Source organism: Saccharococcus sp. Marseille-Q5394, assembly GCF_946901335.1.
In the GTDB taxonomy this organism is placed as follows: domain Bacteria; phylum Bacillota; class Bacilli; order Bacillales_A; family Planococcaceae; genus Sporosarcina; species Sporosarcina luteola_C.
In genome coordinates this window covers 115,344-173,014 of record NZ_CAMPPQ010000001.1, presented here as the reverse complement: position 1 = coordinate 173,014, position 57,671 = coordinate 115,344, and the positions used below count along the sequence as shown (strand labels likewise).

The 57,671-nt window shown below is 45.3% G+C and carries 58 protein-coding genes and 1 other annotated feature (2 of these 59 cut by a window edge); of the genes, 2 read left to right on the top strand and 56 right to left on the bottom strand.

The features are described 5' to 3' along the window. From smc to OC538_RS00780, 12 genes are all read right to left on the bottom strand, one after another. Nucleotides 1-1,944, bottom strand: the 5' portion of a protein-coding gene (smc, locus tag OC538_RS00835; RefSeq protein WP_262172897.1) for a chromosome segregation protein SMC. It extends 1,614 nt beyond the left edge of the window; 1,944 of the gene's 3,558 nt are visible here — the first part of the coding sequence; the start codon lies at nucleotides 1,942-1,944; the stop codon falls past the left edge of the window. A gap of 2 nt (nucleotides 1,945-1,946) precedes the next feature. Further along, a complete protein-coding gene (rnc, locus tag OC538_RS00830; RefSeq protein WP_251694843.1) occupies nucleotides 1,947-2,714 on the bottom strand; it encodes a ribonuclease III in 768 nt (255 codons plus the stop codon). Between the two features lie 221 nt (nucleotides 2,715-2,935). Next, nucleotides 2,936-3,172, bottom strand: a complete 237-nt coding sequence (locus OC538_RS00825; protein ID WP_251695299.1) for an acyl carrier protein — start codon at nucleotides 3,170-3,172, stop codon at nucleotides 2,936-2,938. Nucleotides 3,173-3,441: 269 nt separating this feature from the next. Beyond that, nucleotides 3,442-4,188: a 3-oxoacyl-[acyl-carrier-protein] reductase gene (gene fabG / locus OC538_RS00820; protein WP_251694844.1), complete on the bottom strand. Its 747-nt coding sequence runs from the start codon at nucleotides 4,186-4,188 to the stop codon at nucleotides 3,442-3,444. Further along, entirely contained in the window at nucleotides 4,188-5,123 is a 936-nt protein-coding gene (gene fabD, locus OC538_RS00815) for an ACP S-malonyltransferase (protein ID WP_251694845.1), read from the bottom strand. Before fabD ends, fabG begins: the two co-directional genes overlap by 1 nt. Next, nucleotides 5,120-6,112: a phosphate acyltransferase PlsX gene (plsX, locus tag OC538_RS00810; protein ID WP_251694846.1), complete on the bottom strand. Its 993-nt coding sequence runs from the start codon at nucleotides 6,110-6,112 to the stop codon at nucleotides 5,120-5,122. Before plsX ends, fabD begins: the two co-directional genes overlap by 4 nt. After that, nucleotides 6,112-6,693, bottom strand: a complete 582-nt coding sequence (gene fapR / locus OC538_RS00805; protein ID WP_251694847.1) for a transcription factor FapR — start codon at nucleotides 6,691-6,693, stop codon at nucleotides 6,112-6,114. The genes plsX and fapR overlap by 1 nt, the downstream gene beginning before the upstream one ends. Before the next feature lie 150 nt (nucleotides 6,694-6,843). Then, on the bottom strand, nucleotides 6,844-8,892 hold the full coding sequence (gene recG, locus OC538_RS00800; protein ID WP_262172893.1) for an ATP-dependent DNA helicase RecG: 2,049 nt from the start codon (nucleotides 8,890-8,892) through the stop codon (nucleotides 6,844-6,846). Next, the gene (gene sdaAA, locus OC538_RS00795; RefSeq protein ID WP_262172892.1) at nucleotides 8,873-9,781 is read right to left on the bottom strand and encodes an L-serine ammonia-lyase, iron-sulfur-dependent, subunit alpha; all 909 of its coding nucleotides are present in this window, start codon (nucleotides 9,779-9,781) and stop codon (nucleotides 8,873-8,875) included. The genes recG and sdaAA overlap by 20 nt, the downstream gene beginning before the upstream one ends. A 14-nt stretch (nucleotides 9,782-9,795) precedes the next feature. Beyond that, on the bottom strand, nucleotides 9,796-10,458 hold the full coding sequence (gene sdaAB / locus OC538_RS00790) for an L-serine ammonia-lyase, iron-sulfur-dependent subunit beta (protein WP_251694850.1): 663 nt from the start codon (nucleotides 10,456-10,458) through the stop codon (nucleotides 9,796-9,798). Between the two features lie 115 nt (nucleotides 10,459-10,573). After that, nucleotides 10,574-12,232 carry a DAK2 domain-containing protein gene (locus OC538_RS00785; protein ID WP_262172891.1) on the bottom strand — a complete coding sequence of 553 codons (1,659 nt, stop codon included), beginning with the start codon at nucleotides 12,230-12,232 and terminating at the stop codon, nucleotides 10,574-10,576. 21 nt (nucleotides 12,233-12,253) lie between these two features. Beyond that, on the bottom strand, nucleotides 12,254-12,613 hold the full coding sequence (locus OC538_RS00780) for an Asp23/Gls24 family envelope stress response protein (RefSeq protein WP_251627161.1): 360 nt from the start codon (nucleotides 12,611-12,613) through the stop codon (nucleotides 12,254-12,256). Between the two features lie 207 nt (nucleotides 12,614-12,820). Between OC538_RS00780 and rpmB the strand changes: the two genes are divergently transcribed. Next, the gene (gene rpmB, locus OC538_RS00775) at nucleotides 12,821-13,009 is read left to right on the top strand and encodes a 50S ribosomal protein L28 (RefSeq protein WP_251623931.1); all 189 of its coding nucleotides are present in this window, start codon (nucleotides 12,821-12,823) and stop codon (nucleotides 13,007-13,009) included. Between the two features lie 62 nt (nucleotides 13,010-13,071). Here the strand turns inward: rpmB and spoVM are convergent, their stop codons facing one another. From spoVM to gmk, 13 genes are all read right to left on the bottom strand, one after another. Then, entirely contained in the window at nucleotides 13,072-13,221 is a 150-nt protein-coding gene (gene spoVM, locus OC538_RS00770) for a stage V sporulation protein SpoVM (protein ID WP_262172890.1), read from the bottom strand. A 13-nt stretch (nucleotides 13,222-13,234) separates the two neighbouring features. Continuing rightward, entirely contained in the window at nucleotides 13,235-13,888 is a 654-nt protein-coding gene (locus OC538_RS00765) for a thiamine diphosphokinase (RefSeq protein ID WP_251695300.1), read from the bottom strand. Further along, the gene (gene rpe, locus OC538_RS00760) at nucleotides 13,888-14,553 is read right to left on the bottom strand and encodes a ribulose-phosphate 3-epimerase (protein WP_251694852.1); all 666 of its coding nucleotides are present in this window, start codon (nucleotides 14,551-14,553) and stop codon (nucleotides 13,888-13,890) included. Before rpe ends, OC538_RS00765 begins: the two co-directional genes overlap by 1 nt. A gap of 2 nt (nucleotides 14,554-14,555) precedes the next feature. Next, entirely contained in the window at nucleotides 14,556-15,440 is an 885-nt protein-coding gene (rsgA, locus tag OC538_RS00755; RefSeq protein WP_251694853.1) for a ribosome small subunit-dependent GTPase A, read from the bottom strand. Nucleotides 15,441-15,454: 14 nt separating this feature from the next. Continuing rightward, on the bottom strand, nucleotides 15,455-17,428 hold the full coding sequence (pknB, locus tag OC538_RS00750) for a Stk1 family PASTA domain-containing Ser/Thr kinase (protein ID WP_262172886.1): 1,974 nt from the start codon (nucleotides 17,426-17,428) through the stop codon (nucleotides 15,455-15,457). Further along, on the bottom strand, nucleotides 17,425-18,183 hold the full coding sequence (locus OC538_RS00745) for a Stp1/IreP family PP2C-type Ser/Thr phosphatase (protein WP_285847009.1): 759 nt from the start codon (nucleotides 18,181-18,183) through the stop codon (nucleotides 17,425-17,427). Before OC538_RS00745 ends, pknB begins: the two co-directional genes overlap by 4 nt. A 76-nt stretch (nucleotides 18,184-18,259) precedes the next feature. Further along, nucleotides 18,260-19,615, bottom strand: a complete 1,356-nt coding sequence (gene rsmB / locus OC538_RS00740) for a 16S rRNA (cytosine(967)-C(5))-methyltransferase RsmB (protein WP_262172884.1) — start codon at nucleotides 19,613-19,615, stop codon at nucleotides 18,260-18,262. Next, a complete protein-coding gene (fmt, locus tag OC538_RS00735; protein WP_251694857.1) occupies nucleotides 19,612-20,553 on the bottom strand; it encodes a methionyl-tRNA formyltransferase in 942 nt (313 codons plus the stop codon). Before fmt ends, rsmB begins: the two co-directional genes overlap by 4 nt. Continuing rightward, the gene (def, locus tag OC538_RS00730) at nucleotides 20,550-21,047 is read right to left on the bottom strand and encodes a peptide deformylase (RefSeq protein WP_251694858.1); all 498 of its coding nucleotides are present in this window, start codon (nucleotides 21,045-21,047) and stop codon (nucleotides 20,550-20,552) included. Before def ends, fmt begins: the two co-directional genes overlap by 4 nt. A gap of 33 nt (nucleotides 21,048-21,080) precedes the next feature. Continuing rightward, entirely contained in the window at nucleotides 21,081-23,492 is a 2,412-nt protein-coding gene (gene priA / locus OC538_RS00725) for a primosomal protein N' (RefSeq protein ID WP_262172882.1), read from the bottom strand. Then, nucleotides 23,482-24,699: a bifunctional phosphopantothenoylcysteine decarboxylase/phosphopantothenate--cysteine ligase CoaBC gene (gene coaBC / locus OC538_RS00720; protein ID WP_262175046.1), complete on the bottom strand. Its 1,218-nt coding sequence runs from the start codon at nucleotides 24,697-24,699 to the stop codon at nucleotides 23,482-23,484. The genes priA and coaBC overlap by 11 nt, the downstream gene beginning before the upstream one ends. A 159-nt stretch (nucleotides 24,700-24,858) precedes the next feature. Further along, nucleotides 24,859-25,083, bottom strand: a complete 225-nt coding sequence (rpoZ, locus tag OC538_RS00715) for a DNA-directed RNA polymerase subunit omega (protein ID WP_251694860.1) — start codon at nucleotides 25,081-25,083, stop codon at nucleotides 24,859-24,861. Between the two features lie 3 nt (nucleotides 25,084-25,086). Then, nucleotides 25,087-25,704 (bottom strand): guanylate kinase, encoded by a 618-nt coding sequence (gmk, locus tag OC538_RS00710; RefSeq protein WP_251694861.1) that lies wholly within the window; start codon nucleotides 25,702-25,704, stop codon nucleotides 25,087-25,089. 131 nt (nucleotides 25,705-25,835) lie between these two features. On the opposite strand from gmk, the gene OC538_RS00705 reads away from it, so the two are divergent. Further along, nucleotides 25,836-27,527 carry an NFACT family protein gene (locus tag OC538_RS00705; RefSeq protein ID WP_262172879.1) on the top strand — a complete coding sequence of 564 codons (1,692 nt, stop codon included), beginning with the start codon at nucleotides 25,836-25,838 and terminating at the stop codon, nucleotides 27,525-27,527. A gap of 48 nt (nucleotides 27,528-27,575) precedes the next feature. Here the strand turns inward: OC538_RS00705 and pyrE are convergent, their stop codons facing one another. The 31 genes from pyrE to OC538_RS00550 all read right to left on the bottom strand — a co-directional run. Beyond that, nucleotides 27,576-28,208, bottom strand: a complete 633-nt coding sequence (gene pyrE, locus OC538_RS00700) for an orotate phosphoribosyltransferase (RefSeq protein ID WP_262172878.1) — start codon at nucleotides 28,206-28,208, stop codon at nucleotides 27,576-27,578. Further along, nucleotides 28,201-28,920, bottom strand: coding sequence for an orotidine-5'-phosphate decarboxylase (gene pyrF / locus OC538_RS00695; protein WP_262172875.1), 720 nt, complete (start codon nucleotides 28,918-28,920; stop codon nucleotides 28,201-28,203). Before pyrF ends, pyrE begins: the two co-directional genes overlap by 8 nt. Continuing rightward, a complete protein-coding gene (locus OC538_RS00690) occupies nucleotides 28,917-29,831 on the bottom strand; it encodes a dihydroorotate dehydrogenase (RefSeq protein WP_262172873.1) in 915 nt (304 codons plus the stop codon). Before OC538_RS00690 ends, pyrF begins: the two co-directional genes overlap by 4 nt. Beyond that, the gene (locus OC538_RS00685) at nucleotides 29,828-30,604 is read right to left on the bottom strand and encodes a dihydroorotate dehydrogenase electron transfer subunit (RefSeq protein ID WP_262172870.1); all 777 of its coding nucleotides are present in this window, start codon (nucleotides 30,602-30,604) and stop codon (nucleotides 29,828-29,830) included. Before OC538_RS00685 ends, OC538_RS00690 begins: the two co-directional genes overlap by 4 nt. Further along, nucleotides 30,601-31,908: a dihydroorotase gene (locus tag OC538_RS00680; RefSeq protein WP_251694867.1), complete on the bottom strand. Its 1,308-nt coding sequence runs from the start codon at nucleotides 31,906-31,908 to the stop codon at nucleotides 30,601-30,603. Before OC538_RS00680 ends, OC538_RS00685 begins: the two co-directional genes overlap by 4 nt. Beyond that, on the bottom strand, nucleotides 31,875-32,789 hold the full coding sequence (locus tag OC538_RS00675) for an aspartate carbamoyltransferase catalytic subunit (protein ID WP_251694868.1): 915 nt from the start codon (nucleotides 32,787-32,789) through the stop codon (nucleotides 31,875-31,877). Before OC538_RS00675 ends, OC538_RS00680 begins: the two co-directional genes overlap by 34 nt. 151 nt (nucleotides 32,790-32,940) lie before the next feature. After that, nucleotides 32,941-34,236: a uracil-xanthine permease family protein gene (locus OC538_RS00670; RefSeq protein WP_316044259.1), complete on the bottom strand. Its 1,296-nt coding sequence runs from the start codon at nucleotides 34,234-34,236 to the stop codon at nucleotides 32,941-32,943. A gap of 25 nt (nucleotides 34,237-34,261) precedes the next feature. Next, nucleotides 34,262-34,804: a bifunctional pyr operon transcriptional regulator/uracil phosphoribosyltransferase PyrR gene (gene pyrR, locus OC538_RS00665; protein ID WP_251694870.1), complete on the bottom strand. Its 543-nt coding sequence runs from the start codon at nucleotides 34,802-34,804 to the stop codon at nucleotides 34,262-34,264. Nucleotides 34,805-35,001: 197 nt separating this feature from the next. Then, nucleotides 35,002-35,916, bottom strand: a complete 915-nt coding sequence (locus OC538_RS00660; protein WP_251694871.1) for an RluA family pseudouridine synthase — start codon at nucleotides 35,914-35,916, stop codon at nucleotides 35,002-35,004. Next, complete coding sequence (gene lspA, locus OC538_RS00655) at nucleotides 35,916-36,392, bottom strand: signal peptidase II (protein WP_285847010.1); 477 nt, start codon at nucleotides 36,390-36,392, stop codon at nucleotides 35,916-35,918. Before lspA ends, OC538_RS00660 begins: the two co-directional genes overlap by 1 nt. Nucleotides 36,393-36,711: 319 nt before the next feature. After that, a complete protein-coding gene (gene ileS, locus OC538_RS00650) occupies nucleotides 36,712-39,474 on the bottom strand; it encodes an isoleucine--tRNA ligase (RefSeq protein ID WP_251694872.1) in 2,763 nt (920 codons plus the stop codon). A gap of 40 nt (nucleotides 39,475-39,514) precedes the next feature. Further along, nucleotides 39,515-39,729 (bottom strand) — a binding site (T-box leader). A 56-nt stretch (nucleotides 39,730-39,785) separates the two neighbouring features. Then, the gene (locus OC538_RS00645; RefSeq protein ID WP_251694873.1) at nucleotides 39,786-40,292 is read right to left on the bottom strand and encodes a DivIVA domain-containing protein; all 507 of its coding nucleotides are present in this window, start codon (nucleotides 40,290-40,292) and stop codon (nucleotides 39,786-39,788) included. Between the two features lie 94 nt (nucleotides 40,293-40,386). Continuing rightward, complete coding sequence (locus tag OC538_RS00640) at nucleotides 40,387-41,163, bottom strand: RNA-binding protein (protein ID WP_262172869.1); 777 nt, start codon at nucleotides 41,161-41,163, stop codon at nucleotides 40,387-40,389. 37 nt (nucleotides 41,164-41,200) lie between these two features. Beyond that, complete coding sequence (locus tag OC538_RS00635) at nucleotides 41,201-41,497, bottom strand: YggT family protein (RefSeq protein ID WP_251694875.1); 297 nt, start codon at nucleotides 41,495-41,497, stop codon at nucleotides 41,201-41,203. A 19-nt stretch (nucleotides 41,498-41,516) separates the two neighbouring features. Next, the gene (locus OC538_RS00630; RefSeq protein ID WP_251694876.1) at nucleotides 41,517-41,966 is read right to left on the bottom strand and encodes a cell division protein SepF; all 450 of its coding nucleotides are present in this window, start codon (nucleotides 41,964-41,966) and stop codon (nucleotides 41,517-41,519) included. After that, complete coding sequence (locus tag OC538_RS00625; protein WP_251695303.1) at nucleotides 41,963-42,637, bottom strand: YggS family pyridoxal phosphate-dependent enzyme; 675 nt, start codon at nucleotides 42,635-42,637, stop codon at nucleotides 41,963-41,965. The genes OC538_RS00630 and OC538_RS00625 overlap by 4 nt, the downstream gene beginning before the upstream one ends. Nucleotides 42,638-42,729: 92 nt before the next feature. Beyond that, nucleotides 42,730-42,972 carry a PRC-barrel domain-containing protein gene (locus OC538_RS00620; RefSeq protein ID WP_251694877.1) on the bottom strand — a complete coding sequence of 81 codons (243 nt, stop codon included), beginning with the start codon at nucleotides 42,970-42,972 and terminating at the stop codon, nucleotides 42,730-42,732. 470 nt (nucleotides 42,973-43,442) lie between these two features. Further along, complete coding sequence (gene sigG / locus OC538_RS00615; protein ID WP_251694878.1) at nucleotides 43,443-44,225, bottom strand: RNA polymerase sporulation sigma factor SigG; 783 nt, start codon at nucleotides 44,223-44,225, stop codon at nucleotides 43,443-43,445. Between the two features lie 93 nt (nucleotides 44,226-44,318). Continuing rightward, entirely contained in the window at nucleotides 44,319-45,032 is a 714-nt protein-coding gene (gene sigE / locus OC538_RS00610; protein WP_251694879.1) for an RNA polymerase sporulation sigma factor SigE, read from the bottom strand. Next, on the bottom strand, nucleotides 45,016-45,876 hold the full coding sequence (locus OC538_RS00605; protein ID WP_262172868.1) for a sigma-E processing peptidase SpoIIGA: 861 nt from the start codon (nucleotides 45,874-45,876) through the stop codon (nucleotides 45,016-45,018). Before OC538_RS00605 ends, sigE begins: the two co-directional genes overlap by 17 nt. Nucleotides 45,877-46,087: 211 nt before the next feature. Continuing rightward, nucleotides 46,088-47,251, bottom strand: a complete 1,164-nt coding sequence (gene ftsZ, locus OC538_RS00600; protein WP_251694881.1) for a cell division protein FtsZ — start codon at nucleotides 47,249-47,251, stop codon at nucleotides 46,088-46,090. Between the two features lie 41 nt (nucleotides 47,252-47,292). Next, nucleotides 47,293-48,576 (bottom strand): cell division protein FtsA, encoded by a 1,284-nt coding sequence (ftsA, locus tag OC538_RS00595; protein WP_251694882.1) that lies wholly within the window; start codon nucleotides 48,574-48,576, stop codon nucleotides 47,293-47,295. A 94-nt stretch (nucleotides 48,577-48,670) separates the two neighbouring features. Further along, complete coding sequence (locus OC538_RS00590) at nucleotides 48,671-49,042, bottom strand: small basic family protein (protein ID WP_251694883.1); 372 nt, start codon at nucleotides 49,040-49,042, stop codon at nucleotides 48,671-48,673. Nucleotides 49,043-49,044: 2 nt separating this feature from the next. After that, complete coding sequence (locus tag OC538_RS00585) at nucleotides 49,045-49,764, bottom strand: DUF881 domain-containing protein (protein ID WP_251694884.1); 720 nt, start codon at nucleotides 49,762-49,764, stop codon at nucleotides 49,045-49,047. 26 nt (nucleotides 49,765-49,790) lie between these two features. Beyond that, a complete protein-coding gene (locus OC538_RS00580) occupies nucleotides 49,791-50,516 on the bottom strand; it encodes a DUF881 domain-containing protein (protein WP_262172867.1) in 726 nt (241 codons plus the stop codon). Next, nucleotides 50,491-51,285 carry a cell division protein FtsQ/DivIB gene (locus tag OC538_RS00575; protein ID WP_251694886.1) on the bottom strand — a complete coding sequence of 265 codons (795 nt, stop codon included), beginning with the start codon at nucleotides 51,283-51,285 and terminating at the stop codon, nucleotides 50,491-50,493. The genes OC538_RS00580 and OC538_RS00575 overlap by 26 nt, the downstream gene beginning before the upstream one ends. Nucleotides 51,286-51,299: 14 nt before the next feature. Further along, entirely contained in the window at nucleotides 51,300-52,391 is a 1,092-nt protein-coding gene (gene ftsW / locus OC538_RS00570) for a putative lipid II flippase FtsW (RefSeq protein WP_262172866.1), read from the bottom strand. Between the two features lie 36 nt (nucleotides 52,392-52,427). Then, nucleotides 52,428-53,777: a UDP-N-acetylmuramoyl-L-alanine--D-glutamate ligase gene (murD, locus tag OC538_RS00565; RefSeq protein WP_262172865.1), complete on the bottom strand. Its 1,350-nt coding sequence runs from the start codon at nucleotides 53,775-53,777 to the stop codon at nucleotides 52,428-52,430. Next, complete coding sequence (mraY, locus tag OC538_RS00560; protein ID WP_262172864.1) at nucleotides 53,778-54,752, bottom strand: phospho-N-acetylmuramoyl-pentapeptide-transferase; 975 nt, start codon at nucleotides 54,750-54,752, stop codon at nucleotides 53,778-53,780. Nucleotides 54,753-54,835: 83 nt separating this feature from the next. Further along, nucleotides 54,836-56,734, bottom strand: a complete 1,899-nt coding sequence (locus tag OC538_RS00555; protein WP_410055838.1) for a penicillin-binding transpeptidase domain-containing protein — start codon at nucleotides 56,732-56,734, stop codon at nucleotides 54,836-54,838. Nucleotides 56,735-56,808: 74 nt separating this feature from the next. Further along, on the bottom strand, nucleotides 56,809-57,671 hold the end of the coding sequence (locus tag OC538_RS00550; RefSeq protein WP_251694890.1) for a penicillin-binding protein. Its footprint extends 1,348 nt past the window's final position; only the last 863 of its 2,211 coding nucleotides appear in the window; its start codon lies beyond the right edge, outside the window; it ends in the stop codon at nucleotides 56,809-56,811.

Below are 57,671 nucleotides of genomic sequence, written 5' to 3'. Positions count from 1 at the left end.
TATGCGGAATTTATATGCTAGCATCTTGGCAATTGCGGAAGCTCCGACCAGCGTTTTTGCAACGATAGTCATGCCAAGAAGATTTTCAGTGATGATTGAAAAGGCGGAATCTGTCTTCACAAGCTGATCGGCCGTTCCGATAAACTCCGGATGTTGTTGCACAATACGGAGTGACGCAATTGGAAGTTTCCTAGATTTAATAACGTCACGTGGCAAAAACGTCGCACGACCGGCATTTCTCTGTTTCAAATAGCCGATCGCATTCCGAGCTTCTGATTCCGTAGATGTGACGATATGCTGCATCGCGCCGCTCAAAGCTGTTTCAATCGCTTTAATATGGGGGTCATCCACAGTAATGAGTTCTGCAACAGCCCCATCGACACCACGCAACTTGCCTTCTTTTGCTGCTATGAGTACGGCTCTGACACCTGAATAGAATCCTGAAAAATCTGCTTCCAAACTTTGTAGCGCACGCAATCGTCCTTGCATTTCGGACTGCTTGTTCGTCGCATTTTGCATGAATTGCTGCTGGATTCCCAGTTCTTCTTCAGCCTCGCGGTAGAGTTTTTCGGATTTTACAAATGCCGACTCCGCTTTCTCCTTTTTTTCCTGCAAGGAAGAAAGCTCGGCAGTTTGGATAGACCTTTTTCCGTACAACTCTTGGAGCTTGCTCTTTAACATGGAAGTTTGTTCCGATATACGGACTGTCGAAGTCTTTTCTCCTTGCATCCGTTCCTCAATATGCTTTAAATCATTCCGGATCGTCGCTTCTTCGTTCAGCATTTCAATATAGGATGACTTCAGTTCATCAATTTCCTCTTCGGTCTCTTTTGCCGACCTTTTCAGGATTTGGGCAATTTCATTCATTTCCGAATTAATTTTGTCCAAGGAAGATCCTGTAATGGTCAATTTCTCTCTTGCTGCCGCTAATTTGACAACAAGATCTTCTTTACCCTTTTTCGCATCAGCCAACTCTTGTCGAATCCTATTTAGCTGTTGCTCCGAATTTTTCTGCTTTTCAAGCGATAATAGCCGGCGACCTTCCCACTTTTCAGCTTCAGCACTAATTTCCACCAACTGCTTTTGGAGCGATTCAATATTTTGATCGGATTGCGCTAAACGAATCTTGTACACATTTGATTCTTGTTCTACTTTGGCGATTTCTGCCACCAATTGTTCGCGGTGCAACCTTTTTTCTTCGATCAGCTCAGTTTTCGCAATGATTTCATCACGTAATTTCGCTCCATCAAAATTCAGAAGACGGACATCGGCTTCCCTGATTTCTGTAGAAAGTACCTGATGTCTTTCTGCTGCTTCCGCGTTCTTTTCAAGCGGACCGATTCTTGAATCTAGTTCTTTGAGGATATCGAGGACACGATCCAAATTGTCCTCCGTTTCGAAAAGCTTATGTTCCGCCTTCCTTTTGCGTGTTTTATATTTCAACACACCTGCGGCCTCATCGAAAATACTTCTCCTATCCTCCGGCCGACTGTTCAGGATTTCGTCGACACGCCCTTGGGATATAATTGAGAATGCTTCCTTTCCTAACCCAGAATCCATGAAGACATCATTAATATCCTTCAAACGGCATTGTTGCCCGTTTAATAAGTAATTGCTTTCTCCCGAACGGAAGACCCGGCGGCTGACGCTTATTTCCGTGTAATCGAGCGGGAATAACCCGTTCGTGTTATCCAGGATCAGTGTCACTTCCGCAAAATTCAGCGGCTTGCGGGAATCGCTGCCTGCGAATATCACATCCTCCATCTTTGCACCGCGAAGGGATTTGGCGGACTGTTCACCGAGCACCCATCGGATTGCATCGGTTATATTACTTTTCCCACTGCCGTTAGGTCCTACAATGGCTGTTACGCCTGGGACGAAATCGATTCCGATCCTATCGGCAAATGATTTGAATCCAATAATTTCAACTCTTTTTAGAAACACAATCAGTTCTCCCCTTCGGCCTCATTTCCTTTTAATACTTGGATGGCTTGACGGGCCGCTTCCTGCTCGGCTTCTTTTTTCGATCTTCCGATTCCGGTACCAAGTTCACGATTTTCCAATCTTACGACGGTGACAAACTTTTTCGCATGCGCAGGACCCTTCTCTTCGACAATTTCATAATTCAAGCTGCCACTGTTCGTCTGTTGTACGATTTCCTGCAAGCGGCTTTTATAATCCATCACATGCGAAAAAGCACCGTCCCCGATTTTCGGGAATACAACCTTTTCAAGAAATTTGGTGACAGGTTCCATTCCCTGATCCAAAAACAACGCGCCGATATACGCTTCAAATACGTCTGCAAGTAATGCCGGACGCAATCTCCCGCCGGTCTGCTCCTCGCCTTTGCCAAGCAAGATGAAATCACCGAAGTGCAGTTCATTCGAAAACTTGACGAGTGATGGCTCACATACAATGGCTGCCCGCAGTTTCGTCAACTCGCCTTCGCTCATATTCGGTTCAGTCGCGTATAGGAATCGAGAAACACCGAGCTCCAGAACGGCATCTCCAAGGAATTCAAGCCTTTCATTATCCGTGAAATTTTTCCGACGGTGTTCGTTGACGTAGGACGAATGGGTGAATGCATTATAAAGAAGCGTTTCGTCTTTAAAATGGATGTCTAGGCGCCCTTGCAAGTCTTCAAATTTCTTTCGTACCTCGCTTTGAAGTGGAGCTGTTGGATATTTACTTTTTACATTCCGTTTGTTAGTCATCAAGATTCTGCCTTTCACTTCGTAGTCCATTTAATTTTACATTGTTCACGTCGTACATGCAAAACCGAAAAGAGATACTTTCATCCTTTTCAAGTCGCAAGAAAGGTTGAAAGCATCTCATTGGAAGTGCATCATATAGTGATGCACACATTTTTTCGGATATCTAATCAATTATGCCTCGGCGTAATTGCGTCGAGATATTGAATTGCGCTTAGATAAAATTAGTTCACTTTTTCTTCGATATATTTCACTGCATCGCCTACAGTTCCGATTTTTTCTGCATCATCATCGGAAATTTCCATATCGAATTCATCTTCTAATTCCATAACTAGCTCAACGACATCCAAAGAGTCTGCGCCGAGATCGTCTTTGAAAGAAGCTTCAGGTTTTACTTCGCTTTCATCGACACCAAGTCGGTCGACAACCACTTTCGTTACACGTTCAAGTACTGACACTATAGTCACCTCCTCTCAATGAAAATTCAACAAGAAGTCGCTCTACGTTACAGGCGGACGCTTTCCAATCGAACCACGAAGAGTTCGATTTGCCGTATTTCTGCGCTTTTTGCAGAAATTAAGGCAGGGGCTCCCCCAGGAAAAGCCGTAACGAAGAACGGCTTTTGCGAACAAAAGCGAAGCGTTGAGAGCACATCTTTGCACTTCGCCGCCTTCCACTACAAGCAACGGAATTTCCAGGCAAAATTCATTAGTTAGACCTATACAGGTGATTACATCACCATACCGCCATCAACATTGATGGTTTGTCCGGTAATATAGTTTGCATCGTCGGATAGTAGGAACGCTACTGCGCCTGCGACATCTTCAGCTGATCCTAGCTTACCCAAAGGAATGGAGCCCAACATTTGTGCTTTAACTTCCTCTGGAAGAGCTTCAGTCATATCTGTTGTAATGAAACCTGGTGCAACTGCGTTCACAGTGATATTCCTCGTAGCAAGCTCTCTCGCAGTCGTCTTCGTTAAGCCTATCACACCGGCTTTTGCAGCGACATAATTTGCTTGTCCCGGATTACCGATGACGCCTACAATCGATGCAAGGTTGACGATCTTTCCTGCACGTTGCTTCATCATTTGACGTGTCACAGCTTTCGTACAGAGGAACACGCCTTTTAGATTGATGTTGATAACATCATCCCATTCGTCTTCCTTCATGCGCATCAACAAATTATCACGCGTAATTCCTGCATTATTTACGAGCATATCAATAGAACCAAACGTTTTCAATGTCTCATCGATCATTTGTTTCACTTGTTCGGCATCCGAAACGTTTGCTTGGATGGCAAAAGCATCTCCGCCGGATTGTTTGATCAATTCAACGACTTCTTCCGCTTTTTCTTTGCTGCCACTATAGTTGACCGCTACACGAGCGCCTTCTTTTCCTAGCAAAATTGCAATCTCGCGTCCAATTCCTCTTGAAGCGCCTGTAACGATCGCCGATTTTCTTTCAAATCTACCCATTATTCCCACCCTTTCGCTGCATCAATGACTGCTTGCATTGTCTCTTTGTCATAGACAGGAAGCACTGTAACAGATCTATCTATTTTCTTAACAAGGCCGCTGAGCACTTTTCCAGGGCCGCATTCAATGAAATGTGTAACACCAAGGTTGATCAATTTTCGAACGGAGTCTTCCCATCTAACCGGGGAATATAATTGTTCCACAAGGAGTTGCTTGATTTCCTCACGATCTGAAACCGTTTCCGCATTCACATTAGCGATGACAGGTATCAATGCGTCTTTCATTGCAACTTCATCCAACGCTTTTTTCAGACGATCCGCTGCAGGTTTCATAAGGGATGAGTGGAATGGTCCGCTCACATCCAAGGGAATCGCTCTTTTCGCTCCCGCTTCCTTAAGCTCGATACAAGCTTTTTCGACGCCTGCTTTCGTTCCCGATATGACAATTTGTCCAGGACAATTCAAATTGGCCGGTTGGACCGAATCGCCATTAGCTGTAATGGCATCCGTCACTTCTTGCAGCTTTTCGCTATCCAGTCCTAAAATGGCGGCCATCGCCCCTTCTCCGGCAGGAACCGCATCGTTCATGAATAGTCCACGCTTATGGACAACCGACACACCGTCCTCAAATGAAAGGACGCCTGAAGCGACGAGGGCAGTATACTCACCAAGACTATGTCCAGCTGTATAGTCAGGTGTAATTCCTTCCTCAACAAGCCTTGAAGCAATCATAGCGCCGACTGTCAACAATGCGGGCTGCGCATTATATGTCAATGTCAGTTCCTCTTGGGGGCCTTCTGTAATCAAACGGCTTAAGCCGAACTGCAATACTTCATCAGCCTGTTCTAGGAAACTCCCGCCACTATTGAATAGTTCTGCTCCCATTCCGACAGACTGTGAGCCTTGTCCCGGGAAAATAAACGCTATTTTCGTCATTCCGCATCCACCTTTCCAACTGTCTCTCTAATTGTTCCGCACACATCGAATTCGACCATTGTCCTCGCTTGTCTAATCGCATTTAAAATTGCATTGGCATTTGAGGAGCCATGTGCCTTGATGACTGGGGAATTCAACCCGAATAAACCCGCTCCGCCATACTCGGTGTAATCCATTTTCTTTTTTAAACCACGGAGGTCATCTTTCACCAATGCCGCTGACAGCTTGGACTTTAAAGAGGCTCCATATACTTCTTTTAGCATTGAAAAGAAACCCGCTGCAGTCCCTTCAATCGTCTTCAACACCATATTCCCTGTAAATCCATCCGTTACAATGACATCTGCCGCACCGCTTAAAATGTCCCTCGATTCGACGTTGCCGATAAAATGAATGGGCGCTTCTGTGAGAAGTTCGTATGCCGCTTTCGTCAGTTCGTTCCCTTTGCCTTCTTCAGTGCCGATATTCAAAAGTCCGACGCGGGGCTTTTGAATGCCGCGCACTTTTTCCGCATAAATGCTGCCCATGATCGCATATTGCTGCAAATGAGTAGGCTTTGCGTCAGAATTTGCGCCGACATCCAAGAAGACGAAACCTTGTCCATCGATTGTCGGTAAGGTTGGCGATAGCGCCGGGCGATCGATGCCTTCAATCCGTCCTACGATAAATAACCCGGCTGCCATTAGCGCTCCTGTATTCCCGGCAGATACGCACGCATCGGCTTTGCCGTCTTTTACAGCCTGCGCCATCCTTACCATGGAGGCATCCTTCTTCCTTCTGATTGCACGGACCGGCTCATCGTCCGCCTCGATTCTTTCTGTACAATGAATCACTTTCAAGCGTCCATGTTCTTTCAAATATGGTGCCATCTCTTCTTCATTTCCATAAATATGTATATGTATATCTTCAAATTCCGATAGGCTCAGAAGCGCGCCTTCAATAATTTCACCTGGTGCATGATCTCCGCCCATTCCATCCAATGCAATGATCATCATATTTCCCTCCTGCTGTGGTCCGTAGTTTGATACATCTGGAATTCACCGGTGAAAACCGTCTCGTTTTCGACAGTGGAGATGACATCGACAAAAGTTCTTTTATCATTTGAACGCTCTTTATCAACGATGGCACGTGCAATGACCCGATCACCTGATTTGACGGGCTTCAGGAAATGGAGGTTCGATGTGACAGTCAAAGCAAGATCATCATCGAGAACAGCAACTGCCAATGAATTTGCCTGTGCGAATAAATGGTGGCCACGAGTGATTCCACTTCTTCGGAAGACATGATCGTCCGTTACATCAAATATGGAAACAGCCCTCTTGTCCAACTCGATATCTATGATGTCACCAATCACCTCATCGGATTGGAGAGACTTCACTTCTGCATCCATTGTTCGCGCAGCAACGGTTTTCAGTCGTTCACGCAACTCTGGAATTCCACATTCCAATCGATCCAATCGTATCGTCTGAACGCTTACGTTAAATTGTTTGGATAACTCTTCGTCTGTCAGAAAAGGATTTTGTTCGAGGCTCATTTCAAGCTGGCGCTGCCTCTCCCTTTTTGGCACTCTCACTCGATTCACCCTTCCGGATTAGCACTTGGTACTAATACCAGTATATTATCATAGTTCCTCATTGATTTCTACAAAACATTGGATGAAATAAAAACAAACAACAGGCAAAGAAAAAAACTCAATTTCTTGACCTGTTGTTCAATTATGTTTTCAGTCCATACGTTCTTGTGAAAGCGCGCCTGATTGCTCCAAGTCTTCTCTTAGGAATTTATATTCCGGGTCAGTCCAGAAATCATCCGATGCCAGCATCTTCTCAGCATCTTGACGCGCAGTTTCCAACGCACGGTAGTCATGCACCAGATCAGCCATCTTGAATTCAGGCATTCCGCTTTGCTTCTTGCCGAAGAAGTCTCCTGCTCCTCTAAGCTCAAGGTCCTTTTCGGCTAATAGGAACCCGTCATTCGTCTCTGTCATGGACTGCATCCGTTCTTTCCCTTCCTCGTTCTTCGGATCAGCAAGAAGGACGCAATACGATTGGTCCGCCCCCCTGCCGACCCTCCCCCTTAATTGGTGGAGTTGGGCAAGACCGAAACGGGTGGCATCATAAATAAGCATAAAAGTGGCGTTAGGGACATTCACGCCTACTTCTACGACGGTTGTCGAAACGAGGCAATCAATTTTCCCCTCACTGAATTCCCTCATGATCGCATCTTTCTCATCGGAATGAAGTCTCCCGTGCATGAGGCCGACTGTGTACCGCCCGGCAAAATGGTGGGTGAGCTGGCCATGGACATCTACGGCATTCTGCACATCGATCTTATCTGATTCCTCAATGAGCGGACAAATGACATATGCTTGTCTGCCGGCTTGCAACTCCTTCTCCATCTTCCGTAACACAGGCAATAAAGATTCCTCTTTCAACCAGTATGTTTCAATTTTTTTCCGTCCTGCTGGCATTTCGTCTAAGATCGAGACATCCATTTCCCCGAAGGCAGTGATGGCCAGTGTACGTGGGATCGGTGTCGCCGTCATGAAAAGGACGTCGGGATTAAGTCCTTTCTCCCTTAACACACGCCGTTGTTCCACACCGAAACGATGCTGTTCATCCGTTATGACGAGTCCCAGTTTTGCGAAACCGACATCCGGCTGGATCAATGCGTGCGTCCCGATCAGCAGATCGATTTCTCCGCTTTGCAATTTCTCAATGATGATCCTTCTCGCTTTCCCTTTCGTGGATCCGGAGAGAAAGGCGACATTCACTCCAAACGGCTCAAGCCATGATGAAAGGGAATCGGCATGCTGTTCCGCAAGAATTTCCGTCGGTGCCATAAGCGCACCTTGAAACCCACCAGTAATCGCCGCAAATAGGGCAATAGCAGCTACGACCGTCTTTCCGGAACCTACATCCCCTTGCAGCAGACGATTCATCCTCATCGGGCTTTTCAATTCGGCACATAGCTCATTGACAACCTTTTTTTGTGCATTCGTCAGCTCGAAAGGCAATGAAGCAATGAACTCCTTGATACGATCCAGATCATAATGAATCGGAGTTCCTTTTTCGGTTTCTTTACGGATTTTTTTCATACCGATCATTTTCAATTGAAATTTCAAGAGTTCCTCATAGACAAAGCGTCTACGTGCCTGTTTCACGTCATTCGGCGATTTTGGAAAATGCACCATTTCAAGTGCTTCTCCGACCGACGGCAACAAATAAGCTTCCCGCAATGAATACGGAAGAACTTCGGCAATTTCACCGCTGCACAAATCTAGTGCCTGTCTCATATATTTGCGGAACGTCTTTTGGTGCATGACGTTTTTCAAACTATAGACAGGTTCAAAATCAGCTTGATCTGTTTTCGGCCCCTGACTGAAGTTGCTCACATTGATCACTTGCCTGCCACGATCCCATTTGCCTGTCACCGTAACGATCATTCCGATTGAAATTCGGTCTTTCAAGTAATGTTGATTGAAGAAAACCGCTTTAACGAGATGGTTTCCGGCCAGCAACCGTAATTGGAGTCGTGATTTATTTCTCCCCAAAAAAAGAACGGAAGGCTCACTTTCGACCCTTCCTTCAATGGTGACCCGTTCATTATGCGGCGTTTCAGCTAAATTTTTCAATCTGAAGTCTTCATGGCGGTACGGAAATGTATTGATTAACTCTTCAATCGTTTCAATGCCAAGTTTTTGAAGTTGTTCTGCAGATGCCTTGCCGACGCCTTTTAGCGTTGTGACAGAGTCAAGAATTGACGGCGTCACGAGACGTTTTGTCCTTTCCGAAAATCTCGGCTTCGAGCGCCTTTCCAGTAGGAGTGGCAGCTAAGCCCCCTTTTGCGGTTTCCCTTAACGCGGAAGGCATTGACTGTCCGATTCTATGCATCGCTTCAATCACTTCATCAGTCGGAATCCTGCTTACTACTCCTGCAAGAGCCATATCCGCTCCGACAAGGGCTTTTGCAGCTCCCATTGCATTACGCTTCACACATGGTACTTCTACTAGACCCGCCACCGGATCGCACACAAGTCCGAGCATGTTTTTCATGACGATTGAAAAAGCCTCTGCACTTTGCTGAGGAGTTCCTCCAGCCATTTCAACGATCGCAGCGGCAGCCATCGAAGCGGCTGATCCAGTTTCCGCTTGACATCCTCCTGCTGCTCCAGAGATGGATGCATTATTTGCCACGACAAAGCCGAAAGCGCCTGATGTAAATAAGTAATTCACCATCTGCTCTCTCGTTGGGTTCAATTTGTCTTTCACTGCGAAAAGCGTTCCTGGTACAATTCCGGCAGCCCCTGCAGTTGGAGTTGCACAGATCATTCCCATTGCTGCGTTTACTTCGTTTGTCGCAACCGCTTTACTGACAGCATCCAAAATAAGGTCCCCTGAAAGCGATTTCCCGGACTTAATATAGTTTTGAATAAGGACTGCATCGCCGCCTGTCAAACCGGAAGTCGATTTTACGCCTTGCAACCCTTGCTCGACAGCGCTTTCCATGACGGAAAGATTATTTTCCATTTGAGCGACAATCTCTTCACGTGAACGTCTTGTCATTTGCATTTCCTGTTCAATCATAATTTCCGAAATCGACTTATTTTGTGCTTCCGCGAGTGCTACTAATTCTTTTACAGTACCGAATAGAACTTCCATTGCTATTTCCCTCCTCAGTTCGCCAATGTTGAAACTTGCGTAACATTCGGCAACGATTTCAATTCATTTATGAGTGTTTCATCAAACATCTGGTCGACTTCGATAACCATCAGAGCCATTTTCCCTTTTTCCTTCCGGCCAACTTCCATATGCGCAATGTTCATGCCTTGCGAAGCGATAGCGTTGGAAACATTTGCAATGACGCCCGAACGATCGTCGTGTACAACGAGGAGCGCCGGGAAATGACCCGATAAGCGAAGTGGAAAGCCATTCAACTCAGTGACTTCCATTGTACCGCCACCGATTGAAATCCCGACAAGCTCCATTTCGCCTTGACTGTCGCCAATAACAATTTTTGCCGTATTCGGATGATCGGCTTCTTCCTCTTCGGGAATGAACTCGAAAGTCATGCCGAGTGCTGCGGCATCTTCAAAAGCCGTTTTTATTCTTTCATCAAACGTGTCGTAATCCAGCAACCCCCCGATAATCGCAACGTCAGTCCCATGCCCTTTATAAGTTTCTGCAAAAGAACCATAGAGATGAATTTTCGCCCACTCCGGCTGACGTCCGAACAAATCCCGGGCTACTCGTCCAATTCGAGCTGCTCCAGCGGTGTGCGAAGATGAAGGCCCGATCATGACGGGACCAATAATTTCAAAGACAGATCTATATTTCATTTAAACTACCCCCTTATTGAGAAGCAAACACTCTCTTCATTTTACCGTAGATTTCAAGTAAAGACAAAATAGAAAATCGGCATGCCCCAAAAGGCATGCCGTCGTTTTTTCCGTATTATTCCACGGAAAGGATATAAGGATAAAGCGGTTGTTTCCCGTTGTACAATTCGACTTCTGTATGATCATACGTGGATTCCACGTATTCAGCAATTTCAGCAGCTTCTTGCTCAGTTACATCCTCTCCATAGATGATTGTTACGATTTCATCATCTTCATTGATGAGTGATTCAAGCAACGTCTTCATAACATCATCTAAAGAAGGATTGGAGATAACAATTTTACTGCCTGCAAGTCCCATAAAATCATCTTTTTTAATATCAATGCCATCTATGGATGTATCCCGGATCGAATAAGTGACTTGGCCAGTTTTCACGCCGGCCGCCGCTTTGGACATGCTCTTTTCATTATCAGCCACTTCGGCTTCAGGATTGAATGCGAGAATTGCCGCCAGCCCTTCCGGAACGGATTTCGTTTCGACGACAGCTGCTTCGATGCCAATCACTTCTGCTGCCTGCTTTGCCGCCATGATGATATTTTTATTGTTCGGCAAAATGATGACCCGCTCCGCACCAACGTCTTTGATAGCCTTGACGATATCTTCGGTTGATGGATTCATCGTCTGTCCGCCTTCAATGACAGCAGAAGCTCCGATGCTCTTCAACAAGTCGGCAATTCCTGTCCCCATTGCCACTGTTACAATTGCGTATGGATGAGAAGCTGTCTCCGCCTTTTTAGTCGAATGGCTTTCCCCGACAATATCAATATGCTGCTGACGCATGTTTTCGATTTTAATATTAATGAGCGAACCGTATTGCTGTGCATAATTCAATGCATCTCCCGGCTCTTCAGTGTGAATATGTACTTTCGCAATCTCCTCATCTGAAATGACAAGCAATGAATCACCGAACTTGCTCAGGTCCTGGCGGAAATCGCCTTCCACGAAAGGATGCTTCTTCACTTTTTCATCCTCGAATTTCACCATGAATTCTGTACAATAGCCGTAAACAATATCTTCAGTGTTCATGAATCCTTGTACTCCACGATGATGCTCGGCGTTGACTAGATCCTCCATCAGATCCATATTCGTCCGCTCAGGAAGCTCTTCCCCTTTCAGACATGCCAAAAAGCCTTCATATACATAAACAAGGCCTTGTCCGCCACTATCGACGACACCAACTTCCTTCAAAACCGGAAGTAGATCTGGAGTCCGTTTCAAAGAAGCTTTCGATTCTTCAACGATTGCCTCCATCACTTTAATGATGTCTGTAGTCGACTTCGCCACTTCAACACCTTTGTTCGCTGCATCTTTGGCAACAGTAAGAATCGTACCTTCAACAGGCTTCATGACTGCTTTATATGCCGTCTGCACTCCATATTCCAGTGAATTTGCGAACTTCTTGCTATCCAGCTTCTCTTCCTCTTCCACAGCCTTGCCAAAACCACGGAACAATTGGGATAGGATGACCCCGGAGTTCCCGCGTGCTCCCATCAATAGGCCTTTAGACAATGCTTGGGCGGTCTTGCCCAGATGCGCAGAAACATTCGCTTCCGTTTCCTTTGCCCCGGACGTCATGGATAAATTCATATTTGTCCCTGTGTCCCCGTCAGGAACAGGAAACACGTTAAGTGAATCGACATAGTCTGCATTCTGATGAAGGTGATGCGCACCCATCCTCACCATGTCGGCAAATTTCACACCATCAATAAAATTCATTGAAATGTTTTCCTCCTTCTATCAGTTCGTCACCCGAACTCCTTGAACAAATATATTCACTGAATCCACTGTTAACGATAAGGTCTTTTTCAATGTATACATCACTTTGGATTGCACTTGGTATGCGACCTCAGAGATTTTTGTTCCATATCCGATAATGACATACATATCGATATGTGTTTCGTCTCCGATATTTCTAACAATGACTCCTTTTGCATAGTTCTCTTTTCCAAGGATGTCTGTAAGTCCATCCCGGATCTGATGACGCGAAGCCATGCCGACAATTCCGTAGCATTCGATTGCCGCCTCTCCCACCACTTGGGCAATGACGTCATTCGTAATATCTATCGTACCGTAATCGTTTTTCATCTCGATTGACATGAAAGCTTCCCCTCCTGCATCCATAATAACTACCCCCATTGTACTATACACGATAACAATATAAAAGCGTAGTAACTGTTGTAAAGGATTTTCACTTGAAAGCATCAGTAAAAAAGGTTGCATGCCCTTATTTCCTGTGATAAAGTATTATGGTATGCGAATTAGATAGTGAATCGCTTAATCAATATTAGCGAGGAGGTCATAAAAATGGCTAAAGAATGTGTAGTTACTGGCCGCAAAGCACGTACGGGGAATGCCCGTTCACACGCAATGAATGCCAACAGACGTACTTGGGGAGCTAATCTTCAAAAAGTCCGTATTCTTGTAAACGGTAAACCGAAACGTGTTTGGGTATCTGCGAGAGCGCTCAAATCAGGTAAAGTGCAAAGAGTATAATATCTTTATCCGCGTTCCGATTACTATAAGACAAAAAGAAATAAAACGCCAGGCCGATAAGTTCAGCCTGACGTTTTTTCTTTTTTCCGTTTTTTGTTTCGCTGGCTTGCAGTAGCTTGGGTTTTAACCTTATCTTCTTTTTGGAAGACGACCATGCATTTTCGTACAAAGCTACTTAGAAACTTCGGCATCGTAAAAGTATAAACTCGCAATTCCCTTCTCCTTTCAGGAATCTGAACTTCTTACCATTAAGCATATGCCCTGTCGGAATGAGATAGTACAAACTTCTGAAATTGGTTCATTGCTCGTGAATTTCGTCATGCCCATATCCATCCTTTCGTTAACCGTCTCATACTTGAAGCCGGTCAATGTCAGGCCTTCTACAGAACTGCCGAAGGGGAAAAATGAAATATAAGGGAACTGGGCAGCCCTTTTCACCCGATGGACTCCAGGACGAAGTAATGAAAGTTCATTATGAGCGTTGCGGATGCGGAATGAAACTTCTTTATGTTCCATCTGCATCCGAAGTAATAAATGCAATGCCGATTCGAAATGATCCAACCTGCCCCCAGTGACACCGGTCAAAATCACTTCTCCCGGACGATAGGAAATGGCGCGATCTACAGCCAGTTCCGTGTCCGTTTCGTCTTTTTCTGTCTGGAAGGGATAGACTCGTTCCACAGATTCTTTTATTCTGCTATACTCCTCTTCACTCACTGAATCAAAATCTCCGATTGCCTCTTCGGGAATAATCCCTTGATCCAGTAAATGAATTGCCCCGCGGTCTACGCCGATGAAAATTGTCCCTTCCGCCTCGTAAGCGGACAGGTCGGGCAACTCCCCGGTTGGCCCGCCTGCACAGATGATAATCCTATTCATCAATTCAGTACGCTTTCCCCAGCGGCTTTAATCCTTTGCAGTGCTTCCGTACGATCTTCCGCATTATAAACGGCCGAGCCAGCGACAAATATATTGGCGCCCGCCTCAACGCAAGGGATGATCGTTTCCTCATTGATGCCGCCATCGATTTCGATATCGATTGACAATCCTCTTTCCTTGATCAGATCGGACAATTGCTTCACTTTCGGAAGTACGGAATGGATGAACTTCTGTCCCCCGAATCCCGGATTGACCGTCATGAATAATACCATGTCGATATCTTCAAGGATATGGACGATATGCTCTACCGGCGTATGCGGGTTCAGTACGACACCCGGCTTCACTCCGAAAGAACGGATCAGCTGAATGGTGCGATGCAAGTGTCGGCACGCTTCCACATGGACAGTAATATAATCCGCTCCCGCTTTCGCGAACTGTTCAATATATGCATCAGGGTTCTCAATCATGAGATGGACATCGAGCGGAAGATCCGTAACTGGCCGCAACGCTTCCACAACAATCGGTCCCATCGTAATGTTCGGAACGAAATGGCCATCCATTACATCAATATGAATCAGTTCAGCTCCAGCTTTCTCAACTTCTTTCACTTCATCTGCCAACTTCGAAAAGTCCGCAGCTAAAATGGACGGTGCAATTTTAATCATTTTCAATACCTCGGCTTTCGGTCAGTAATCTCTTGCAGAAATTGCAAATAATTAGAGTAGCGGGATTGAAGGATTTCCCCGGTCTCCACTTTCTGTTTAACTGCGCAGCCAGGCTCCTTCAAATGCAAGCATCCCCTGAATTTGCATTCATGCGCCACGTTTTCCATTTCAACGAAAGTATCACGTAATTCCTCTTTCTCGATATGATCAAAATCAAGGGAGCTGAAGCCTGGCGTGTCAGCGACGAGCCCGCCAGCAACTTCCAAAAGTTCTACATGGCGCGTTGTATGTTTGCCTCTGCCAAGTGCTTCCGAAATCACTCCAGTCTTCAAAGAAAGCTCAGGAATCAACGTGTTGAGCAATGTTGATTTTCCGACGCCGGACTGACCGGCAAGAACCGTTGTTTTTCCATCCAAGAATGGTTCAAGCAAGAGGAATAGGTCTGGATCTCCGATAAAAGTAACGATGACATCGTAGCCGATACCGCGGTAGTACGCAGCTGCAGTTTCCGCTTGACGTAGATCCCCTTCCCCTGCGACGTCTTTCTTGGTCAGACAGATAACCGGTTTTATGCCGACTGATTCGATGACAGCAAGGAACCGATCTAATAGATGGAAACTGAAATCCGGTTCCACGATCGAAAATACGAGCAACGCCTGGTCAACGTTTGCAATCGGCGGTCTGACCAGCTCATTTTCCCGTTCATGAACTTCAGTGATGGTTGCATCATTATCACCTTCACGGACAATCGTGACAAAGTCTCCGACAAGGGGTGATATACCCCTAATTTTAAAGACCCCACGGCCTTTGCACTGGATAAGATCTCCGTCCTTTACCTTGACATAATAAAAACCGCTTATCGCTTTTCTAATTTGTCCTTCCGGCATCCAATCCCTCTTTCTCATTCGGCATCATTATAATTAATCGATTTTTCTGCAATAATTTCCGAATCTCTACGGACCTGATAATGGCCGCTTTGGCCTTCTTCCAATGTGAGTGTAATCTCTCTCTGCACATCTTCCGTTATCGTAAATTCAGCAACTGGTTCCGTCATGGAATGTTTGCTGTCCTGAATATAGATTTTGATCGTTTGCGGTTCAGGGTCTTTGTCTTCCTCATCGTCTTCAACATTCGATGGTTCATATGGAATCGTAACCTTGTACACAACATACTTAACCGGGGCCTTCGCCTTGCCTTTTGAAAGGACTACGTCAACTGTCGCACCTTTTTCAAGTTCGGCGTTCGCTGAAGGTTTTTGTGAAATGACATGACCTTCCTTCACACTATCAGATTCTATCCTATTAACGATTCGAACATTGAAGCCGGACGTATCAGCATAATCCTTCAATTTACTCTCAGAATAATTCGATAGATCAGCCAGTGTTTTCATTTCTTTCCCTAAACTGACTGTAAACACAATTTCAGTTTCTTCCGGAACTACTTTCTCGCCGGCTTCAGGCGACTGCTTCAGGATTTGTCCTTTTGGTGCATCACTGTGAACCCATTCTGGTCGAATATTACTAAATCCTCTACTATTTAGGAATTCAACAATTTCTTCATATTCCCTATCAACATAATTGGTCAGTTCTGTCGTTTCCTTGCCGATACTAACGTATAGGGTGACCGCTGATCCAATCTCTCGTTTTTTATTAGCCTCCGGATCTGTCCCGAAAACTTGTCCAGCTGGATATTCATCCGAATAATCCTCAACCTTATCTTCAACCACAAACCCATTTTCCTCAAGCGACGAAATCGCTTCCGCTTCCTCCAATCCCACCACCTCTGGTATCAAGGCAGTTTTCGGACCGAATAAGGTCGGCCAAAAATAAATCAGGAGGACTGCAATCGCCAATAGCAAAGCGGATAAGCCAACGATGATCGGCCACTTCTTCCGTTTCTTCTTCTGCTGCTGTTGCGGGGCAGGATCAGAACCAGGAACAGGACTGATGATTTTGGTCTTTTCTGAGTGGTCCGCTTTTGATGTGTCTGTAATGATAGGAATGACACGCGTCCGGTCATCATCGTAAGGGATGGTGAATTTCTCTTCATGCTGCCTCTCAGGTGATAAAACGGTGAGCAGGTCTTCATACATCTCATCCGCCGACTGGTATCTGTATGCAGCATTCTTCGCTGTCGCTTTTAAAATGACATTTTCGACACTTTGCGGAATGCCGGGAAATGAAAGTCTTACAGAAGGCGTCTCTTCCTGCAAATGTTTCAATGCGATTGCAACTGCAGTTTCCGCAGAAAAAGGCAGTTCACCTGTCAATAGTTCATAGAAGACAATCCCCAACGAATAAATATCCGACTTTTTCGTTGCCATTCCGCCCCTCGCCTGTTCGGGAGATAAATAATGGACAGTTCCGATAACAGAATTCGTTTTTGTATGTGACGTGGCGCTTAACGCCATTGCAATTCCGAAATCGGTTATTTTCACATTGCCTTCAGCGTCCATTAAAATATTCTGCGGTTTTATATCCCGATGGACAATCCCATTATGATGGGCATTGGCAATAGCCGAAACGAGCTGCCTCATGATTTTTACTGCTTGATGGACTTGCAAAGGACCATTCATTTGAATAAATTTCTTTAGTGTCTGGCCTTCAATATATTCCATAACGAGATAATGAAGTTCTTCATCCTCGCCAACGTCAAAAATATTGACGATATGCGGATGAGTCAAACTTGTGGCAGATAGGGCCTCCCGCTGGAATCTCTTTTTCAGATCCTGCTCATTTGCGAAATCATAGTTCAAGACTTTAATGGCAACATCGCGGTCCAAAATGATGTCATGTGCCAAATAGACTTTCGACATTCCGCCTTCTCCGATTCCTTTGAGCACTTCGTAACGGCCGCCGATTCGTTTGCCGATCATTGTGGGCTCACCTCCGATGTGGAAGGGCTTGCCAATATGACAGAAATATTGTCTTCTCCACCCAATTCGTTCGCCAACTCGACCAATTTAACTGCCTTGTCATGCAAATCTCCATGCGCAGTGACGATTGTATGAATCTGTTTATTGTCGAGCTTATTGCTTAAGCCATCCGTACATATCAACAAGTATGTCTGTCCGTCCAATTTGAGTTGATAGAAGTCGGGCATGATCGTTTTCTCGGATCCTATAGCTCTCATTATCCAATTTCTTTGGGGATGTTTTGCCGCTTCCTCTTCGGTAATTTCTCCGGAATCCAGCAATATATTTACGAAGGAATGATCCTTCGTAATTTGCAGAATCTCATTCCGATTTATCGTGTATACCCTGCTATCCCCGATGTGAGTGACAAGTCCTTTATTTCCGTATATGAGCACAGCATCTAATGTTGTTCCCATCCCTTTGTATTCATTGTCATTTTCTGCAATGTCGAATAGGGTGCGGTTTACATACATTACCGTCTCCTGAAGCCATTCTTTCCAATCATCCTCGTCCATAGTTGCAGCGCTATCCACTTTCACGAACTGTTCGCCAAGTATCCTTACCGCTGTCGAACTTGCATAGTCCCCGCCACGGTGGCCTCCCATGCCATCCGCGACAACCGCGAGCGTCGGCCCGTCCTGAATTGCAAAGACTGCTGCACTATCCTCATTCACTGTCCGCTTCTTACCAACGTCTGTCACTATTTCGAATCGCAACACTCGTCCCCCCTTTTTCAAAGACACTGATTTTCAATTTCCCCTTATTGATTTGCTAGAAGTCAGTCGTTGTTCTTTACTCCTTCTTTTTGTGAAAAGCAGCGACGAAAAAGCCATCGCTTCCAAAGTGCTGCGGCAACACTTGAAGAAGATTGTCTTTGATTGCCAATGAGTCAATGTCGGCAAGCGCATCGATCGAATACAAGGTCAGATCTGGATGTGTTTCCAGGAAACGGCGGACCATTCCTTCGTTTTCGTCGTACTCTATGGTGCATGTGCTATAAACGAGAATGCCGTCATCTTTTAGTAACCGGTAGGCAGTAGCAAGAAGCTGCTCCTGGATTTCTGTCAAACTTTTCAAGTCCTGCTCGGTTTTATTGTATTTTATCTCCGGCTTGCGACGGATGACTCCAAGACCGCTGCAAGGCGCATCGACAAGGATGCGGTCAAATGAGGCAGGTCCGTAAATGGACTCCAGTTCACGGCTATCCCCGCTTTTCGTTATGATGGATTGTATGCCGAGACGGTTAGCATTCGACTCAATTAAAGCAAGTTTATGTTCATGCAGATCATGTGCGTATATTTCTCCTATATCATTCATCTTTTCTGCAATGAATGTTGTCTTTCCGCCCGGAGCCGCGCACATGTCCAGCACTTTCATATCAGGCTTCACGTCAAGAGCCAGAACAGGCAACATGGAGCTTTCATCTTGGATTGTCAATAAACCTTCCGCGAATGCTGCTGTATTCGCTAAGCTCCCGCTAGATACTTGGATGCTCCCTGGAATCACTTCTCCCCTGGATGCTTCAATCCCTTCCTTAGCGAGCGCCGTAATCGCTTCTTCTACTGTCGCTTTCAATGAATTGACCCTCGCTGTCATGCGGGCTGGATGGTTGTTTTCATGAGCCATCGCCAAAGCTTCTTCTTTGCCGAACTGGTTAACCCACCGCTCAATCAACCATGCAGGATGACTTGTTTCAACTGACATCCTTTCGATATCATCTTGGATGTCCTCAATCGGGCGGACGCCTTTTCGTAATACGGAACGTAAAATGCCATTTACGGTTGCCGAGATGCCCTTATGCCCTCTTCTTTTGGCGATTTCCACCGCTTCATGAACGACTGCATGCGGAGGGATTTTCGTCAAATAGATTATTTGATAAATCGATAACCTCAGTAATTCCCGTACCCATGGATCTAGTTTCCCTTTGACGAAAGGCTCCAAGTAATAATCTAAGGTCAATCTGTGCTGTAAAGTGCCGTACGTCAGTTCAGTCAATAAACCCCTGTCCTTCGGATCGATATCATATTTCTTAATCGTCCTGTTGAGGAGAAGATTGCTGTAAGCCTGATTCTGATTTATTTCCATTAATATTGATAATGCCGCGTCGCGGACATTGCCGTTCCAAATCCTCTTTTTGGCATTTGTCATTCAAATTTATCCCCTTCATTCCATTTGGCACCTATGCCATTAAGGAACTCTTCCGCCGACAACCGTTTTTTCCCGGCAGGCTGCAATTCAGTGATGGCAATGGATGTTTCGTCGCCTGTTTTGACGATAAGCTTGTCCTTCAACAATTTTATTATCGTTCCAGGAAGGGCCTCAGCCGTAATATCGGATTTGTCTGCCGTCCAAATTTTAACGTTCTCTTCTTGAAATACGGAATAGGCACCCGGCCACGGATAGAGTCCGCGGATTTGGTTGAAAATAGCTGTGCCATCTTTGGACCAGTCGATTCTTTCCTGTTCACGGGTTATATTGCCTGCAAATGAAACATATTTTTCATCTTGGGGAATCCGTTCATTCGATCCGTCTATGATGGAAGGCAATGTATTTTTCAATAATTTTGTGCCTGCTACGGATAATTTCTCGAATAGGATGCCGGTATTATCTTCTTCGGTAATAGGTACAGTTATCTGTGAGATGATATCTCCCGCATCGAGCTTTTCAACCATATACATGATTGTTACTCCCGTTTCGGTCTCACCATCGATGACTGCTTGGTGGATCGGTGCGCCTCCCCGGTATTTCGGCAATAATGACGCATGGACATTGATGCAACCCAGTCGTGGGGCATCAAGTAGGGTTTTCGGCAGGATTTGTCCATATGCAGCGGTAACGATCAGATCCGGATTCATCTGGATAAGCTCCGCAAGTTCTTCGGATGTTCTCAGTTTTTCCGGTTGCAAGACCGGCAAGCCAAGTCGAAGAGCCTCTTCCTTTACAGGCGGAGGTGTTAATATCCTCTTTCTTCCGACAGGCCGATCGGGCTGGGTGACAACTGCAATGATGTCGTACCCTTCCTCGTGTAGCATTGTCAAGACAGGAACTGAAAAATCGGGAGTCCCCATGAATACGATTTTCGTCATTCGGTTTCAGCCTCCCCATCTACTTCTTCAAATTCCTCTGGGTCCACGATCCTTGTTATTTTTGAATCGAATAACACGCCATCCAAATGATCTATTTCATGCAGGATCGCCCGCGCTTCGTAGTCTTCCGCTTCCAGTTCGTACAAAGAACCGTCCCGTTCCTGTGCTTCTACACGAACGAAAAACGGTCGTTCCACTTCACCGTATAGACCCGGGAAGCTTAAGCAGCCCTCAACTTCTACGACAGACCCTCCGATTGCAGTGACGACAGGGTTGACCATTTCAATCACTTCGTCCCCTTCGCCCATATCGACGATGGCGACTCGGACCAATTCCCCTACTTGAGGAGCTGCGAGCCCTACACCATCTGCATCGATCATTGTGTCGTACATGTCATCGAGCAGCTTTGCCAATTTTTCATCAAATTTCTCCACTTCCTTACAACGCTGCGTCAGCATTGTTGAAGGGCTTTTAACGATTTCAAGTATTGCCAATTCTATTCCTCTTTTCCAACTCGTCCGTACTGATTAAAAAATTGAAGTCGGATCCACATCCACTGACATGAGCAGACCTTCCTTCATCCAGTTCGTCCGATACATTCTGATCAATTGCTGAAGCGTTTCAATCAACTTCGGCTCTTTTTTGTATTTTATCAAACATTGGTACCGATATCTATTGTTCACACGACTAATTGCAGCTGCCGCAGGTCCGATGATGACGGTATCAGGCGACAACGAACTTTTCAAATAGCGCGTCCCCTTTTCCGCAAAATCTGCAACTTTTAACAAATCCTCATGTGAAAACTGTACAAGCGTTATAAAAAAGAAAGGAGGATACCCGTATTGTTTGCGTGCCGACATCTCCAGATTGTAAAACGGCTCGTAATGTTGGGTCTTTGCGAGTTCAATCGCATAATGTTCCGGTGAATATGTCTGAATGAATACTTCACCGGCCAATTCATGCCTACCTGCTCGTCCACTAACTTGCGTCATCAATTGGAATGTTTTTTCCGCTGCCCGGAAATCCGCCAAATGCAAAGTCGTATCCGCTGCCAGCACTCCGACTAAGGTAATATTCGGGAAATCGAGCCCTTTTGCAATCATTTGGGTGCCAAGCAGGATATCCGCCTTCCCTTCGCTGAATTGGCGGAGTATGCGTTCGTGTGCTCCCTTTTGCCGTGTTGTGTCTACATCCATCCGCAATACTCGCGCTTCTGGGAATAGCTTTGAAATTTCTTCTTCGGCCTTTTGTGTGCCTGTTCCGAAAAACCGGATATGTTCACTTTCACATTCCGGACAAACGAGCGGAACTGGTTCCTCATGACCGCAATAATGACACTTCAGACTTTCATTTGCACGATGATAGGTCAATGAGATATCGCAGTTCGGGCATTGGACGACCGTCCCGCAATCCCTGCACAATACGAATGAAGAGAATCCTCTTTTATTGAGAAATAGGACCGTTTGCTCTTTCTTTTCCAAGCGAAGTCGAATGGCCTCCGCCAATTGTACGGAAAACATCGACCTGTTTCCTTCCTTCAATTCTTCCCTCATATCGACGACCGTGACGGTTGGTAATGGTTGGTTCTTCGCCCTCTTCGACAACTCCAAAAGTGTATAGACACCTTTCGATGCTCGGGCGTACGATTCGAGAGAGGGTGTCGCGCTGCCTAGGATGACGGGGCAACCGAAATACTCTGAACGCCAGATGGCAACGTCCCTTGCATGGTACCTCGGGGTATCCTCCTGTTTATAAGTCGATTCGTGCTCTTCATCCAGGATGATAATTCCTATGTTTTCAAATGGAGCGAAAATCGCAGATCTTGCCCCGACGACAACTTTCACTTCCCGTCGGTGGATTTTTCTCCATTCATCATATTTCTCACCTGCCGATAACCCGCTATGCATGACTGCAACTAGTTCGCCAAACCGCTCTTGGAATCGGGCGGTCATTTGAGGCGTCAATGAAATCTCAGGAACGAGGACGATCGCTTCCTTCCCTTTATCCAGTACGTGTTTGATCGCTTGTAAATAGACTTCGGTTTTTCCGCTTCCCGTTATGCCATGCAACAGGAATGTTTCAGCATTACCCGAATCTGCGGCCACTTTCACTTTCTCGAGTGCCGTGTGTTGTTCCTCTGTCAGCCGAAGGGGCATGGGCGTATCCTGAAGCTTCGGGGCATCCGGCTCACGATACGTTTCGACATACGCTTCTGTAGCACCGCCTTTTTCAATGACGGCTTTGAGAACCGAGTTTTGGATGCCAGATTCATTCATCAGTTTCGCAGCCTCAATCGACTTCCCTGCATGATTTAACATCCACCTGATCAATTCTGCTTGTTTCTTCGCATTCGGATGGATGGTGAGCAGTAATTCGGATAATGTGTCTGAATCCCCAATATGGATTACACGTACTTTTTTCACTCCCGTTTGCTGGCTAATCGCCGTGTCGACGGAAACGATTCCTTTTTCCGAATAATCTTTGACCAACTTCAATAGAGCGGAATCAGTAACCTGCTTCAAAGGAATGCGGGTACGTCCATTCAGTACTGATAAAACCCTTGCATCATCGATTTCATCTGGTCTTTCGATACTGATGAATTTTTCGTATTTCGCACGCATCGCTGCAGGCAGCATCACTTGCAGCGCATCGATTTCATAGGACAGTGTTTCTCTCGCCACTTTTTTAGCCAAGCCCAACAACTCCTGAGAAAGAACAGGATCCAAGTCGATCAGTTCGTCAATCTTCTTCAACTTATGCTCTTCGAGATCACTTTCTGATTTCAGGCCGGTGACATAGCCGATCACTTTCCTCGGTCCGAATGGGACTTTAACACGGGACCCGCATTCAATCACCGTCTCCAGATGTTCGGGCACGGCGTAGTCAAAGGGACGATCGATTGGATATGCCGATACATCGACGATGACTTCAGCTATCATTTACAACGTCACTCTCCAATTCCAGAATCGTCCTCAAGAGCACTTGTGCCAGTTCTTTTTTATGCATTGCTTCGAAAGGATATGTCTTCCCCTTTCTTGATAGTAATGTGACAACATTCGTATCGTTGCCGAAGCCGCCATCGGGATCTGTCACATCATTTACAATGATATAGTCCAAGTTTTTAGTGGACAGCTTTTTCATGCCATACTCGATTGCATCATTCGTCTCTGCCGCAAATCCGACAAGTACTTGTCCCGTTTTTCTTTCCCCGAGCGTCTTGAGAATATCGGTTGTACGTTCGAGTTCAATGGATGAATCGCCATCCTGCTTCTTCATCTTTTGTGTAAATTGCTCTTTTGGGCGATAATCTGCAACTGCTGCCGATTTTATAACCATATCCGCATCGTCGAATTTAGTTAACACAGCGTCAAGCATTTGTGCAGCACTTTCCACGTTGATGAGCTGCACGCCATTAGGCTTTGGCAACTCAACAGGACCTGAAACCAATATTGTTTCAGCACCTAACGACACAGCAGCTTCCGCTAGTGCATATCCCATCTTGCCGCTCGAAAAGTTCGAAATGTAACGCACAGGGTCAATCCGTTCCCGGGTCGGTCCCGCCGTAACAACCACCTTTTTCCCTGCAAGAGGCTGATTTTCAGGTTGCGAAAACCTCTCCTTGATCAGTTGGACAATTTTTTCAGGCTCCTCGAGTCTGCCTTTACCGACATAGCCGCATGCTAAGAATCCTTCTGAAGGTTCAATGAAACGGTAACCGTCCTCATGGAGCTGTCCGATGTTTCGGATGACCGACTTGTTTTCATACATATGTACATTCATCGCCGGAGCAATCCAAACTTCCGCAGTTGTCGCGAGAAGGGTTGTCGTGACCATATTATCCGCAATTCCGTTCGCGAGTTTGCCGATTACATTTGCAGTTGCCGGCGCAACTATGACAAGATCGGCCCAATCAGCCAGATCGATGTGAGCAATGACACTTGAGTCTTTTTCATCAAAGGTGTCAAAGTAAACATCATTCCGTGACAAAACCTGAAAAGAAAGCGGTGTCACGAATTCCATTGCCGAAGCAGTCATCATCACTTTCACTTCTGCCCCGGCTTGCGTTAATTTGCTTACAAAAGCGACTGCCTTATAAACGGCAATTCCACCAGTCACACAGACAAGTATTTTTTTAGTTACCAACAGCCCCACCCTTTCTCTACTTCTACGAGTATGTACAATTTGTCCATAAAAGGACAATCGACTTCTGAAAAATGCTAATTAAAAATGACAAACTCCCAAAGAAATTCTGTTTCTAAGGGAGTATGCAGACCTATTTAAATGCGTCAACTTAGTGAGCGTTGATCATACTTCGTCTTCGTATACAATGGAAGCGTCTTGAACTTGTTTTGATAATGCGCCTGCGGAAATCTCTTCCAAAGCTTTCCCTACATTCTTATATGAAGTATAGGATGGCAGCAACATATTCTTGGTCTCCTGCATTTCACGCGCACGCTTAGCGGCAAGTGTCACAAGTGTGTATTTTGAATCGATTTTACCCTTTAACGAGTCAACTGATGGATATAACATAAATTATTCCCCTTCCAACATAAGTAAGTATCTTTTTTCAACACGTTCCCGTCGGCAATGTTCAGCCGTCACGATGGCATTGATGCGATCGCATGCCTTCGACACTTCATCATTTTCAACTACATAGTCATACAAGTTCATCATTTCAAGCTCTTCACGCGCTTTCAATACTCTGCTTGCAATGACATCGGCCTGTTCCGTCCCTCTACCGATCAAACGATCTTCAAGCTCGGACAGACTCGGTGGGGCAAGGAAAATGAATAATCCATCGGGAACTAATTTACGGACTTGTGCCGCACCGACAACTTCAATTTCCAGGAATACATCCCTTCCGGCGTCAAGCGTTTCATTCACGTAATCCAGAGGGGTGCCGTAATAATTGCCTACATACTCGGCGTACTCCAATAATTTTCCTTCGTTTATCAATTGCTCGAACTCATTGCGTGATTTAAAAAAGTAATCGACGCCGTCCTGTTCGCCTTCTCGGGGGCTTCTCGTCGTCATCGATATCGAATATTCATAATTCGTGTCAGGTTGTTGAAATAGCTCTTTTCTGACCGTCCCTTTCCCGACACCGGATGGTCCGGACAGGACAATCAACAGTCCACGTTGTTTGTACATGCAATCCCTCTTCTTATGTATTCTCTACCTTCTATTGTTCCATTCATCATAGCAAACAATCTTCTCATATTATAACATATCGCACCCAGAGAGTGCTAAAATGGTACAAAACGTTTGAAAGAGGAATTATTATGGCATTTGACGGTTTATTCACCGCAGCGATTACTCAAGAGCTGCAACAAATTAAAGACGGACGGATTTCAAAAATACATCAGCCGAACACACAAGAAGTTGTCTTGATGGTTCGGGCAGGAAGAAGCAATTATAAACTTCTTATTTCTACTCATCCATCTTATTCCCGCGTTCAATTGACTGATGAAACGATTGTAAATCCTTCTGAGCCACCGATGTTTTGCATGGTATTGAGGAAGCATCTCGAAGGCGGCATGATCCAATCAATCCAGCAATCTGGAAATGACCGAATTATCTCATTTGACATCCGGGCGAAAAATGAAATAGGTGATGATATCCACCGCCGATTAATTGTAGAAATCATGGGCAGGCATAGCAATATGCTGTTAATTGACCCGGAGCGGAATATGATCATCGACAGCATGAAGCATTTGCCGCCTTCCGTGAACAGTTACCGGACGGTTATGCCGGGACAGCCATATGTTCCCGCACCTCCCCAAGAGAAATTAGATCCTTTTGATTTAGATGAAAAGGAGCTCCTAGCATTATTGCCAGAATGGGAGAATGCCAAACAGGTTGTTGGAAAACTATCGGGTTTTTCACCGATTCATGGAGAAGAACTTTTGTATCGATTGAAAGAAGCATTAGAAAGGGACGCATATAACATCTATAAAAATTTCCTATCTTCATTCAAAGGGGGAACTCAAACACCTACGATCGCTGAAGTCGGTGCGAAGACCATTTTTTCGGCAACTACATTGACATATGCGGATCGAACGGTCGCGACGTTTACTACACTCGGCGAACTGCTTGACAAGGTCTATTTTGCTCGGGCAGAACGGGAGCGGGTGAAATCCCAGGCAGCCGATTTGGAACGCTGGCTAGATAATGAAATCGCCAAGTTGAAATTGAAGATGAACAAGTTGGAAAAAGAGCAGAATGCGGCCGAGAAACTGGATACGTTCCAGTTATATGGTGAACTGCTCACAGCGAATAGTTATGCTATCAATAAAGGTGATACAGAAGCTGTCGTCGACAATTACTATGAGGAAGGAACGACTGTGACGATTCCGCTTGACCCGAGGAAGACGCCGATTGAAAATGCGCAGCGTTATTATTCCCGCTACACGAAGGCGAAAAATGCGTTGATCATGATTGCGGAACAGTTGGAGAAAGCGAAAGAAGACATCGATTATTTTGAGATGATTAAACAGCAGGTTATGCAAGCGTCTCCTGAGGATATCGATGAAATTCGTGAGGAATTGGCGGAGTTAGGTTTGATGCGCGCAAGAAGAGGCAAGAAAAAGCAGAAGCCGAAAAAGCCATCACCTGAGTCGTATATATCATCTTCCGGCATTCCGATTTCGGTCGGTAAGAATAACAAGCAAAATGATTATTTGACGTTCAAGATTGCTGCAAGGGATCATGTATGGCTTCATACGAAGGACATTCCCGGATCGCACGTCGTCATCCATGATTCGAATCCGGATGAGCAGACGATTGAAGAAGCAGCGATTCTTTCGGCTTATTTCAGTAAGGCGAGGGGTTCGTCGTCTGTTCCGGTAGATTTTACGGAAATCCGTCATGTTAAGAAACCAAATGGTTCGAAACCTGGATTTGTTATTTATTTTGAGCAGAAGACGTTGTTTGTCACACCTGATGAGGATGTTGTTAGGAAGTTGAGGAAGTGAAAAAAGGATTGCCATCCCAACGAGGATGGCAATCCTTTTTCGTTTTTACTATTTAGCTAATAATCCAGCTTTCAATTTCCCATGCCACTCCAGTAAACCAGCCATTGACTCTGTTGTAATTGCACCGCTTTCTTTCGCCATCTCAGAAAGTGCTCCGAAATCCGTCAAACTCTCATAAGATAAGTTTGCCTCTTTAAATGCTTTATCTGCACTTTCGAGTTCATATGTAAAAATGGAGACAACCCCTGCAACTTCGATTCCTTCAGATTGCAGCGCTTCAACAGCATTCAGACTGCTGCCTCCCGTGGAAATCAAGTCTTCAATGATGACTGCTTTATCCTTAGGTTCTACTTTCCCCTCGATTTGGCGGCTTCGACCATGCCCTTTCGCTTTTGAACGGATATACACCATCGGTAAGCCTAAAATATCAGCGACCCAGGCCGCATGTGGAATGCCGGCAGTTGCCGTTCCCGCAATAAGCGTCGTTTCAGGATAATTTGTTTTAATTAACCCGGCAAGCCCTTGTGCAATTTGTTTTCGTCCTACTGGATCGGACATCGTCAACCGGTTATCACAATAGATCGGTGATTGAATTCCCGATGCCCATGTGAATGGAACCTCCGGACTTAATTCCACCGCTCCTACATTCAATAAAATTTTCGCAATTTCCTTCTTATCCAACCCACTCTACCCCTCTCCATCTAGCATTAATTTGTTCGTATGCTACACGAGGATCCGATGCACCTGTAATCGCCCTACCGACTACGATATGAGTCGATCCTTCCTGCCTTGCTTCCTTTGGCGTAGCAATCCTTTTCTGGTCATGCGTTCCGCTTTCCGGAAGACGGATCCCAGGAGTGACTTTCAGGAATTCCGGTCCGCATACTTCTGAAATGATAGCAGCCTCTTGTACGGAGCAAACGACCCCATCCAATCCAGCATCCTTTGTAAGCTTCGCGTAATGAAGCACGGACTCTTGAAGTGAATCATGGATAAGTTGTTCTTCCCTCATTTGACGTTCATCTGTAGACGTCAATTGAGTCACACCGATAATAGAAGGGCGCTTCATTCCCGACAGAGTCCCTTTATCAAGCCCTTCCAATGCAGCTTCCATCATCGTCTTCCCGCCGGCAGCATGGACATTGACCAAGTCCACACCTAAGCTTGCCAATACTTCCATTGCAGATTTCACTGTATTTGGGATGTCATGCAATTTTAAGTCTAGGAATATATTGAACCCGCTCTCTTTCAATTTAGAAATGATTGCAGGGCCCTCTTTGTAGTAAAGCTGCATGCCGACTTTCACATTGATGTCGCTTTCGAATGGTTGTAGAAAGTCGAAAACCTTCTGTGATGAATCAAAGTCTAACGCAATGATCGGGGATCTTTTCATAACCGATGGCTCCTTCCTACAAGTTCAGAAATATGTTCAACACCGAGCTCATCCAATTTCGCTGGAAGCCCTTCAATGATTTTCGGACAAATGAATGGGTTTACGAAATTCGCCGTACCGACTGCCACTGCACTCGCACCTGCCGATAGAAAATCGATAACGTCGGCAGTTTCAGCGATCCCGCCCATGCCGATGATCGGGATCTGTACGACTTGGCTCACTTCGTACACCATTTTGATGGCGACCGGCTTTACAGCTGGTCCGGATAAACCACCTGTTAGATTAGCTATAATAGGTCTTCCCGTCTTTTGATCGAGCCTCATTCCGACAAGCGTATTGATCATCGTAATGCCATCTGCTCCGCCGGCCTCGACCGCTTTTGCAATTTCTTTGATGTCCGTGACATTTGGTGACAGCTTGACATACACCGGCACTTCGGACACTTCTTTCACGGCAGCCGTCAGATCATGTGCTTGCTGTGGATCCGTGCCAAAAGTGATGCCGCCGCATTTGACGTTGGGGCATGATATGTTCAATTCCAACGCTCTTACATTCGGAGCCGTTGAAATTGTTTTTGCCACCTCTACATAATCCGCAGTTTCTGTTCCTGCGACATTCGCAATGATCGGAACATCGTACTGTTCCAGCCAAGGCAGTTCATTTTCCATGACGCCCTGCAAACCGGGATTCTGCAAGCCGATAGCGTTCAACATGCCTGATGCCGTCTCCGCGACTCGTGGAGTCGGATTGCCGAATCTTTTATCAAGAGTCGTCGCTTTGATCATAATGGCGCCTAACATTGATAAGTCATACAGATTCCCATATTCCCTACCGAATCCGAAACAGCCGGATGCCGGCATGATTGGATTTTTCAACTGCAAACCAGGCAATTCCACTGCCAATCTATTCATATCGACACCACCCCTGCCGGAAATACTGGTCCATCAGAACAAACTTTGATGTACTCTTTATCCGTTTTATCAGTCGTTTCACATACACAAGCGAAGCAAGCTCCTATTCCGCATCCCATACGCTGTTCGAATGAAAGGAAACCTTTTTTGCCAGAGTAAGCGGTTTGAACCGCATTCAGCATCGGCATCGGTCCGCAGCTATAGTAGGTAGCGAATCCGTCTCCAATCGTCTCCATCACATTAGTTACAAAACCTGACATTCCTTTTGTTCCGTCCACCGTTGCGATATATGTCTCACCTAGGCGCATGAATTCCTCTTCATAAAAGGACACATCTGCCGTTTGGAAGCCTAGTACATGAATGCAATTAACTCCTTTGGCAGTCAGTTGCTTCGATAATTCGTATAAAGGGGGAACCCCAATTCCACCGCCAATGAGTACCGCGGTTTCACCAGGTGATGTTTCATCAACTGGAAAACCATTACCTAGCGGACCGAGCACATCTACTTCGTCGCCTTCTTTTTTCAAGGAAAGCAGCTGAGTGCCGCGACCTTCCGCGCGATAAATGATTGTCATTTCGCCTGCTTCATAATCGATGGAAGCGATAGAGATCGGTCTTCTTAACAAAGGTTCGAATGAATCAGAGACCCGGATATGGACAAACTGGCCAGGGGAATTGATTTCCCCTACCAGCTTGCCTGTCAGTTTCATTTCAAATATATTCTTAGCAATTTCTCTTTGACCCGTCACATTCATCCGATCTTGGATGATCATAGTATCACCTGCTGTTTTGCTATCACATCCATTTGATCCTGCCAGACGATATTGCCTCCGTAGATTGTCTTCACCGGCCAGCCAACACACCTCCAGCCATCAAATGGGGTGTTTTTCCCTTTGGATAAAAATGTCTCCCTATCAATTGCTTGTTCTTTATTCAAATCAAGAAGAACGAGATCCGCTAGCGCACCGACTTCTATTTTCCCGTATGGAAGACCGAATACATCAGCAGGCTTGATAGTCATCCAATCAATCAACTGCTTTAGTGACCATTTCCCTTCTTTTACAAAATGCGTGTAAAGAAGCGGGAATGCTGTTTCAAATCCTGTAATTCCGAAAGGCGCTTTTGCAAAACCGGCATTTTTCTCTTCTGCTGTGTGGGGTGCGTGATCGGTTGCTATGAAATCAAGAGTGCCATCCATCAACCCTTCTTGCAATGCATGTAAGTCCTCCACTCCGCGAAGTGGTGGGTTCATCTTCCAATCAGCATCGTCACAAGGGATATCATTCTCGCATAAAATCAGATGATGCGGACTCACTTCCGCAGTTACGTGGATTCCGGCTTCTTTCGCATCACGGATGACCCGTACAGATTCTTTCGTACTGACGTGGCAGACGTGATAGTGGGCGCCAGCTGCTTCAGCAAGCAGTATATCGCGCGCGATATGGACTGATTCAGCGATTGATGGGATACCCGGGAGTCCAAGCTCCTTGTTCTTCTTTCCTTCATGCATTGCTCCACCATATATCAGTGTATTGTCTTCGCAATGTGCGACAACCGGCATGTCTAGCTCAGCCGCATCTAACATTGCCTCGTACATCATGCCTGCTTCTTGGACGCCAACCCCGTCATCTGTGAAAGCGAAAGCTCCGTTCTGCTTCAATTCTTTTAAATTCGTCCGTTCTTTCCCGGCTTCCCTAATTGTGATGGAAGCGTAAGGGAGGACTCGAATATGCGCTTTTTCAGCAATCAAGCTGTTGACGAGGGACAAGTTTTCCTTCGTGTCAGGAACCGGTCTCGTATTCGGCATTGCGCAAATCGTCGTGTATCCGCCTTTAGCAGCGGCAAGCGTCCCTGTTTCAATCGTTTCTTTATGCTCTCCGCCTGGTTCCCGCAGATGGACGTGGACATCGATGAACCCCGGCGCCAACAGGAGTCCGTTTCCGTCAATGACCTCCGAATCCCCTGCATGTAAATCTTTTCCGATTTCGGTTATCTTCCCTCCAGCAATCCTAACATCTGTTAAAACCTTTTCTCCAATTTCATTTAAAACATATGCACTCTTGATGATCTTTCCCATGCCAATTCCTCCTTCTGTAAAATCGTTTCTAAGATAGCCGCACGTATATAGACGCCATTTTCAACTTGCTTGTAAATCATTGATCTGCTGCATTCGACAAGGCTTCCTGCTATTTCCACATCCCGGTTAACCGGTGCAGGATGCATGATAATTGATCCGGGCTTCATTTCCCTTTCCCGTTCAACTGTCAGTCCATATTTCGTATGGTATTCGTCCTTTGTGAATCTCATTTTGCCATCGTGCCTTTCATGCTGAACTCTTAGGAGCATGACCACATCGCTTGTGTAGACCACTTCTTCCCAGTCACTCACGTATGGAAAATCACCTGCCCACTCAGGGGGGCATAGAAATTTCACATTCGCACCAAGCATTGAAAGAGCATCCGCATTCGACTTTGCAACTCTACTATGGGAAATGTCACCGGCGATAAGCACATTAAGCCCTTTGAAACCGCCGAGCGTTTCTTTAATTGTGAACAAGTCAAGCAATGATTGTGTTGGATGTTGTCCTGAACCGTCTCCGCCGTTGATGATTGCCATATTCATTTTTCCAACGAGGTCTTCATAATAGCGCTCTTCAGGATGTCTGATGACGACTGCATCCAAGCCGATTTCTTCAAGGGTTCGAAGCGTGTCGTACAACGTCTCTCCCTTTACCGCACTTGAAGAACCGGCTTCAAAAGGAATCGTTTCAAGACCCAATTTCCGCTCCGCTACTTCAAAACTCATTTTTGTTCGAGTGCTCGGCTCAAAGAATAGATTGCTAACCATATATTTTTGAGGTAATGCGCGGATCCCATACCTTTTTAACATTGCAGCACGATCCAAAATAGCTGAAATTTCGTCGATTGATAGATCTTTCATTGATAATAGGTTTTTCATATAGAAAATCCCCTTCCGTTTTGGATAAAAAATGGCCTTTCCGTTAAATGGAAAGGCCAGTGGGCATGACTAAACAATCGTCATCCATCTTGAATGACTACTAGTCAACTGAACCTTTCCTTGTCTCTCAGTACAATGTTAAAAGGTCTTTCTATTTTGTTGAACTATCTGCCAAGCTAGCATTTTTCCTGCCCGGCAATAGCAAGTTAAGTATGACTCCGACGATTGCAGCCAGCGCCATTCCCCCTACTTGGAACGTTTCACTAATATGGATGGAGGCTCCCCCGATGCCAATTACTAGAATGACCGAGGCGATGACGAGATTCCGTTGCTGTCCAAAATCAACTTTATGATCAACGAGCATCCTTAGCCCGGACGAAGCAATGATTCCAAACAGCAATATTGAGATTCCGCCAAGCACCGCTTGAGGGATTGTTGCAATAATCGCCATCAATTTTCCGATGAAGGAAAACAATATCGCGAAGACTGCTGCTCCGATGATGACATAGACGCTATAGACACGTGTGATTGCCATGACGCCAATGTTTTCACCGTATGTTGTTTTCGGTGGACCACCAAGCAATCCACTAAGGAGTGTCCCGATCCCATCTCCTAAAAGCGACCGGTTTAAACCGGGATCTTTGATAAAATCTTTATTGACGACGCGGCCGAGTACAAGCTGGTGACCGATATGCTCCGAAATCGTAACGATTGATATCGGAACCATGATTGCTAGTAATGCCGGGGTAATGACAAACTCATAATCTATTCCGGGAATAAGGAATTCCGGTATTTCAAACCATGCAGCTTCATGTACTTTTGTGAAGTCCAATATTCCGATCGAAGCTGAGTATATGTAACCTACTATTATTCCGATCAGTACAGGCATCAGACTCACTACCCCTCTGAAGAACATGAGGCAGATGATTGCAGCTGCCAATGTGACAATTGCGGCTGAGAAATGCAGTAGATTGTATTGCGCTTCGCCATCCACTTGGATCGTACTCGCCATGCTCACTGCCGTCGGTGCCAATGCTAACCCGATAACCATAATGACAGGGCCGACAACGACTGGCGGAAGGAATCTCATAATCCATCCTGAGCCCGTCGTCCAGATCAGGAGTGATACAATTGCATATACGAGAGCGACAAACATGCTTCCGATCATTGCGCTTCCGATGCCGCCTGTGCTTGTCGCCACTTGGATCGGCGCAATGAATGCGAACGATGAACCTAAGTATGCGGGAACCTTGAATTGCGTAACAAGGACGAAGATGAGCGTCGCAAGCCCACTTGTTAATAAAGCGATTGCTGGGCTTAAGCCTACGAATTGCGGCACAAGGATTGTCGCTCCGAACATTGCAAACATATGTTGCAAACTGAGTGCAAGCCATCTTCCGGGAGCCGGCTTATCGAGTACGTCTAACACTTTGTTGTCATTCATCATTTCGCCTTCAATCCTTATCCTGTTTTTATTTTGTATGGATTGTCACGCCGTCTGTTCCATCCTCTTCGATGACGTTGACTACTACCCGCTCATCATTCGAGGTAGGAATATTTTTACCGACATAATCAGGGCGGATCGGCAATTCGCGATGACCTCTGTCAACGAGGACAGCAAGCTGTATCGCAGAAGGTCTTCCTAAATCGATGACTGCATCCATCGCCGCTCTGACTGTTCTTCCTGTGTAAAGAACATCATCGACAAGTATCACTTTCTTATCAGCGACGTCGTGCTTGATGTCAACTTGGTGGACAAGAGGTTCATGGTTTCCATGTTTATGTTGAAGATCATCTCTGTACAGCGTAATATCCAACTCACCAGTCAAGATCGGTTTTCCTTCGATTTGCTTGATCCTTTCCGAAAGCCGTTTTGCAAGCACAGCCCCTCTGGTTTTAATGCCTACAAGAATACAACCATCGATTCCTTTATTCTTTTCGATAATTTCATATGCGATTCTGGTCACCGCACGTGATATTGCCTGTTCGTCAAGAATGATTGCTTTTTCCGTCATAATAATTCCTCCTTATTAACATAAAAAAACCCTCCTGCCAGATGACAGGAGGGTACAGGTGCAGAAAGAAGTGTACCGAAGAATAGCGCGCAGCTATCCTACTGTACTTCCGTGCAACCTTCCCAGCCTCTCTGGACTGATCTTAAAGGTATCGCTATTCATTTCATTGATTAGTATAGTTGGCCAATTTCAGTTTGTCAACGCTTTTCTTTGCGCATTTTTTCAATCAATGCTTTAAACTCTTCCGGCAAAGGTTGTGTAAACTCCAAATATTCGCCGGTGCGAGGGTGCTTAAAGCCGATTGTGCCAGCATGCAATGCCTGTCCGTTGAAGTCGATTGTTTTTTTCGGACCATATTTCGGATCCCCGGCAAGCGGATAGCCGATATACTTCATATGAACACGTATTTGATGGGTCCTTCCGGTTTCCAGTCGGCATTCCACCAACGTAAAATCACCAAAGCGTTCTAATACTTTGAAGTGGGTGATGGCATGTTTTCCCTTATCCGTAACCGTCATGCTTTGACGATCTTTCTGGTCCCTTCCAATTGGGGCGTCAATTGTTCCTTGATCATGAGGAATATGGCCGTGAACGAGCGCCGTGTAAATACGCGTCACGGATTTATCGACGAGCTGATCGACAAGCGATACATGTGCCTGATCATTTTTAGCGACCATCAGCAAACCTGAAGTATCTTTATCGATTCTGTGGACAATCCCGGGACGCATAACGCCGTTAATCCCGGAAAGGTCTTTCACTTGGTGCATCAAGCCATTCACTAAAGTGCCCGTAGCATGCCCGGGTGCCGGGTGGACAACCATACCGCGGGGCTTATTTACGACGAGGACATCTGCATCCTCATAGACGATTTCCAAATCGAGGTCTTCCGCAACTATATCGAGTTCCACGGGTTCAGGCTCTGTCACTTCGATGATATCCCCAATTTTCACTTTGTAGTTCTGTTTTACAGTTCCATCATTGACAAGAACTGCCCCGTCCTTCACCCATTGCTGGATTTGTGTGCGGGACCACTCAGGGTTGATATCCGATAGGACTTTATCAATTCTGCCATTTCCGTGCTCTTCTGTTATTACAATTTCAAACGGTTCCATTATGCCACCTTTTTCTTGTTCTTTTTTTCATCAAGAATGACGTGAATAATAATAAGGACGACCCCTACCGTCAACGCAGCATCCGCTACGTTGAAGATTGGAAAGTCATAATTGATGACAGGGATGAGGACATCAATGAAATCAACAACTTCCTTCCGCCATAATCGGTCGATGAAATTTCCGATTGCTCCGCCTAATAAAAACATCAGACTGATTCCTAATAATTTGCTGCCTTTCGCTTCCTTGTGGAAAAAATAAATGATGCCACCGACAACTAGGATTGTAACAATATAAAATAACCACATCTGCCCTTCTAGCATTCCCCATGCCGCTCCTTTATTACGGTGTGACAGGAATGCCAAATAAGGTTCCGCTATCGGGATCCGCTCCCCAAGGTTCATGTTTTGTACGACAAGCCATTTTGTCAGTTGATCGAGCAATATTAAAAAAAGCGCCAATCCATAATATAGAATCAATCCAAAAACCCCCGTCCGACAGTATCTGCTTCATTTTACCACAAAGTCATCTTATTTATGAAATTAGCGTGTATTCAGTGGATAAGAAAAAGACTGTTGCAACTATGGATTAGCCACGGTTGCAAACAGCCTTTACCAAAATGTTTAAGAATAAAAGGATTTCCGCTTCAGGCGGACGCTTTCCAATCGAACAGCGAAGGGTTCGATTTGCCGTATTTATGCGTTCTTTGCAGAAATTAAGGTAGCCTTTCTGCTCGCAAAAGCCGTTCTTCGTAACGGCTTTCGCTGGAATCGCCGCCCTAAGCTCCCAATCCAATATTTATGAATAGTACTTCTTCACTACGCCAGCACAACGTGAGCAGAGCTCTGGGTGTTCTGCGTCTGAGCCGACCGATTCGGAAATCGTCCAGCAGCGGTCACATTTTTCCCCGTCCGCTTTTTCAACAAGGACTGTGGCAGCGTCAAGTTTTAGTGCTTCTTCCGGCATTTTGCCTTCTTCGTTCTCTTCAAATTTGGAAACAATGAAGAACTGTGCATAGTCGATATCGTCTGCTGCAAGAATGCCTGCCATCTTTTCTGGCAATGAGACCGTAATTTTCGCTTCGAGCGATTTACCGATCACTTTTGCATTTCGTGCTTCTTCAAGCGCCTTCAGTACATCGTCACGCACAACCATCAATCGACTGAAACGTTCGCGAAGTGCGTCCGCTTCCTCACCAAGGTCTTCTGCGTGAGGCATGTCTGTCAGTTGGACGCTTTCCTCTTCGACATGCTCTAGATATGCCCAAAGCTCATCCGTCGTATGCGGGATGATTGGCGTCAAAAGCTTCAATAGGGCAAGTAGTGAATCGTACATGACTGTTTGCATCGCACGGCGGTGCGGATGATCGACGCCTTCAATATAGACGACGTCTTTTGCAATATCAAGATAGAACGAGCTTAGTTCACCTGTACAGAAATTATTCACTGCGTGATACACGCCTGCAAACTCGTATTTCTCATAAGCTTCAAGGACATCCTTGATTAGATCCTGGAGCTTTACATAAACGTATTGATCGATTGGACGCATATCTTCAAATGCGACACGGTCTGCTGCCGGATTGAAATCTGCCACGTTCCCATGTAGGAAGCGGAGCGTATTACGAATCTTACGATAGACTTCTGATACTTGTTTGAAATTCGAATCGGATACACGTACATCAGCAGTATAGTCGACGGAAGAAACCCATAGACGAAGGATATCGGCACCCAGTTGATTCATCACTTTTGAAGGCACGATGACGTTGCCAAGGGATTTACTCATTTTGCGACCTTCTCCGTCCAATGTGAACCCGTGGCTTAATAATCCTTTGTATGGAGCAATCCCATTGATGGCGACACTTGTCGTCAATGATGAGTTGAACCATCCGCGGTATTGGTCAGAGCCCTCCAAATACAAATCAGCCGGATAGACGAGATCGTCTCTTTCCACTAGCACACCTTGATGTGTAGATCCTGAATCGAACCAGACATCCATAATATCCGTCTCTTTTGAGAATTGACCGTTCGGGCTGCCTTCATGCTTGAAGCCTTCCGGAAGCAGGTCTTTCGCTTCCCTTTCAAACCAGATATTTGAACCGTGTTCTCTGAATAGCTTTGCAACATGCGCAATCGTCTCATCAGTAAGGATAGCTTCTCCGTTTTCCGCGTAGAATACAGGAATCGGAACTCCCCACACACGTTGGCGTGAAATACACCAGTCACCACGGTCACGCACCATATTGTACAATCGTGTTTCTCCCCATGAAGGAGTGAACTTCGTATTTCGGATTGCTTCAAGCAATTCACTACGGAATGATTCGATGGACGCAAACCATTGAGCGGTCGCACGGAAAATGACCGGTTTCTTCGTACGCCAATCATGCGGATACGAGTGAGTGATGAAGGAGAGTTTCAACAGAGCTCCTTCTTCATCCAATCTCTTCGTCACTTCTTTATTTGCATCTTCATAGAATAATCCTTCAAAGCCTGGAGCCTCATCTGTCATGACGCCTCGGTCATTGATTGGGGACAAAGCGTCAATTCCATATTGCTTCGAAACGTAAAAGTCGTCTTCCCCGTGACCAGGAGCCGTATGGACGCAGCCGGTACCGGCCTCTGCAGTTACATGCTCCCCTAGCATGACAAGAGAATCACGATCGTATAATGGGTGCTGCGCAACCACTCGATCCAGATCCGAACCTTTTAACTCAGTAACAACTTCATATGATTCCCAACCGATCTCTTTCGCAACAAACTCGACGAGATCCTTCGCCAACAGAAACTTATTCCCATCCACTTTTACGACAGCATAAACGAATTCCGGGTGAACCGAAATTCCAAGGTTTGCAGGAATTGTCCAAGGAGTAGTCGTCCAGATGACGATACGGACATCCTCATCGACAACACCGAGACCGTCTTTGATCGGAAACGCCACGTAGATGGAAGGGGATTTTTTATCCTTATATTCAATTTCCGCCTCGGCAAGCGCCGACTCACTTGAAGGCGACCAGTAGACAGGCTTAAGGCCTTTGTAAATATAGCCTTTCTTGGCCATTTCACCGAACACCTGAATTTGTCTAGCTTCAAATTCAGGCTTCAATGTGATGTATGGATTTTCCCAATTGCCGCGTACACCAATCCGTTTGAATTGTGAACGTTGGCTATCGATTTGGCTGTATGCATATTCCTCGCACATTTTGCGGAACTCGGCGACAGAGTGCTCTTTTCGATTGACTCCTTTATTGACAAGAGCTTGCTCAATCGGAAGACCATGCGTATCCCAGCCCGGTACGTAAGGTGCATGAAAACCTGTCATTGATTTATGACGCACAATCATGTCTTTCAGCACTTTGTTAAGTGCGTGCCCCATGTGCAAATCTCCATTCGCATATGGCGGTCCGTCGTGAAGAACGAAGAAAGGACGTCCTTCCGTACGTTTTTGCACTTTTTCATAGATGTTCATTTCTTCCCATTTTGCTTGCATATCAGGTTCTTTGTTTGGCAAGTTGCCACGCATTGGAAATTCTGTTTTCGGCATGAGCAATGTGTCTTTGTAATCCATCCTGTTTCCTCCTTTGGAAATAAAAAAACCCCGTCCCTATGTAAGGGACGAGGGATTATTCTCGCGTTACCACCCTAGTTGCAGCATGATTAAACCATACTGCCTCTCAGAACACCATAACGGGGTGCTTCCGGGATTGATTTTCGTCAATCCGGCTCTAGAGTGATTTTCGTTTCCGTTTCAGGCCAGGCTTCCACCGCCCCCAGCTCGCTATACATGATTATCGGAAAGTACTCTCTCTTTCAACGCCTGTTCCTGCTTATAATGTCATTATTATATGTGTGAAGGGAATAGAATGTCAAGCATCCGCGTCATTCCATGTCCGCTGCGGATTCCAAATGCTCTGTGTCCGGCTCGTATTCAAGAAGTTTTTCCCAGTCGTCTGTCTTAATCATATCGAGTTGCGCTTCAATCAACATACGGAAACGGTTTCTGAACACTTTCGATTGTTTTTTCAAGTCCTCTATTTCCATCGCAATTTTTCGGGCACGTGACAGTGCTTCATTAACGATACGGTCAGCATTCTTCTCCGCCTCTTTAACAATCAATTTCGATTCCTGTTTAGAGTTCCGTCGAACATCTTCGGCTGCTTCCTGGGCGATTAATATCGATTTCTGCAAAGTCTCTTCGATTGAGTTGAAATGGGATATTTTATCTTTCGTATCATTTAAGCTGTTTTTCAACATCTTATTTTCTTCCAACACGTTTTCATAATCCTTCATGATTTGTTCTAGAAATTCGTTTACTTCATCTTCATCGTATCCGCGGAAGCCACGGCTGAACTCTTTATTATGTATATCGAGTGGTGACAATGCCATCTTTTGTTCCTCCCTTTCAAGTAAATCTTCTATTCTCTATTATACATGCCCTCAGCAGATAAGACAGCAGTTTTTCCACCGGTTGTCTGAAAAATCATTCTAACCTACCAATCAACAACCGTATTTTGTCTTTTCGTGTCCGTCCTTCTATCGACATGATTTTAAAACGGCCTGACCCCCTGATTGATAGAATGTCTGATTCATTCACCTCAAACGCTTGCTGATCGCGGACGACGTGATTCACTTTGACTTTATCATTCTGGATGAGCGAGACCGCTTTTTGACGCGGACAATTCACTAATGAAGCGACAATCGAGTCAAGGCGCAGTGAGCTGATCGTGTGGAGCTCTTCCTTCCATGATTCTGCCAGTACGATTAGTTCATCGGAAGAACCAAGCTCTTCCACTCGCACCTTGGATTTACCGATTGACGTCAAATTGGCGATTAGATAATCCTTCATTTCCTCTGCGACGGCGAATTGGGCGACATCTCCTTCCAAACGGATATCTCCGAATTTTGAACGGTCGATGCCCAGCGCCATAATGGAACCTAAAATATCTTTGTGCTCAAGTGTCATGAATTTCGCTGGATACCTTACCGTAAAAATAGACACCTGGAAATCATCGTTTTCCGGTTCGTAATAATCCGGGTAAATCAATGCCCGTTGTCTTTCCGGCTCTGGGAATGCACCATGGACCCCGAATTGCAGACCAGTGTTTCTGACGATGGTATTCAAAATGAAGATCTGCCTCGGATCGAGAAAGCCCGTGAGCTTCGGAGAGTATGTATCCTCTACTTCTCTCGTCCACCCGACGACCGTTTCAATGAACGGCTGCTCTTCTTTTCTGAAATGTTGTATGATCGAATCCATGTTGAACGTCTCCTTAGCGAACCTTATAGAAAAAACCTCACATGAGTGAGGCAATGATCAATCGATATACTTCTCGTACCCCGCTCGAAACCAAATAATTCAAAACGAATATTGCGACGATCGGTGAAATATCGATCATACCTAGAGGCGGGATGAACTTGCGGAAAAACCCTAAATAAGGTTCAGTGATTTTCCCCAAGAAAATGCCGAATTTCGTCTCACGTGATGCAGGCACCCATGACATCAATATATAAACAATGAGGAGTATCAAGTATATATCTATCGCCCGTAATATAATCGAAAAAAGCAAAGTAATTATTTCTATTAGTCCCATCTGTACACCTCATCCAATTCTATCTTTCAAAAAAATCCGAAATGGTACCAGCCACTTCTACGTTTTCAGGCACGCATAAGAAAATGTCAGTGCCGATCCGTTGAATATCCCCGCCAAGTGCGTAGACGGTTCCGCTCAGGAAATCGACGATGCGGATCCCTTGATCACGCTCGATCCTTTGCAAATTGACGACAACGGCTCTTTTATTCTTTAAATGCTCCGAAATGTCTTGTGCTTCTGCGTAGACACGCGGTTCAAAAAGAACAACCTTCGAAGATTTCTGGATGCTCTGTAAGCTGACGACCGTTCCTGGTTGCTGTGGCGTTTCCGCAACTTGCGGCTTCCGAGCAACCGCCCTTCTCGGCTGTTGTTCTTGCACGGGCTGTTGATCCCGGACAGGCTTCTCCTGCTGAAATTCCTCTTCTTCATCAAGATAGAACCATTTCTCAAATCGTCTTTTTATGCTCATTCGTCTCCCTCGCTCTCCGTTCCGACTAATGCGGTTCCGATTCTAACGTGAGTTGCACCTTCTTCGATAGCAACGGCATAATCATTTGACATTCCCATGGATAATAGTGTGCATGGTGCATGGTCCAATTCTTTCTCGGCAAGTTGGTCACGAAGGTCTCGCAACGAACGGAAAGTTGTTCGAATCCATTCCTCATCTTGCGTGAATGGTGCCATGGTCATCAAGCCAACAACACGGATTTTATCGTAATCGGCCAATTGAAGGACGAATTCTTCCAAGTCATCAGGCTGCAGACCTGATTTGGACTCTTCCCCGGATACATTCACTTGTACGAAGCAGTCAACCGGAGCAGATGCACGTTTTTGAATCTCTTTTGCGATGCTTAGTCGATCCAGTGAATGCAGATAATCGACTTGGTTAATAATATCTTTTACTTTCCTGCTTTGCACATTACCGATGAAGTGCCAGTTGTTCTTCTCGGATTGGATGCTTTCCTGCTTTGCTAGAAGTCCTTCCGGCCGATTTTCACCAAGATCCGTAATGCCGAGTTCGATGACTTCGCGTGCCCTGCTTGCAGATACTTGCTTTGTTACCGCCACGACTGTTACTTCTTGACGTTTTCTTCCCGAACGATCGCAGGCTGCTTGTATTCCTTGTTCTATTTTTTGCATACGCTGTTGAAGTGTGTCCAATAAAATCACTATCTTTCTGCTTACTTTGCTTTATTGTATCAATTGACCGGACACATATCAATGATAAGTCTTCATTTATCAGCCTTTTTCCCTACTAATACGATATCTTTGCCGATTGTAAGGACGTCGTCATACTTAATTTGCTTTAAATCCTTCATTTTCGATTCCAAGAATAGGGATCTTTCTGCTCCACCAATTTGCAGCACGTCAATTTTGCCGTTTTTCATATCAATTGTCGCGTCCTGTACAAATCCAAGGAACGAGCCCTTTTTCACTTCAATCACTTCTTTTTTCTGCAATTCCGAAAAACGCATTCTTATCCCTCCAATGTTAATAAATATTTCCCTATAAAAGGGGATATTGCCATCTGTTCCGGCACTCCAAACAACAGCTACAAAGTTATTGAATGTCCTTAAACAATGGGTATAGATAATAAATTTTATGTTTATATAGCTTATGCGCAACAACTTAAAAGTAGCTCCGTTGACTGTAGCGCAAGGCGGCGACTCCTTGGGGATAAGCGAACGCCGTTACGAAGAACGGCGTTTGCGAGCACAAGCGGAGCGTTGCTAGCAATGTTTTTTGCGACCCTAAGGGAGCAGGATATTGTAGAATGCCTTAATTTCTGCAAAGAGCGCAGAAATTAAGGCAAATCGAACTCTTCGTGGTTCGATTGGCTCAAGCCACGCCCCCAGGAAAGCGTCCGCCTGAAGCGGAAATCAACAGTAAAAGGGACTGCTAGTGTCAGTTTTTACTGAATTCTAGACAGTCCCTTTATTACTGATTATTTATTTTCCATGCCATCTCTAATAATTTGCATTGCATTTTTCTCAAGTCTTGAAATTTGGGCTTGGGAAATGCCTAGTTCTTTTGCAATTTCGGTTTGTGTCTGCCCTAAGTAGAATCGCTTGGACAGAATAAGCTGCTGCCTTTCCGTCATGCCCGACACAGTCTCCTTAACCGACACATACGTCAACCAACGCTCTTCCGACACTTTCTTATCCTGCAATTGATCCATAATATAAACAGGATCACCGCCGTCGCCATTCATCGGTTCATGGAGGGACATCGGATCTTGTATTGCGTCCAGAGCAAATAAAATATCATCCTCAGGAATGCCCGTCGCTTCTGCAAGATCGGATATTCTAGGCTCTTTCTGATGATCATTCACGAATTGTTCCTTTGCCCTGATTGCTTTATAAGCTATATCACGGAGCGATCTGGATACCCTAATGGCATGATGGTCTCTCAAATGTCTTTTGATCTCACCGATGATCATCGGGACGGCATATGTTGAAAATCGGACATTATGTTTCAAATCAAAATTGTCAATGGACTTCAATAATCCGATGCAGCCAACCTGAAATAGATCGTCTGCTTGCTCCCCCCTATAAGCAAACCTTTGAACAAGACTTAAAACTAACCGCAAATTTCCAATTACAAGCTCTTCTCTTGCCGATTCGTCACCACTTTGAAGCCGGATAAACGTTTCTTTCATCACTTCGTTCGACAGTAAGGGCAAATTGGACGTATCGATACCACAGATTTCAACTCTTGTACGCATCATTCGCTTTTCCTCCGCATTCTGTAGATGACTGTACAAAATAGTTTGTCCTCACACTTGCGGAATATGCGAAATCCAATTCGCCAATTTCAACCATCAGGCGATAGGGTGATTCAGTCTGTCACGTAAATCTGAGATGATTTTTTTTTCAAGACGGGATATATAAGATTGAGAAATACCAAGTAGTTCTGCAACTTCCTTTTGTGTCATTTCGAGTCTTCCTGTCAATCCGAAGCGGCATTCCATTATATATTTCTCCCGTTCATCCAAAGTGCTGATCGCTTCAATCATATGTTGCCGTTCTAATTTCTTTTCAACGTCGTCAATAATAATATGCTCATCTGTTCCCAGAATATCGGACAGCAAAAGCTCATTTCCATCTGCATCGGAATTTAACGGTTCATCAAAAGAAATTTCCGACCGGGTCCTATTCGTTTTTCTTAAATGCATAAGTATCTCATTTTCAATACATCTTGAAGCATATGTCGCCAGTTTAATATTGCGATCGCTTTTAAATGTTTCGATCGCTTTTATAAGTCCGATTGTCCCGATGCTAATTAAATCTTCAATATGTGTATTCGTGTTATCAAAACGACGGGCAATGTAAACAACAAGCCTAAGATTCTTTTCAATGAGCGTATCCCTCGCATCCATGTCCCCTTCCATGAAAGCCCGGATTGCAATTGCTTCTTCATCCCGTGTTAATGGCTTTGGAAGCGATTCATGGCCGCCGATGTAATACGTACCGCTCTTTTTTCTAGTGAAGAAGCTCTTGACAATCGCCAACCATTTTTTAAGTCCCTGCAACATGACTCGTTCCCCTTTCGGTTGTAATGGATTCCAATGCGGAGGCGTGCATTATGGCGCCTGCCCCTTCCGGATACCTGTTATCCTGCTTGGTAAAGACGATATAGCCTACTTGCAGCTCACTCCCTTCTCCGACGACCCATCTGTCAAACTTAAAACCGACCGCCCAGGAAGCACCTTGGACCGTCTGAAGACGGATCAACCGCAAACTTTTTTGAAATTTCTTTGGGAAAATTGAAAGTTGGGGCATGTCTTCTGTTTTCCATGTAAGCAAAGGCCCTTTCAACTCTTCGGGCATAAAGCGTTCCACTGATTTGAATGAAACAAAGTGCACCGGTTCTCCTGAAAGTGGCTCTGTGCATCGATTTCCTGTATCGATGAAACTCGGAATTGAAATCGTTTCATTCCAAATGGACAAAACCGACTCGACAGAATAGGAGGACAGCTGTCGAGCCATTCTTACATCCAACCACTTTGTCTTTAATAAATACAGAAGAACATAAGCTAAAAGTGCACTGATGAAAACTGTGGACTTAGAATCTGAAAACATGAACTTATCCATGAAAACCGTTAGCGCGCCACCAGCGAAAAGTGCACCGACCAATACAATGACAGCTGGGTTGCCGAGTGAGGTAATTGATATTCCGAATGCACAGACAATCATTACACCGAAAGCCACGAAGATGGCGATCCAGGAATCAGGGAATAGAACAACAGGAAATGCCCCAGCCAACGAAGCTAGCAATAGACGGAGCCTAGTAGCTTGTGCCTTGACCATCCGGTTTGCAAAGGACAAAATCACATAATTGAAGACCATGTTAATGCCGATAATGAGTTCTCCATACATCAGCTTGCCCTCCTTGTACGTAAGGATAACACCTCGTGACCGCAATGTTTGTCGGAACAAGGGATAATTTATAGTAAATATTCGACATGAACAGCGGAGATGGGCGGGTTACGTTGTGTTGCTAACGGTATATGTTTTGTTGCATTGGACTACAAACTAAAAAGCTCTCCGGCATGTCCTAATTGGACTGCCGGAGAGCTTCTACTATTTATTATCTTCTGCGGTTGCGTAAGAATGTCGGAATGTCCAAAGCATCCTCTTGCTGATGGCCTTGCTGTTGTCGTGTCGGCTCAGGCTGTTGGAAATGCTGTTGTGGCTCTTCCCGTCGCGTATGCGAAGGCTGTTGTTGCACAGGCTGAGGTTCACGTTGACGTGCAGCGCCGAATCCTGGATTCCTTGAAGGCTTTGAAGGACTCAATTGCTCTTCACTGAATCCTGTCGCGATGACTGTAACAAGGATTTCGTCCTTCAAGCCATCATTAATGACAGAACCGAAAATCATATTAACATCTTCATCGGAAGCGGAAGCAACAATATCTGCTGCTTCTTGAACTTCAAACAAGCTTAGATTGGACCCGCCTGTAATATTCATCAAGACACCTTTAGCTCCATCGATCGACGTTTCGAGAAGTGGGCTTGAAATGGCTTTTTTTGCAGCTTCTGCAGCGCGGTTTTCACCTGTCGACATACCGATTCCCATAAGTGCAGAACCTTTATTGGACATGATCGTCTTCACGTCTGCAAAGTCCAAGTTGATAAGTCCAGGGACAGCGATCAAGTCTGAAATCCCTTGCACCCCTTGACGGAGAACATTGTCAGCTTCACGGAATGCTTCAAGCATCGGCGTGTTTTTATCGACAATCTCCAACAATTTATCATTTGGAATGACGATCAGCGTATCTACCGATTCTTTCATCGCCGCGATTCCACCGATAGCTTGCGTTTGGCGTTTTCTTCCTTCGAAAGTGAATGGGCGTGTGACAACACCTACCGTAAGCGCTCCAAGATCCTTTGCCACTTGGGCGATCACTGGTGCGGCACCTGTTCCTGTACCTCCGCCCATACCGGCAGTTACGAACACCATATCAGCGCCGCGAAGCGCCTCTTCTATTTGTTCACGGCTTTCTTCAGCCGCTTTTTTCCCTACATCAGGGTTTGCCCCCGCACCTAGTCCACGAGTCAATTTGGCTCCGATTTGCAATTTCACTCCAGCTTCGGATAAATTAAGCGCTTGCGCATCCGTATTCACTGCAATGAATTCAACACCTTGCACTCCATGTTCAATCATGCGATTAACCGCGTTATTTCCGCCGCCACCGACTCCAATCACCTTAATGACTGCGAGTGCATCGACATTTGTATCAAAATCCAGCATGCTCTCTCCTCCTAATCCCTATATGACCACATTTACATCAGTCACTCAAAAAATCCATCAAAAAATCTCTTGGTTTTGTTCATGAAGCTTGTCCTTTTCTCTTTTGGTTGGACAGCGACCTTCTTTTTACTGGAAGATGGGTAATCCATCTCGCTATGTGTGGCAGCAGTTTGCGATTCAGCCGCTATTCCAAAATAGCTATCTTCCATACTAGCATAACGGATAAGTCCTACAGCAGTCGAATACATCGGTTCACGAACTCCGATATATTCAGGAGTATGGATTCGTACCCTCGTTCTCAATACATGTCTTGCAAGTTGCAAAATCCCGTCGAGCTTCGTCGTTCCGCCAGTCAAGACGACACCGCCCGGCAAATCATGGATACCCATACGGTACAGCTCTTCAAGAACCAAGTCGAATAACTCTTCCAATCGGACACCTATGATCTCCGATATGTATCTTTGACTATATTGATCTTTCGAATCGGCACCAATGACAGGGACTTCAAAAAGTTCATCATCCGATGCGTCATCGTAAAAGGCATGTCCATATTGATGTTTGATTTTTCTCGCTTGCTCTGTAGGTGTCTTAAGAATAATCGACAAGTCCTTTGTAATATGATCACCGCCAACTGGAATGACAGCAGTTGAAATAAAGCGGTTATCCCCAAAGATTGCGATTGTCGTTGAACCTCCGCCGATATCGATAAATGCCGTGCCATGGTTCATTTCATCCTCTGTCAAAGCAAACTGCCCGGCTGCGAGTGGCTGTAAGTAAATTTCACGGATTACGAGGCCAGCACGCTCGACGCATCGCAAGATATTGTGAACTAGCGTTTTGGAAGTCGTAATTAGAGTACCATCCATTTCAAGACGGACGCCGATCATTCCTCTTGGATCCTTTATCTCATCATAATCATCCACAATGAATTGTTTCGGTATGATATTGACGATTTCCCTCTCAGGAGGAACCGACATGACTTGTGCGGATTTCATAACCCGATCAAGGTCGTCATCCGTTATTTCCCTGTTCTCCGAATTGACGGCTACAACGCCTTTTACGTCTTGCAGCAGCACGCCATTGGAAGGGATGCCAAGAATGACGTCCCGGATTTGCATACCCGTCATTCGTTCAGCCTGTTCCACCGCTTTGCGGATGGATTGGACAGTCGCATCGATGTCGATAATCGTCCCTTTACGAATGCCTGCTGATTGGACGTTACCTACCCCGATTACATGGAGGGATCCGCCATCCACTTCACCGATCAGTACTTTGACTGACGAAGATCCTATATCAAGTGATACATAAATTGTAGATTGACTCAATTCCCGGCACCTCCCATTACAGTCCTTATCTTACATTCTATTGTATTAGAGTCGTATTGTCTAAATATTTTCTCCACCCGATGCTCAATTCCTTTCACTCCTGAACTTTTGTTTCAGAAACCTTACTTCGATCTGACCATTTTGTCAGCAAAATCCTTCGTATGACAGCGATATTCTGGAATAGCCTTACTCCGAATGCGAATACGGCGGCCAAATATAAATCCACACCGAGATGCACTCCAAGGAAAGCTAAACCGGCCGCAAGTGCGATATTGAAGAAAAAACCGGAAATGAACACCTTATCATCATAAATCTGTTGAAGATGAGCACGTATTCCCCCGAAAAGCGTATCTAGTGCAGCTAACACGGCGATGGACAAATAGTTGCTGTAAATTTGCGGGATCTGTAAATCTGTTAACAGGCCCAGCGAAATTCCTAGAAGTAATCCGAGCAGTGGCAACCACATTGTCATTCCCCTTTCGGAAGTTCTTTCAAATAAAGATTTTTGAATTTGTCGGGATATCCCCGGATCGTTATGTCCCTTTCCGGTTGATTGATTTCCAACACGAGATTATCAAGATAAAAATCGTCATGGATGGATGATGCTAACAAATAATTATATAGCTTTTCGCTATCGGACATCGTAGGAGATATGATTTTTATCGTAAAGGGCGGAGTCGAGACATTCAACCCATTTACAGTGGTGACGCCATTAATGACTCGAATCGAGCTCATCACCGTATATCGCTTGCCGTCGACTTCCATGTGAATGCCCTTAAATCGGTTCACCTCATTGACGAAACGGGTCAGTAGATCGGATGAAATACTCGTGATTGGTATTCCATATGCTACGCTCTCCACAGAGGGGCGAACTTCGATCGTAAAGCCAGGACCCGATATATCTGTTGTTCCCGCCTTTTTGTGCAGCTTGTCCACTGTATCCTTCAATGCCTGTCCCGTGCTAGATTCACTTAACGTCCTATATGAGGAGATCGTTCTATCCAAATCACGGATTTCGGTAAGAAGCTCTGAATGGATTTTCTTCTCTTCCGCCAACTCTTGGCGAATTGCCCAAATATCCCTCGTATCACGTTCCTTAGGATGTTCCATCGTATTATATTGGACAGCAATCATAAATCCGATCAGCAGGAGGACAATTGTGAATTTCCAATTGATAGCTTTTTTCAACGAACACCCTCCTTCTTACTGTTTACTCATGCCTCATCCCGTAAAGCGGGAAGCTTGATGTCTTTCATCTGCTCCAATGTGACGACTATATTGTCATGCACTAATCCATCAATGACTCCACCGCCCAAATTCAGAGCTGCCGACAAGACTTCAGAATCACCTACAGCTTCAATGACAAACGGAGCCGGAAGCGTCCTGCCGTCAATCGTGATGACGGGCCCTGTACATTTGATATACGAATTGGCTGAAATTCGCTGTCCATTGATTGCTATCCCTTGTGCGCCAGAAATCTTCAATTCATTTACAACACGGAGCACATGGCTTTCATGAACGATATAATCATTGGGATTCAGTACGACAGGATCATAATCGCCGTCCTTTAATGTAATACGCACTCCCGGACCGGAAGCCGGAATGACGCCTAGAAGCAACCTTAGATCTTTTGCTTCTTCGACGAGTACGGTATGATTGTCTTCGTTCTCTGAAAAGGATTGCTCAAAGTCCCGGATTTCAATTTGCTTCGCATGAATCTCATCAGCAAGTTCCTTATTCCGCTCCTTTTGAACGATCAATTCTTCCCGATACTGTTCTTCCTGTTGAAATGTCGGGGACTGGGCCAATTCGCTGCTATCCTTCCCTAATGTACGATAGGAGAATGCGAAGATGAAACCGAGTATGAGAAAGACGAAAGAGTATAATATGTATCTTCCTCTATTTTTGTAGTCCTCACTCATTTTCTTCGCCAACTTCATCACCTTCCCCTTCTTCTACACCGTCATTTCCGTAAACTTTGCTGAATGGTGTAAAGAAAATGCCCACTTCCATATTGACAATCCCCTTTTCAATCCCTCCCAGTTGGGAAATGATATCCGGATAATAATCCATCTTCTCCGCAAACGTCTGAAGAATCGCATGGACTTCATACCCATCGTCCATATACGCAATAATCGTATCGGGATTCTCCTCTGTCCCAGTATAGATGATTTCGGAAATCAATTGGAGAACATTTTTATCCATTTTCAGCAATTGATTTGTCAGTCTTTTTCGAAGTTCAGGGTTGTCCACATGATTCAAAATAGGCACGTTTGGATAATTTCCGTCACCTTCGAATAACGCACCATTTTCGAGCAATAAACTATATTCCCCGGCACTCTCCATATAAGCGACGGTTTTCCATTCTTCAATTGATATATCGATATCCCTCATCCATTTTCTTGTGACGGCAACACTACTGACGCCTTCCAGTTTCAAAAGTTCTTCTTCCACGTCTTTCGCTTTAAATCCCCAAAATGAAGTTCCTTCTAAAATCCCGCTTTTTTCATAATAATAGTGGTCATTTTGAAGGGAAGCCCCTTTAATTCTCACTTCACCAACCTTGCTAAGTGGAGATTGGAAGTATAAAAGTACAAGAAGGGCGATACAGAAAACGGCAATGATGAATAAAAACTTCTTATTCGTCTTTTTTCTCCGTTTTTCCCTCATGGAAGGAATCCGCTCTTCGATGTCTATCACTTTATCCATGTTCCGCCCTCCCTTCAACCTCGTTGTTTATAAAAAGCGAAATGTAAAATGGTTCCTGCTGCCATCCATGTCGTCAGCAAGGAAGAGCCGCCATAACTGATGAACGGCAATGTAACCCCCGTGACCGGCAACAACCCAGAGACAACCCCGACATTCAGGAACGTTTGAAAGATGATCATCGAAGCCATACTTGCTGTCATTAGAAATGACTTATAATCATTCGTCCGGATTGCAATTCCAAATGCGGACAAGAGGAGTATGGAAAAGAGGAGAAGAATGAATGTCGCTCCAATAAATCCCGTCTCCTCTGCAATGATAGAAAATATGAAGTCGTTTTGCGGCTCGGGTAAATACAAATATTTCTGCCTGCTATTTCCATAACCATGTCCGAACAATCCTCCCGGCGCAATCGCGAACAACGACTGAATACCCTGAAATCCAGCTCCGAGGGGATCGTTCCAAGGATCGATATACGATTTTATACGTTCCAATCGGTATGGCGCAGCTGCAATAAGAGCAACAAACGCCCCTATACCCGCAAAGCCGAGTATACCGAAAAACGACAGCGGATATCCTGCCAAAAACAAAATTACAAAAGCTGAGACAATCATGATCACTGCAGAACCCAAATCAGGCTGTAACATGATTAAAGCAGCCGGAAGTAAAATGAGAACAAAATGGCTTAGTCTGAACGGCCTCTTTCCAGCCGACTGCTTCATGTTGCAAGCAAGCTTTCCTATGAGTGCCACTTTAACGAATTCTGCAGGCTGGATGCTGAATGGACCGAGGGCAATCCAGCTCTGGGATCCGTTCCGTACTGCACCGATGCCGGGTATCATAACCGCAACTAACAAGATGATCGTTATGTAATAAAAGGCGGTCCAGAATGACTCACTGGATGTCCATGGCCCTTTCATCAACATAAATGCCACAACTATAGAAACAGCCATGTATATCCCTTGCTTAACGATGAAAGGGGATGAATCCGCATAGTGCACTTGCCCCCAATACGAGCCTGCCGAATGGACAAAAACCAATCCTATCAATGACAACGATACTGCCGAAATGACGAAGGCAGCTTTTAATTTCCGATCCAGTGAACGCATCCTTCCGTCTTATTGGTCAAGTGGTGAATGGCTGACTTAAAGCTTCATGACAGCTTCGATAAATGCATCTCCACGTTCTTCAAAACTCGGGTATTGATCCCAGCTTGCACAAGCGGGAGACAGTAGGATTTGATCACCCTCAAGTGATATTGCAAATGCTTCTTGCACAGCTTTTTCCATCGAGTCGGCTTTCAACGCATGTTGAACTCCACATGAAGATGCAAAATCGATAAGCCGGTCGGCTGTTTCGCCGAGTGCAAGTACCGCCTTCACCCTGCCCATATATGGCCTCAGTTCCTCGAATGAATGCCCCCTATCCAGACCTCCAGCAATCAATACAACGGGCGACTGGAAGGATGATAAGGCGCTTCTTGTCGCCAATGTGTTTGTCGCTTTCGAATCATTGTAAAATGTTCTGCCCTTCAATTCTTTAACGAACTGCATGCGGTGACGAACTCCTGTAAAAGAACTTAGCACATTTTCTATTGTTTCTTTGTCACAATCCATAAGAATGGCAGAAGCCGTAGCGGCTAAAATATTTTCCAAGTTATGCTGACCAAGCAATTTGATGATCGACCTTTTCACAAACGGTTCGCCTTGCCAGTAGATTAGCTCATCATCCGCCGATATTCCCTCTGCATGTCTCCCTTGTAAAGAAAAAGGGACTTTCCAGGCAGCAGACCGTTCGACGTACGGCCTCATTTCAGGTTGATCTGCATTATAAATAAAGAAATCCTCTTCGGTCTGATTAGCTGTAACTTTCGCTTTAGCCAAGGCATATTCTTCAGGTGTTCCATGATAATCAAGATGTGCATCGTATAAATTTGTCCAGACGGCGATCTTCGGGCGGAAGTATTCCGTTCCGGCCAACTGGAAAGAGGACACCTCCATGACAATAACTTCATCGGGCCTTGCATTTTCTGCCACTGTGCACGCTACAGTTCCAATATTTCCAGCAATCAAAGGCTTTTTGCCTCCGATATTCAAAATATGATATAGAAGCGTTGTCGTTGTCGTCTTTCCGTTCGATCCTGTGATGGCGATAATTGGTGCTTCACTTACCAAATATGAAAGCTCTATTTCAGTCCAGATTGGAATCCCTTTCTGTTCCGCCTGCTGAATGACTGGATTGTGATAAGGGATGCCTGGATTCTTAACGATAACATCAAAGTCATGATCCAATATATCTTCCGGGTGACCGCCACAAATGACTATAATCCCTTTTGATCGCAGCGCTTTTGCTTCTTCGCTTCCCGTCTCCGGGGAGGAATCGTTGACTATTACGAATGCCCCTAGTGAATGTAAGAGATCTGCTGCAGCATGGCCGCTTTTAGCAAGGCCAAGTACAAGGACTTTCTTGCCTTTGAGCTCATTTCGCTTTCCCATTTACATCACCTCCCACAATACGGGTATCATCGCGGCAATAAGTGCCACTCCCCAAAAAACAATAACGATTTTCCATTCGGACCATCCGGATAATTCAAAGTGATGATGAATCGGACTCATTTTAAATACCCTTTTTCCAGTCAACTTAAAGCTAGTTACTTGAATCATCACCGATAATGTTTCAATAACATAGACGATTCCAATGACGAGGAGAAGAAGTTCTTGCTTCACTAGGATTGATAGCATTGCAATCGCTCCGCCGAGCGCCAAGGAACCAGTATCCCCCATGAACACTTTGGCTGGTTTCATATTGAACAATAGGAAGCCAAGCATTGCACCTGAAACAACAAATGCGAACGTTGCGATATCAAATTGTTCATACACTAGCCCAAGTACACCAAATGCCGCAAAGGCAATTGTTGAAGTGCCTGCAACAAGCCCGTCTAGACCATCGGATAAGTTGACAGCATTCGAAAACCCGACGAGCCAAAAAATGAGGAAGGCGACGTAGAAAATTCCTAAGTCAATTGAAAAATTTGTAAAAGGAATTACCACTGTCGTTTCAAACGGACCCATTTTCAATAGGAAAAAGGCGATAACTGCAATAATGATTTGGCCAATAAGTTTTTGGATGGATGTCAATCCCAAATTCCTTTTCATGACGACGATGATGAAATCGTCAAAAAATCCGATAACACCGAAACCGGCAAGCACAATCATCAGTACAATGGACTGTGTAGTCAGTACATCTTCATATATGTATGAGAGGACAATCATCGTAATGATAATGGAGCTCAGGAAAATAAGGCCGCCCATTGTAGGCGTGCCCGCTTTTTTCTTATGTGCTTCGGGTCCCTCTTCCCTAATGCTCTGGCCGAATTTCAACCTTCTGAGCAATGGTATGATTGCGGTCCCGATTAATGCTGTTAATAGAAATGCTACGGTAATAACCGTTATTGTCGTGACGAGTGTCATAATATGTTCTCCTTACTTGTTTTGAAACTGTAATTGTATTTTATTGTTTAGTTCAAGGCGCTTTGGATACGCCTTGAGCTTTATCATTCTTCTGTGTAAACATGAATAACATCGTCCACCGTCATCAAGGAATCGGGGACTGGCATTTGGTATTTAATGACGTCGCCTTCTCCATGCCATTCTATACGATACGTGTGAAGCTGGCGGGCAACCATTCCTCTTGTCATGCCTGTCATATCCGGCACCCGGTGCGTAATCGCATCTCCCCATCGGTATTCTTTTTCAATCTGCCCTTCCCTCTTTTCGATGCCGGCTATCGGAGCAATCTCTTCGATGATTCTGCCGACGATCGGTGCCGCGATGACGCCCCCAAATTGAATCGAGTTTTTCGGACTGTCAACTGCTATATAGACAAGTAACTCGGGATCATCCGCCGGAGCGAACCCGACAAACGAAACGATATAGTCGCCATCGCTGTAATTGCCGTTGACAACCTTCTGGGCAGTGCCCGTCTTTCCGCCGACACGGAGTCCATCATTGAAAGCGTTTCGGCCGGAACCTTTTGCGACAACCGATTCCAACGCCTCTCTCACTTGGGCGGACGTCTCTTCGCTAATGACACGGCGTCTCATTTCGGGTTCAAACGATTGCAGCGTCTCTCCCTTATCATTCTTAATTTCCTTTACAATATACGGACGATACAGATAACCGCCGTTAATTGCAGCCGCTACAGCCTGCACTTGCTGGATTGGCGTTACGGAAATCCCCTGGCCGAAAGCTGTTGTTGCTTGTTCGACCGGACCAAATGCTTCTTTAGAAAACAGAATCCCTTTTGCTTCGCCCGCAATTCCTGATCCTGTCGTTTCACCGAAGCCGAAATCCCGAATATATTTATCAAGCTTTTCACCGCCCAAACGCTGGCCGATTTCTATGAAGCCCGGGTTGCAGGAATTCTCAACAACTTCTAAAAAAGACTGGTGCCCGTGCCCTTCCCTTTTCCAGCACCTTAACCTTGCATTGGCTACCATCGTGTAGCCAGGGTCATTAAAGTGATCATGATGAAGGTCGATAACTTTTTCTTCCAAGCCCGCGGCAAGCGTGAGGATTTTGAATGTCGATCCCGGTTCAAACGTCATCCAAACTGGCAAGTTCCGATTGTAGATCGTTTGATCGGCATCCTGGTATTCGGCAGGATTGAACGTCGGCATGGAAACCAATGAGAGGATTTCGCCAGTCTTCGGATTCATGATAATTCCAATCGCTTGGGTGGCATCGTATTTTTCCATTGCCTGAAGCAATTCCCGTTCCATGACCTTCTGCATTTCGATATCGATCGTCAGTTCAATGGTAGCCCCATTCTTCCCTGTCTGAAAACCATCGTCGACATGCGGCAGAGGAATCGCCTTCGCATCTGTATAGAGGCGTATTTTATCTCCAGTGCCTTGCAAGATCTCATCGTATGCATATTCAATGCCTGCAAGGCCCGTTCCATCAAACCCAGTAAACCCAATCAGCCTAGACAGCATTTCACCATACGGATAGTTCCTTACGAAATCCACCCCTGTATACAAGCCATCGATTTGCAACTTCGCAATCTCCGTCGCCTGTTCCTGGGTAATGTTTTTCCCTTCAGGCGCTAACTTGTTCATATACGTTTTTTTCGTCATCTTCTCCAGCAGTTTTTCTTTATCAACTTGCAAAATGTCCGCCAATAACGCGGCCGCCTTTTCCGGTTCCTTGTTTTGGGAGGGCATAAAATAAAGCGTCGGAGCCAGTTTGTTTCCAACAATCAACTGGCCATTGCGATCTTGGATCTCCCCCCGGATGGCTCCAAAAGGGATTTCCCGATCCCAATTCTCTTCCGCACGCGCTTTCAACCATTCATGTTTAATGATTTGGACGTGGAAGAGCTTTGCTATAACCATGGATATGGAAATGAGGAAAATGATGAAAATTGCCCGCAACCGCTTCTTCGATTGCAAATCAGCATATTTACGCAGAGCCCCACACCTTTCGTTTTTCTATCAACCTATGAAAGGGCGAGGACAGCTATACATCATCCACCAATTATCTCTTCCACGTCCTCCTCCTCTGCCTCTTCATTCTGCTCGATTGGTGTATGTTGATCTTCCGGTGATTTAAGCTGGAGCACTACAGGATCATCTTTGCTGATAACGGCCCCCGCGGAAAGACTTTGCTCTGTCACATATCCATCCCCGTTCAACCGGATATCAAGCCCAGATAACATTTTAAATGATAACGCCATTTTTTTCGACCACCCGGAAAAATTTGGAAGAGTGGTATCGCCTTCAGTTTCAAGGAGCACAATAGAACCTTCACTCAGCTTTGTACCTTTTTCAGGATATTGGCTTTTCACCTTTCCTCCCTCACCGATCAGTATCGGTGAAAAACCTTGTTGTTCAAGGTCTGCAATCGAGGATTCCGCAGCTTCTCCAATATGGTCTGATAATGACTTCGTCAAAGATGTTTCACTATTTTCAGGAAGTATATTCATATACTTCAAGCTGCTTTCCATTATGGAAGTGAATAACTCAGCAACCGGATCCGAACCGTATTGGCCTGGTTCAAGCTTCGGCTGCTGGACGATTACATACGTCAATAACTGCGGATCGTCGATAGGTGCCATTCCGAGGAATGAATAAAGATAATTGCCGTCACCGGCCAGATATCCTCTGCCATCTGTTCTCGGAATTTCCGCCGTTCCTGTCTTGCCGCCGACTGAGTATCCAGAAAGTGCGAATTTCCGGCCAGTACCAACATCTGATGTGACTGTGGAAGCTAATACCTCACGTGTTCGCTTGGCAGTTTCCGACGAAATAGGAGATTTCCGTTCTTCCTCCTTATGTTCTTCCACAACTTTCCCCGTATTCGGATCGACTATTTGATCGATAACATACG

What these genes read in the sequence shown, in the direction of transcription:
- sigG (WP_251694878.1), bottom strand. Translation starts at nt 44,225, where the DNA reads ATGATGCGTACAAGAGTTGAAATCTGTGGTATCGATACGTCCAATTTG.
- rsgA (WP_251694853.1), bottom strand. Translation starts at nt 15,440, where the DNA reads ATGCCGGAAGGACAAATTAGAAAAGCGATAAGCGGTTTTTATTATGTC.
- fabD (WP_251694845.1), bottom strand. Translation starts at nt 5,123, where the DNA reads ATGACGAAAATAGCGTTTATTTTCCCGGGACAAGGCTCACAGTCTGTC.
- fmt (WP_251694857.1), bottom strand. Translation starts at nt 20,553, where the DNA reads ATGACGAAAATCGTATTCATGGGGACTCCCGATTTTTCAGTTCCTGTC.
- OC538_RS00605 (WP_262172868.1), bottom strand. Translation starts at nt 45,876, where the DNA reads ATGTATGGAGAACTCATTATCGGCATTAACATGGTCTTCAATTATGTG.
- OC538_RS00660 (WP_251694871.1), bottom strand. Translation starts at nt 35,916, where the DNA reads ATGGAACCGTTTGAAATTGTAATAACAGAAGAGCACGGAAATGGCAGA.
- OC538_RS00670 (WP_316044259.1), bottom strand. Translation starts at nt 34,236, where the DNA reads ATGATGAATGACAACAAAGTGTTAGACGTACTCGATAAGCCGGCTCCC.
- OC538_RS00625 (WP_251695303.1), bottom strand. Translation starts at nt 42,637, where the DNA reads ATGCAAAAAATAGAACAAGGAATACAAGCAGCCTGCGATCGTTCGGGA.
- OC538_RS00675 (WP_251694868.1), bottom strand. Translation starts at nt 32,789, where the DNA reads ATGAAAAACCTATTATCAATGAAAGATCTATCAATCGACGAAATTTCA.
- OC538_RS00635 (WP_251694875.1), bottom strand. Translation starts at nt 41,497, where the DNA reads ATGGGACTAATAGAAATAATTACTTTGCTTTTTTCGATTATATTACGG.
- OC538_RS00620 (WP_251694877.1), bottom strand. Translation starts at nt 42,972, where the DNA reads ATGCGTTTTTCGGAATTGCAGAAAAAAGAAGTGATTGAAGTGAAAAAG.
- rpmB (WP_251623931.1), top strand. Translation starts at nt 12,821, where the DNA reads ATGGCTAAAGAATGTGTAGTTACTGGCCGCAAAGCACGTACGGGGAAT.
- murD (WP_262172865.1), bottom strand. Translation starts at nt 53,777, where the DNA reads ATGGGAAAGCGAAATGAGCTCAAAGGCAAGAAAGTCCTTGTACTTGGC.
- OC538_RS00575 (WP_251694886.1), bottom strand. Translation starts at nt 51,285, where the DNA reads ATGGATAAAGTGATAGACATCGAAGAGCGGATTCCTTCCATGAGGGAA.
- OC538_RS00765 (WP_251695300.1), bottom strand. Translation starts at nt 13,888, where the DNA reads ATGAATAGGATTATCATCTGTGCAGGCGGGCCAACCGGGGAGTTGCCC.
- sdaAB (WP_251694850.1), bottom strand. Translation starts at nt 10,458, where the DNA reads ATGAAATATAGATCTGTCTTTGAAATTATTGGTCCCGTCATGATCGGG.
- OC538_RS00690 (WP_262172873.1), bottom strand. Translation starts at nt 29,831, where the DNA reads ATGAATAGATTGGCAGTGGAATTGCCTGGTTTGCAGTTGAAAAATCCA.
- rpoZ (WP_251694860.1), bottom strand. Translation starts at nt 25,083, where the DNA reads ATGTTATATCCATCAGTTGACTCGTTAAAGGGTAAAATCGATTCAAAA.
- OC538_RS00580 (WP_262172867.1), bottom strand. Translation starts at nt 50,516, where the DNA reads ATGAAGTTGGCGAAGAAAATGAGTGAGGACTACAAAAATAGAGGAAGA.
- OC538_RS00685 (WP_262172870.1), bottom strand. Translation starts at nt 30,604, where the DNA reads ATGATCATCCAAGATCGGATGAATGTGACGGGTCAAAGAGAAATTGCT.
- OC538_RS00645 (WP_251694873.1), bottom strand. Translation starts at nt 40,292, where the DNA reads ATGGCATTGTCACCACTCGATATACATAATAAAGAGTTCAGCCGTGGC.
- ftsZ (WP_251694881.1), bottom strand. Translation starts at nt 47,251, where the DNA reads ATGCTGGATTTTGATACAAATGTCGATGCACTCGCAGTCATTAAGGTG.
- pknB (WP_262172886.1), bottom strand. Translation starts at nt 17,428, where the DNA reads ATGATCGGCAAACGAATCGGCGGCCGTTACGAAGTGCTCAAAGGAATC.
- OC538_RS00590 (WP_251694883.1), bottom strand. Translation starts at nt 49,042, where the DNA reads ATGTGGTTGCCACTGCTCGGATTACTTCTAGGAATTTCGCTGGGCCTG.
- sigE (WP_251694879.1), bottom strand. Translation starts at nt 45,032, where the DNA reads ATGTTGCAGGGACTTAAAAAATGGTTGGCGATTGTCAAGAGCTTCTTC.
- mraY (WP_262172864.1), bottom strand. Translation starts at nt 54,752, where the DNA reads ATGACACTCGTCACGACAATAACGGTTATTACCGTAGCATTTCTATTA.
- OC538_RS00705 (WP_262172879.1), top strand. Translation starts at nt 25,836, where the DNA reads ATGGCATTTGACGGTTTATTCACCGCAGCGATTACTCAAGAGCTGCAA.
- rsmB (WP_262172884.1), bottom strand. Translation starts at nt 19,615, where the DNA reads ATGACAAATGCCAAAAAGAGGATTTGGAACGGCAATGTCCGCGACGCG.
- sdaAA (WP_262172892.1), bottom strand. Translation starts at nt 9,781, where the DNA reads ATGGAAGTTCTATTCGGTACTGTAAAAGAATTAGTAGCACTCGCGGAA.
- OC538_RS00785 (WP_262172891.1), bottom strand. Translation starts at nt 12,232, where the DNA reads ATGAATTTTATTGATGGTGTGAAATTTGCCGACATGGTGAGGATGGGT.
- plsX (WP_251694846.1), bottom strand. Translation starts at nt 6,112, where the DNA reads ATGATCATTGCATTGGATGGAATGGGCGGAGATCATGCACCAGGTGAA.
- OC538_RS00780 (WP_251627161.1), bottom strand. Translation starts at nt 12,613, where the DNA reads ATGTCAATCGAGATGAAAAACGATTACGGTACGATAGATATTACGAAT.
- ftsW (WP_262172866.1), bottom strand. Translation starts at nt 52,391, where the DNA reads ATGCGTTCACTGGATCGGAAATTAAAAGCTGCCTTCGTCATTTCGGCA.
- rpe (WP_251694852.1), bottom strand. Translation starts at nt 14,553, where the DNA reads ATGATTAAAATTGCACCGTCCATTTTAGCTGCGGACTTTTCGAAGTTG.
- rnc (WP_251694843.1), bottom strand. Translation starts at nt 2,714, where the DNA reads ATGACTAACAAACGGAATGTAAAAAGTAAATATCCAACAGCTCCACTT.
- ileS (WP_251694872.1), bottom strand. Translation starts at nt 39,474, where the DNA reads ATGGATTACAAAGACACATTGCTCATGCCGAAAACAGAATTTCCAATG.
- OC538_RS00640 (WP_262172869.1), bottom strand. Translation starts at nt 41,163, where the DNA reads ATGGATTCGATCATACAACATTTCAGAAAAGAAGAGCAGCCGTTCATT.
- OC538_RS00680 (WP_251694867.1), bottom strand. Translation starts at nt 31,908, where the DNA reads ATGGGAAAGATCATCAAGAGTGCATATGTTTTAAATGAAATTGGAGAA.
- priA (WP_262172882.1), bottom strand. Translation starts at nt 23,492, where the DNA reads ATGATAGCTGAAGTCATCGTCGATGTATCGGCATATCCAATCGATCGT.
- pyrR (WP_251694870.1), bottom strand. Translation starts at nt 34,804, where the DNA reads ATGACGGAAAAAGCAATCATTCTTGACGAACAGGCAATATCACGTGCG.
- pyrF (WP_262172875.1), bottom strand. Translation starts at nt 28,920, where the DNA reads ATGAAAAGATCCCCGATCATTGCGTTAGACTTTGATTCATCACAGAAG.
- OC538_RS00630 (WP_251694876.1), bottom strand. Translation starts at nt 41,966, where the DNA reads ATGAGCATAAAAAGACGATTTGAGAAATGGTTCTATCTTGATGAAGAA.
- gmk (WP_251694861.1), bottom strand. Translation starts at nt 25,704, where the DNA reads ATGTACAAACAACGTGGACTGTTGATTGTCCTGTCCGGACCATCCGGT.
- fabG (WP_251694844.1), bottom strand. Translation starts at nt 4,188, where the DNA reads ATGGGTAGATTTGAAAGAAAATCGGCGATCGTTACAGGCGCTTCAAGA.